Source organism: Paraburkholderia sp. SECH2 (assembly GCF_030464795.1).
GTDB classification, from domain to species: Bacteria; Pseudomonadota; Gammaproteobacteria; order Burkholderiales; family Burkholderiaceae; genus Paraburkholderia; species Paraburkholderia aspalathi.
Map to the genome: position 1 here is coordinate 115,343 of NZ_JALPRH010000011.1, position 57,671 is coordinate 173,013.

Here is a 57,671-nt window from a genome sequence, read left to right on the forward strand (position 1 = left end):
GAGTGCGCTCGGGCGGTCGCGGACAAGCTGGACATGGAACCGGCTTTCAAGCGTCTTGACGGTCTTATCGGCGCGCTGCTGGGCACACATGAAAAGAAAAAACTCAAAAGCAAACAAGCCTTAGCGAGAGCAGCCGGCAAGCCATATGACCCTGAGCGGCTCGACCTCTTTGATGCGTTGTTCGCGCAGTTGACCGCGAATGTGTTTCCACACGTCGCAGACCCAGCGGCAGAAGGCACGGCCATGGAGAATTTTGCTTTCTTCGAGGCATACTTTTCGAACTACATCGAAGGCACAACTTTCGAGGTAGCGGAAGCAGAGCAAATCGTTTTCGAGGGCGCCATTATTCAAGACCGTCCTGAGGATTCCCAAGATATTCTCGGAACATTCCATGTTGCGACTTCGTCTCCGTGGAGAAACAGGACCGCGCCGAACGCCGACCAGTTTCTTGCCTGGCTCAAAAACATCAATGCAATTGTGATGTCGGGCCGCCCCGACAAGTTGCCGGGACAGTGGAAGGAGCAAGCAAATCAGGCAGGGAACACGTATTTTGTCTCACCAGAACTGGTGCCGGGGACATTGAAAGAAGGGTACGAGCGCATTGCTGCGCAGACGGACCCCGTGGCACGAGCGCTGATGACGATGTTCGTAGTGACGGAGGTTCATCCGTTCAAGGATGGCAACGGCCGTACGGCGCGACTGGCAATGAACGGCGCCTTAACGGAAGCCGGCCTTTGTCGCATTATTGTGCCTACCGTTTATCACGAGGACTACCTGCTTCCCTTGAAGCGATTGTCAAATGAACGGGACGCGGGGCCATACATAAGGTCGATGACGCGTGCACAAGACTGGACCTCACGATTCGACTATCGCCAGCCGCGGGCAGGCCTGAAGCAACAGCTCGAACTGAGCAACGCGTTTCAGGAAGACCTGAAGAACTACAGGCTGATTTTCCCTGAAAAGACGACTACGCCATAAATGAGCGAAGCACATAAACGCTGCTGAGAAAAGCCCACAATATCGACCAGAGCGTTGTGCGAAAAACTGCCCGTAAAACAAGGAAATTCTGGCGAATTCCGTGAGGAAGTGGTCTCCACACGTGTGGCGGACATGAGGAGAGCACCGCAGTGAGGATTGGGGCGGTAACAGGATACGGTTGCTCAGAATTGCTACCGCGCTCTGGAGTCAGCGTGAACGCTTCGGAAACGCACGGCTCTTCCTCCGAAGACGGGCTACTGCTCTAGCCCCTCGCGAGATGCTGTAGATATGAATTCAATAGTCCCTCAATATTCTGCTTGCTGTCGCTTAATCAAGACGCGAGCCGGTTGGGGCGTTCGTGTCTGCCCAATGCCCCTACATTTCCTAAATGCATTGTGAGCGTGCCAGTTTATAGGCGTTCTGCAGGGACTCGGGCCCCGCGGGACGAGCGTCCGGACTAACGACGGGGCGCGTCACTTTGTACGCCGCACTGTCGAGCCTGTTGGATGCCTGCTGGGAGAGCGTCCACCCTAGTGCAAGCGGACCTGCGTCGTGCGGAACCCCAAGAGTGAGAAGACCTCCACCCAACGCGCAGACCTGGCGGCGCAAGGCCGCAACAGCAGCCAAGTCGCGGACACCGTTGGCGTGTTTTATGCCTTGGAACATCCCGTACGTCGCATTAATGGATGCGCCCGTCGCTGGTGTCGCGTCGGGGACTTCCTTAGCTGCTTCGTTGTCATCGGGGCTGTTGTCAAGGTCTAGGACAACCGGTATGACCTTTTCATCACTCGCGCGTTCGATGGCGTCAATGATGTCAGATGCCGTCAGGGCACCCGACCCATCCAGGTAACCGCCATCGACCACGTGTCCACGTGCTTGAGCGTTGACGCCGAGAAGCGTGCCGGGGCGACTGATGCCTGGAAAGCGCGCACTCGAATAGGTTGCGTCTAGCAGCGATACGTCGCCTCCTAGCACGCGATTGAAACTAAAGGCGCCGGGGAAATCGCCTGCCGTGAATTCGACGGATGCAGCAATAACGCGTTTCCCGGTTTCCACATGAGTGGACGTGTACACCAACCTCGGTAATGCGCGCTTGCCGACAGATTTCGGAAAGTCTCGAATCGGGGCGCTAAGTAGGCCCGGCATGCGGCTGCAAACCTCACGAACTTCCGGTCTAAGATAAGTCGGAAACTGTTCGTTCATGCACGTGAGGTCGGCCTTCCATAAGGTGGGAAGCAGTGCGCTTGGAGCGGCTTCGCCGGGGAGAAAGGCTTGAATCGCACCAATGCTAATGAAGCGGGCCAGCCACGGCGCCATTAGGTCTTGCGTCAAGGCTGATTTCGCACCACTGAGGGCGACGGCCGTCGGTTCGCCATGCATCCGGCCTCCGCTGCCATGTCCGAGCTGATAGTCGTAGAGGGCAGCGAGCCGCGCAATGTAGGCGGTCGAACCTAAGGCCCCGCCCGATACACCTACGACAGCGTACGTGTTACGCAAGATGTCGGAGTCCGCGGTATTTAGCCCAAACAGCATGTCATTCGTCCATTGGGCAGCGCGAATGCCTCCACCTTCAGCTAGAACGATGACGACTTTTCGTGGCGCGCTGCTATCTCCGGCGAGCGACGACCATGCTTTGAAATCTTGTTCGATGGAGCTCGCCGCAGCAGACGGAGGAGATAAGTCTTCACGTGCGACGCCGCTCAAGTAAGCCCCACTTACCTTTGCGGCGGTGACGGCATCGAATGAGCCGTAGAGTACGCCGAGGATGGCTAGACATAACGCACCCAGAATAGACAGACCGGCAATCGGCAGCCGATTGCGGAGCATAAGGAAACACGACCATACGAATGACAGGATGACGAGCCAGCACAGGACACCAGCGTAAAGCACAAAGAGGCTGCCCAGCTTCCGGCCGATTGCTATCGGGAAGAACGCAAAAAGGGCTAGCGCAATTGCTGCCAAGGCGACCGTTAGCCACGCTTCACCGACACAGGCGTTCAGTTTCCGCCAATAACTCTTCGTAGCCGCCGCCCCAGACGCTTTGGGCAACCGGGCAAGGAGCAGCGAAACCAGCGTGCCGGCGATGATTGGGCCGTAGTCCCTGATGACTGTGTCTCTCAGAGTCACGCTGCCCAGGACAAGCACCAGCAGGAGTTGGGCGAGAGCTGGTGCGCGCCGCCACACTTTGTGCACAAATCCACCATCCACGTTCCCAACGCTTTTGCCGCGCGCGTGCATGAAAAACGGAATCGAAATCAATAACAAACAGTAAGCCGAGAGAAATAAGAGTGACCATCCCGGACGACATTCATCAGCGGCATTGAACCCTTGCAATCCCTTGACGCATTCGCTATCCGCCAGCTTAAACAAGTACAGCGGCGCAGCGAGCACAACTAGGCCGACTGCCGTAATCAGCAAGGTCAGAAAAAACGGGGTGCCTGTATCAATCGACATCGGCGCGGCGGATGATTCTCGAAGATGCGCAGACCGACGCAGCATCTGCACAGAATGAAGCAAGGCCGTCAGCGCCATGGGCGTCAGTACCATGGCAATGTATGCCCACTGCCCGCCCGTAACCACTGTTTCAATGACCTCGTGCCCTTGGTCCGGCAAGAGTGCGAGAAGTGGCAACAAAAGCACAAGGAATGGAGGTAGATATCGCACAATCTCATGGCCTGTTTTCATGAGGCACCTGCCGATGACGGAAATGAGGTCGCCGGACGACGCTGCAGTCTGTCCGGCCGATTCAGTCTTGCTCGTTGTCATTGTTTGATTAGCTTCTGAAATGAAACCTTCGCCCGGGGGCCACCCGTTGAGACAGGTTCGGTGGACGCGAGCCAGAAGACAATTGCCTTGCATTGGCGCGATACCGTCCAGCATTGTTTGCGCTGGCTCTGGCTCACCTGTCTTCTGCCGCGTGCATGAACCAGGATTGGCATCAGCGTCTTCGTTGCAGCACCCCACTCAGCAAACCCGAGCAGCCCGCGTATCTGCCCCGCGTCTGCTCGTCTTCGAACATCGATGGTGTTAGACCCGCCGAATAAGACTTACTCTTCGCCGTCCATGGTTTCCCGTGTCTTTCCTGTTCTCGCTATGGGTCTGCGCCCAGCCGACAACGCTCATTTACGGCAACTCTCCGCGCGGACTTTAGGGTTGTACGCGACCCACGTCCAGCGGGACGAAATCGTCAAGATACGCGACGAAGCTCGACGACAAGTTTGCTGGCACTTTTTCGGTGAGCTGATGACGGTGATGGCGTAGACTACATCGGTGGCTGCGGGTGTTTCGGTGGACGGCGTGAGCACATGGAAGGGTCGTCGCAGTAAGCCCTTCACTGTCCAGCGCGCGGTGCCCATCTAGACAACGGTCGCACTGTTGCGAAGTGCGACGCGAATACATGAAGCGACATGCCGTTCGAGCGGTTGCCAACTCAAAGTGATTGTTATTTACCTCGCGCCCTGGTCAGCCAGATGCAGATTGCACATTCAATCCCGATGCCGTCAGCCCGCGGCACTGGAGATGGCAGTCAGGTTTTCATCACGCGACAACAGGGAACCGAGAATAGACTCGTTCTCTCTCTATCCGTCTAGCTGACCAGGTGCAGCAATTGTCGTCCGCAATCCGACCGTGGTGCGCCGCGTCGCCATTTTCTGCGGTCACGCATTGTTGTCGCTTAACCAAGATGCAGGCCGGTTTGGTCGTTCGTGTCTGCGCGTTCATGCCGAACCAAAAACCAGCCCCCGGAGATGCTCGCCAGCCTTAGGCCACGCTGACCTGAATATCTCTATTACTGAGTCTACAAATACTAGGGGACGCAGCGGTACACAATATTTTCGTGAGCTGCAGGTCGTTTTTCGCATGGCCTTTCCAAAAGCGATGTGGAGTACAGGCTAGAGCGATGTGAAGTACAAGCACGTGCGATGTACGGTACAGGTGAAATCGATGTGAAGTACAAGTTGGGCAGACTTCGCACGGAGAAAAATATCTGGTTTGCTTTGCTTTGATAATTCGGAAAGTGGTCCAGCGCCGCCCGTATTGCGCAATTTCGGGGTTGTCGTTTGCGCATATACACATGCATCTCCAACTCGCATGTGTTCATCATGAGCAGCCTAGTGACGTGGATTCACGCTACCAGCATCGCCGGACTCGCCGCGCCAATCATCTGCATCCTTCCTGACGCGTTCCCTCCCGATTACGCAAGGCCGGATTTCATTGACTTCGCGGGACCGTCGACATCGACGGAACCCGTCGGCCATCCCGCGGAGCGGCGCCATGGCTAGGTCGCATACATCGAGGAACGCCCGGAGCGACGTCGCTGAGCTCCGCGAGCTTGCAAACCTCACATCCAAAGCGGCACTCACCGCCGCCCCCGACCGGCAAATGACCGTACTCGATGCAGCCGAGCGACTCGACCGTTTCGCTGACGGCATTGAACGTCGGGCGAAGAAAGCGCTCACGGAACCTGCCGTCGCCACGTTGCCGTCGAACGCCACCGCGGAAGAGGTCCAATACGCAAGGCGCCGGCAGGCCACCCGTCGAGGCTCGGAGGTGTATCTGCCATGCTGGTCAGCGATGGCACGTGCATTACCGAACGCATTTCTCCGGTCCGCCCTATTTTCTGCTGGGCGTAGTGTGCAGGCCGATAACGCGAACGTGCTTTCTGGCGCTCCAACCCTGCTTGTCGCTGGGAAGGAAATTGCCTCGCTCAGAAACATGACTCTGATTTTCAGCGGGTACGAGCTCTGTCAGTTCGACAGGATGGTCTACGCAACCTGTTTGGATTACTACCGGGATGCGCCGCTTTCCCCGGAAGAGAGTCCTCGGCATGTCCGAACCAACTTCTATGAGTTCGCACACCGCATGGGAAGCGAATACAGTGTTAAGGCACACAGGGCCATTCGGGCAAGTCTGCTTCGCCTGAGTTTTGCCCAGATGCGCGTGCGCTACAACCGCATGAACATCGAGGTGCCGAAGCTTTTGTCGGTGACTTTCGAGGACGGCAAAGTTGGCGAGGATTTCAGGGGCAGTGACGCGCTGATGCTGCGGGTAACAGCGTCCGTGGCAGAACTGTTCGGTCCCGGCGCCTGGACAGCTGTCGAAAACGAAGCGGTAGGGTATGACGGATTGAGAGGCTGGCTTGCAAATTTCTACGCGGGACACGCTTGTCCGAAGTGGTTGCCGGTTAAGCGGCTATATGACTTCTCGGGCTACGAGTCCCACATGCGCAATTTCAGGGCCAGTCTTGTTCGTGCTCTGGAAAAGCTCAAGGACCCCCAGACGCCCGCACGCAGCCGAGTGGCGCGTTACGACTTTTCCAAAGACGGCACAGAGATTCGCGTCGTCCGTGCAGAATGGGGTGCTTGCTGCATCGATTGACCGCGCACATGACCATTCCTTCGTCTACCGTCGTGACTGCATACGAACGCAGTAGCGAAGCTGGATTTCCCCCTGATGGTGGCTGCATTGCGGGCCGACCTAGGTGGGGTTAGGCGTTCCTGCTCGGGCTTCGCCCAATGCAGTGAGCGCTTGCAGCGGCGTAGACGAGTCTCCAGCGTCGCAGCATATCCATGGCTACGACGACAAATCGGCGATTGAGGTTACGACAAGAGCGCCAATCGCCTGTCTGGCCTCGAATCCGGCTGCAATGCCCCTCTGCCTGGGCAGACCATCATATTCCCAACGGGTCGTTTTCCTCGGTCTGGGAATCCTGATACGCTATTCGCGCGGCATCTCGCGCCGCCCAGTACGCTTCCAGTGAAAAGTCGTCTACATCGCGCTGGCCCAGATATAGAAAGCTTGCGTTGCGCCCCTTTGCTAACGTTCCGGCGGGGCCCAGACTCCGGGTAACGCTGCAGCCGACACGTCGAGGTCGATGTTGAGCGGGTAGTGCCTGAGGAGACCTATCGCGACCGACTGGACGAGACCGCCGATGGTTATCTCGTCGGCAGACGCGAGCATCTCCAACATCTCTCGCGTATCAACAACGGCTTTCGTTCGTTCATATGGAGTCTTCATCATCAGCTCCTTCAAGCAGGCGTTCGGTGATGTCGGTGTACGACGTGACCTCGTACAATTCGCACCACCGCATCCAGACGTATTCAACATTCAACGACCAGCCTTTCCTGCCGACCAGCTCATAAATACGTCCCGTCTGAGTCTTACCCTTCAAGGTGGCCGGGTCGAACGTTACTATCGGGGAGCTGACACGCGCCGACGAGTCAAACATATCTACGCCAACGAAATGCCGGGTCCCATCCTCCGTCTCGAATATGCGCCATCGAGATAACGGAATCTTCGGCACTTCGGAAGCGGGACGTGGTTTCCAGATAGGCATCGCGGTCTCCTGGTGGTGGAAAGTCATACCCTTCGGTTCCGTCATATGGACCCGGCGGCACTACATGCGAGCCCAGCTATGTCCCGACCGGCGCATACATCGCCGGTCGGGACACGCAGGTGGTTAGACTTATCGCTGGCCCTCTCATGACGTCAACGCTGCGGGCACAAACAGGTCGTGCCCTGCTCTCGCACCGATAACTGCCAGTCGCCCGAGGTCTGCGATGCGGACCAGGCCGCCCCGCATCGCGCCATCAGGAAGCTGTTTCGCACCGACCAGTTCGACGCCGGGTAACAAGCGCGACAGCGCCGAGGACTTTGTACCCATGGCACGCGCCAGGTCTGCCAGCGGAACGTAGGCTTGCCGGAACTCCAGCAACTGATGCGGCAGCACGACGCGGCAAGGCTGGCCACGACGCTGAATCCGTTCCGAAGCCAGCAGTCCTTCGTCCACCCAGTTCTGGATGGACTCCCATTTCCATCCGGTCGCTTTGGCCAGTTGCTGAATCGACATGCCGGCCTCGAGCAGTGGCGTGCCGAAATACTGCGACACGTCCGTCCTCAGGAAGGCCATCTCGCCCAGTGTCCGACCACGCGCGACGGCTATCACCTTGCCGCTTGCGATGGCCTGCATCAGCGACTCGATAGCCCTTCGGTCGCCCATACGCCGGCTGGTCAGCTCCGCCCATGTAAGCGTCGTATCATCGGCCACCGCAGCGGGTTGAGCCCACCGTTCCACACGCTCATGTAAGTCCAGTATGGATTGGCGCTCAACCGGGCCTCCCTTCATCAGGTCTTCGCGCCAGCGCACGTCTGACCGGATAATGCCGGCTGCTTTCATGCGCTCGAGCACGGCGGGTGGAACGCCCGCAAGTTCGCAGGCATCGATGTCGGAAATCCATTCGGCACGTTGCCGCTGGATGCGCTCAACCTCAGCGCACGGAATTTCGAACACCTGGCCACGCGTGCCAACGCGCCGTGCGCGGTGCTTGCACTCGCCAGCGACAATGGAGTCATGCAGACGTGAAACGCTGATGCCGATGGCCCTGGCGGCATCCGGCGCGCGCGTGTATCCGGTCGCATCCTCGGCCATTTCTTTGGCCGAATCCAGGCCCAGGACACAATCGGACTTCCGGGCAGCGACGTCGATGATGATTTGGAGCAGAGGCTCGAGCGTCGTGCCCTGGCAGAGCTTGCGCAGACTGATGTACCAGTCGCCGAGCAACGTGTTCAGCGTGCGGGCATCCTTGCGACCGGCGGCAATGCGCTGCTCGACGTGATTTCGGAAACCCGTTGGCCAATCGGCCAGCAAGGTTTCGAGCGGCGCGAGAAATTCGACCGTTTCGGTAACGGATTTCGGCAATGCCGCGCCGCGCGGCAATCCGGGGCGCGTCGGGTCCGCATATTGGCAGAGCGTGCGGATGACCTTCACCAGCACATTGGTGTCCACGCCGTGCAGAGGCGGTTTCATGCTGCCAGACTGGTGCCCGTTACTCGAAATCAGCATCGACAGCCACTGCTGCGCGCGGGTCGCCGGCACACGCGGCAGGCTACTCAGGTCATGACCGCATGCGCACAAACCAATGTAGAGCCGCTCCGGCGAGAGGTGCTTCCCGCATGCGTTGCACTGGTCGACCAGCAGGATTTGATGTTGCGGACATGCCGTGACATAGGTGTGTCCCCAGTGGTGCCTCAGGTAAGGCGATTCAGCCAGACACGCAGGACACACGGAGTCAGATTGCGCACGGTGCAGACGTCCCCAACCCCGGCAGAGCTCCTCTTTCTGTCGGGTGAATTCGGTCCACGCTGGTTCCAGGCCGAGGTTACGGACCACGTCGTCCGTGCGCGTCAGCAACGCACGGCGGTTGCGCTCGACACCGGCCGCACTCGCGAGGTCACGCCAGCTGAAAAGCGCATTGTCTGCGGCAAGGCGTCGGTAGTAGCCCATTCCGGACTCGTCGTCCCTGGGCGCATAGGTGAGAATGAGGCTCATTGGTTATCTCCCGATTTTTTGCGAACTGGTACCGACGCCGCGTTACTCTGCAGGACGTACACATATGCCTGTTTCAGTGCCGCAGGTTCCACGCCCGCGTCGTCGATGCCAGAGTCCCGAAATGCCAGTCTGTTCGGTGAACCGGCGTGGTTAACGGATTTAGTCGCTTTCTGGCAGTCTGCGTATTTAATGGCCCGCGGAGCTTCGCTTTTCATCGCACGGGCCAATTCACGCATGAAATCAGCGAGCACTCCAATCAGGCCGCCAGTGAGCAAATAGCATTGCTGCGTCAGCACACGGGTGGGTACGTCAATCGGATAACCCGCAGCCGAGAATAGGCGCGCATAGCTCACAACGCACGAGACGTAGGCTGTCATCTCGTCAGCATTGCTTGCGTCGTACGGCCAGAAATTGAGCGAAGGACAGGCGCGGCTGCGCAACTGTTCATTCGCCAAAAAGAGCCGCTCGAGTCGCGGAATGCCGAAGAGAATCAGCGTCATGCCGAGTGTGTCCGAAAGAGTCTTGAGCCAGTCGCTAGCTGCGCGCAGAGGCACCCGTGACCCTTCGTCAACGAGGTGCGAAATCTCATCGAAAATCACGACGCGTGTGCCGGCCAGGCGAAGCTGCTCCACCATCAGGTCGAACATCGCACCCGCGGTCATGTTGCGGGGAACCTGGATGCCCAACGCACCCAGCACACTTTTGGGAAGCAGTTTGGCCGTTGCGGAGGCGGGCACCGCAACAACCAGTACGGGCACATGGCGCCGTCCGTCGATGCGGTTGGCGGGGTAGTCACGCGACAGGCTCGCGATGAGCGAGGATTTGCCCGCGCGACTAGGACCTGGAACGCGAACGATTTTGGGCGCAAACCCAGCGAGGGCGTCATCGATGCGTTGTTTAAGCGCAGTGAGGTGCTCCAAGAACATGCGGTGAGACAGTTCGCACTCCTCGATGTCCTTGCGCAATAGTTGAGCTGGCGTCACAGCAGTTTTTCTCCAGTGTTTCTGTTTACGATGTTCATCGACGGCACCTCGTCGTATGAAATGTCACCGTGCTGAAAATCTTCCGTCGGCAAAGACGGATTGGTCGAAGGTGCGGGCCCAAACGGGGCTGACGCTGAAAGCGGCCGGTCGTTGGCCCGCTGGACGGCCGAGTTGTCTTTGGCGCGGCGCACCGTTTCCTTGTTTTCCTCGCGCTTGCCGCGGGTCTTGCGCTTACTGGCTTTCCCGCTTCCGGTGACCGCCTCGTCCATCTCCCGCTCGAATTGGACTTTTTCTTCCGGGACGGTCCAGTTAGCCATGCCTGAATCGAACTTCTTTTTGGCTTCAGCGAAGGTCCACGCCGGCGTGTCCGGACGAACGTGGTGGTGCGTCAGTGTGACAAGCGGAAGGTCATCGCCCTCGTACACGTACACCTGACGGAAATCGTCGGGGTTATAGACCACACGAAGGTCCGCATGGTCGCCGTACTTGGCCAGCAGATAAGACATGGCTTCGCCGGTGTATCTGAAACCACGTTCAATCGAGATGCCGGTTTTGGCGCTCAAGGTGCACATCTTGTGCTCGAAGAGCGCAGCAATCCATTCATGGCGCGGTGGCGGCAGAGAGATGGGTTGCCCCAACTCCTCAAGCTGGTGAGTCAGGCGCTCGCTCGGTGTCTTTCCTTTGACCGAATCGACCAGAAGTTCGTCCCAACGCAGCCGGTCCAGCGGGGTGTTGACCCAGACCCGATAGAGCCACCCAACAATCCACTTCTCGAGTGCTTCGACGCTCATTAGCTCGTCGCCGTGCGCCACGGGGTCGCGCTTGCCATCCTTCCCTTCGAAGCGTGTGCAGCCCGGGAGACGCTGCAGTGCTTCTTTGAGCGACTTGTTCAGGCGCTCGATGAACGGTTTTCCTTGAGCTTCCTTTGCTTTGCAGTGCTTGACATCCATTCCTAACCGCTCAAGGCGGACGATTCGTCCGCCTTTCGTCTCCGGGCCGTTGTCGAAAATTACCTGCATAGGCGTGCCATAAACGTTCAGCGCGTGAGCGATGCCGAGCTTTCCGAACCGAGCTGCCTTGGCGGGCGTCAGATACATCTCGAGGCATGACAGTGAATCCATCTCGCACGGCGAACCGATGACGATATGCCATCCAACCGGGTATCCGGTGCAGACATCAATCGCCAGCACCAGATAGACTTGCCGGGCGATGTCACGGCCATTGCGTACAACGAATGGCAGATGCACAGCGTCCTGTTCAATTCGGGCGAATGGAAACGCCGCGCGGATACGCTTCTTCACGAATGATTTGCCGGCGACCCTATCGAGCGGGTTCATCCGGTCGTATTCTGAGTCGGCGGTCAGGTCAGCAATCCTGGCGCACACGAACTTGCGACTGATATCGTGCGTGGCAACATGCAGACCACGCCGACGAGCCTCACGGTCGATATATCTCGTCAGGTCGAGGACAGTCCACCTGGATTCCGGAACCAGAAATTCGTTCTCGATTACCTCTTTGACGAATTCGACAAGGTCTTTTGAATACCTGGCCATCGAATTGCCTTTATTTTTGTCACCCTTTAGAACGGGGAGGCCGAGCAGCTGGTTCGTGTGAGCCCGGTACAGGGTTGCGCGCGACGGAAACGGGCAGACAAGTGGCTTGTCCTCGTTTTCCGTGAGATAGGCTTCACGCGCCAGAGTTGTCGCTGCGTTGAACGACAGACCCCGTTGTTCCCGGATTGCATCGATGCGCCGCAGTGCATCGTTCAGCAAACGGACCTTGCCGTGTAATTTCGGGTCGTCTTGCTGGGCGGCAATGCTGACGCGCGGCATCCCCTTTCGATGCAGGACCAGACTGCCTTCCGAAATCCGGGCGCGGATGTCGTCGTACTCGACATACTGGTCCGCAAGTTTCTCGGCATCGAAGAGCTGGATGGTGCCAGCATGCAGGCGACTGTCCCGGACCTCGAAGTAGCTTTCCGGTTTGCCTGGGGGCGCCAGCTTGTCTCCAGTGCGCAGGTCGGACATCATGGCCGCAGCTCCTCAATCAGACAGAGGTGGCTCAGGTCGCCATACGCGGCCGACAGTTCCAGTGTGGCGCAGATATGGTGATGCGCGAGGTCGGCCTGCAGCACGCCCCGGGCGAGCAGCGGTGGAATCAGGCCCGTCGGAATCTCGAGGTCAGCGCACAGCACGCGTTGCAGCACCGGGCCCGATTCGCAATAGCTTTCGACCCGGTCGATGATGTCGGGCGTCAGGTATTCCCGCGCACGCACCATCGCCGGTTTCAACAGTTGTGCGTTGACGACGACCGGGTGCCGCTCATCCGCAGGCACGACTACCGTGGATAGCGGATAGCAGTACGCCTCCATGATTGCCCGAGCCCGCTCGACCTTGGCCCAGTAACGACCATCGCCCTCGAAGCCCTGGAGCTTGACCTCGTATGCGCGCTGCAGGCCGTCGGTCTGAACGGTGGCGAAGTCTGGCGTGTACTCTGCCTCTCCGGCGCGACCACCGCGCACCTTGCGCGCTTCGGACAGCTCCTCGCGCGTGAACAGGAGCCGTTCGCCGACCAAGTCGACGGTGAACGGTTGCTGCCTGAAAGAGCGCACGCGCGGGTCAACGCACAGCATGTGCGCAACCAGGCGTTCCGCGTCGGATTCGATGGTGATGTGGCCATCGGCCTTTTCGGCATAGGTGCCGATGCGGGCCTTGCCATACGTTCGCGCCGTGAGCCGGACCCCGGCGTTCGCAGCACTCCGGCGACTACGGACGCCATAGGACGGTGCGCTTCTCATTTCGCCCCTCCGTCCGAAGTCTGCAACCGACAGCGCGTCTGGGTCGTCTGCGGTGCAGTTGCGGCCCGTCGGGCCGGCAAACTGGCTTGTAAAGCTATTGTCAGCATTCTGTCCTCGCAAAAAAATGGCTTGCTAAGGACGTGTAGTGCGCCTGCCCTGAAATCAGTCGTATACGACCGAAAATACCCGTGCGAGAATCGCGGTACCAGAAAAGCAGAGGCTCGAAAAAGGTCGAGGGGGAACGATGGAAGGACTGCCGCACAAGCGTGGTCGGCTGCCGGCTGAGCCATACGGGCAGTGGGAAGAAGAAGCGAAGGGTTTGATAGAGGAAGAGATGATGCGGCGCGGCATCCGCTACAAACAGCTTTCCCGGATGCTCGAGCAGCTGGGCGTCTTCGAATCGGCCGACCAGCTCAACCGCAAAATTAATCGAAAGCGGTTCTCGGCAGCCTTCCTCATCGCCTGCCTGCGTGCCATGGGCGTGGAGACCATCGCGCTCCATCAATTCACACTGGGACAGAACAAAGAGGGGTAGTTGACTTGTTACCCACGTCGCCGAATTCGTCCGCAGCCAGACCTGTTTCATCGCCTGCTCCCGCCGTACCCTCTCATAAAACGGGGCCTGACCTGGCGGGCGGTCAACGCGACGAATAAAGGCTCATTCCTGGTACTGCGTGCCGGCATTGCGCCGGCTTGGGTTTACAAACGTAGGCAATCGTGGGGGGATTTTCAAGCTTGCCAAAGTTCCGGCGGCAAAGTGAAGACTCCTATCGCGCCGCCGTGTGTCCGCGCATAGCGGCAAAGATGCCGAGTGCGTTTTCCGGTCGTCGAGACTTACTGGCGAAGACGAGCCCGCTGGTGACGCTATGCAGACGTCAGTCATCCCGACCTTTGTGGGCATTTTTCAACTCTGCACAGCGATGCGAAGTGGCGTTGTATAAAACTTCTCCAGTGACCATGCTCGCCCCCTCTGAGCCTATCAGTTGGTCCAGAGCTTTATCGGCGCCTAGCGTCGTTAGCCACCACATAGCCTATGTGATAGGCCTGAGGTGCCGAAGGGCAACCCGAGAACAAACTGCGTCTGCGCGGACGGAGACATTCCCGCGCTATTTTTTTGCCCTGCAGATGCTGGATTGGAGGCCGTCAGCATCGTCGGCTTGGCGTGCGAGCACCATCTAGTTTCCAGGTTCATCCCTCGCGTCAACGCAGCGCCTATTGTTGGGCTGGCAGTTGCTTGGTACGCTTTACGCCCTAATGAGTAACCTGTGCCGGTAAGCGCCGGGTGCTCCTAGATATACCCGTCGGGACGCGAATGGGCCAGCGCGTATCGTTCATTAGATAACTAGCAAGTTTTCACTGAAAAGATTGACTCAATCGTGAAAGAAACAACAATACTTCACTTGTCGGACCTGCATTTTGGTCAGTGGTTTCAAACACACAAGTGGGAAGAAATTAAGGTGGAGGCTAAAAAAATACAGCCCGACGTGGTGATTATCACGGGTGACCTGGTGAATACACCTTGGTTTTGGAAGCTGCGCAAAGCAAAGGCTGAGCTGGAAAAATTCCTCGGAGAGATAAAGCCACGTGCCGACGCAGCCGAGGCTAAGCTTTTTATCGTCCCGGGGAATCACGATACGCGGGTTAGCGGCCTGTTTGCAATAAAGTGGCTGAAATACGCTTTTTTTATCAGTTTCGCAATCGGCGTATTGATGCTCGCATGTTCGCATCAATCCCCTGTTTCGTGGCTGTCGCTGCGGGCGTACTCTGTAACTGCAATTATCGCGGCGGGGATTTGCGCAAGTGTTGCGCTCGTTTCCATGGTTCTCAGGATGTTGACGTCGACCAGGCTGGACGCCGTGCTTTCGCCTTTTCTGGTGCGTGATGTCCAAATACTGGCCGACATGGGTCTTGGGGTCCTTCCTCTGGATTCTGCGACAGCGAGTAAGCTGGGCGCGCATGGTCGAGTTCCAAATGATGTCGCCGTTAAGTGCCAAAAGGTTGAAGAAAATGCTCAGCTTTTCTGGATTGCCGCGGTTCATCATCATGCGCTTCCGCTGCCGTATGACTCGGAGCACGAATCGCTAATGATTATGGAAAATGCCGGAACGCTTCTTCAAGAACTATTAAAACGAAAAGTTCCTCTAATCTTGCACGGCCACAAGCATCATCATCATTTTGCACGACTCTCGACGAGAACGAAAGACGGAGAGGACCGCGAAATCGCGGTCCTTTCGGCGGCGACGCCAACTGAAAAATATAATCAGGGGGCGTTTCATCATGGATACAATGTTCTTCGACTGGCAAACAGCCACGAACTGACGATAACTACGTTTGAAGCTGAAGCCGGCGGTAGCTTTAACAGGAAGAACACCATCAATATAACGACGGATGCGGAGTACGCTCGACGTCGATTCGAGGGCAATTCGAAAGAATTGGGCTTGAGTTGTGCAAAAATGGTTAGCTCGGTCCAGATTGATGAATACGGTGACGCTCTGCTTAGCAGAGAATTTGCGGGACTCGAAACTCAAGCAATACTTACAGAATTTCCATGCGAACTGGCTGCTTCGTCGGTCAGTGGTGAAATAACACATGCATCCGTGCAGGTTACTTCGGACAAGTCTCCGAGCGCGAGCTTGGAGATAGTCGACCTTCAATCGCGCTCGGCAAAATTTAAAGTGCAATTTTCGGGTGATGTCTTGCGGCCGAACTCGTTTCCACTCGACCTTAATTTCCGAGCACTTGCAACTAATGCTTTTGCGTTGACGTCAACGCAGCATCGTTTAATGCAGCCACATGCGAGGAGCACGGACGAAGAGATGATTTTCACCGTGCCGGATTGTTTAGCCGTCCGGGAGCTTATTCTTCTGCTTTCTTTTCCAAAGACTGCGGCGTTTCCGAAATCAATCTCGCTTCAAGTATCGACTCCGGAAGTTTCGAGAAATGGCCAATGGCACCCGGTTGACTCGCAAAGTGTCACGTATTCCCACAGCACGCAAAGCGTAATTGCGCAGATAGCGTCGCCACAACCAGGAGCGCGCTATAGATTTTACTGGCACGTCGGGCAAGCACAATCGGTTCCAGTCGGAAAGTTACAGTCTCGGATGACCGGCTTGACGGCAAAACGTGGGCAACAACAACTTGCCGAGGCAATCAAGAAAATTTTCGAATTTGCCGTTGACCTGCTTGGAACCCAATCCCTAAAAGAAGAGGATGACTCTGTCAGTAATATTAATGTGACAGTGTTTCGTTTTAATCACGATACGGCGCAGCTGGCTCCGGTCGTCACGACCCTGCGGTCATCCACGTCGGCTTTCAATTACCCATATGGAATTGGGTTGCCGGGCCGGGCGTTCAAGATTGGCAAGGTGACAGTGTACGACCGGAGTGATGCCAAAACGCAACAGCTAGCCGAAAGCGAACGCAGCGGGCACTCCATTAACATAAAAGACATTCCGGCTATACATGGAAAGATGAGCTCCGAGGTCCAAGGCACACGCACTACCGTTGTCAGGCCCGGAGACCCGACGTCAACCGTTGGTACGGCTATTGCGTTCCCAATCTTCGAAAGTGGGGCAACGAACCGTCAACCGTTCTGTGTTGTGGAAGTCTCGGTGAAGGGTGAGGGCGGTCAGCTCAAGTTGTCAGATACGCAGGACGACCGTGCGCATTCAAACTTCCAGCAAGAAGCATTTAGAATTTTACAGGCCGCTTTGAACACCTCTACAATGGCATCAAGCAAGAAAGGAGCGAATCATGGCACCAGCCGCAGGTAAGATTTTCAGCCCTCCGCAGCTTGGACCGTCATCGAACAGCGAACAAAAGAGCCGCGGTCGTGTGCGCGTCCATGTCTCATCGTCAGGTATTCGTAAGAGTAGCGACGGGGCGAGCAGCGCAGTTGAAGTCAAAGAATCTGTCGTGAAGCATGGCACTGTGTTTGTAACGGTAAGCTTCAAGAAAAAATAATGCTGCTTGTTTGCGGCGCCTCCTTCGCTGTAGGCGGTGCCGCGGAACCCTCTAGCAACTATCTGCTAGTTTGCGGATTCAACCGTGTGATGGTGTCACTCCTTCACGGTATATCGCTGCGAACGGTCCTTGCCGCCGGTCAATACCCCTCTCAATTTCCGCCTTTCGGGATGTGCTAGTTTCTGGATTGTGCCTTCGCCATAACTGGGGAACTGCGATGTGTCACCTGAAACGTTGCGACTTGGCTAGCTCCACGCCTCCCCGAGCGCTTGGGCCTGCTGCAGTACCAACTCCACGGCGCTGTCCTGCTGGTCCGGCGGGTACTTGTATTTACGGAGGATGCGCTTGACCATCAGCCGCAGCCTGGCTCGCACACTCTCCCGCTCCGACCAGTCGACTGTGATGTTCTGGCGCAGGTTCTCGGTGAGTTCGTGTGCAATCTTCTTGAGCGTCTCGTCAGTCAGCTCGCGGACGGCCGACTCGTTATTGGCGAGCGCATCGTAGAATCGGATTTCATCTTCCGTCAGTCCCAGTTCCTCGCCCCGGGTCGCGGCTGCGTGGAACTTCTTGGCCATGTCGATGAGCTCTTCAATGACCTGGGCAGTTTCAATCGCGCGGTTCTGGTAACGCGTCACGACGTTGGCGAGCATCTCAGAGAACTTCTTCTCCTGCACGACATTGCTTGCAAAGCGGCTCTTGATTTCGCCTTCCAGCAGCCGCTCCAGCAGTTCCACCGCGAGATTGCGTTCGGGCAGGTTGCGGACTTCAGCGAGGAAGGCTTCATCGAGAATACCGATGTTCGGCTTTTCGAGCCCGACCGCCTCGAACACATCGACCACCTTCTCGGACACCACGGCCGAACTGATGATTTGCCTGATGGCGAGTTCGCGCTCCTCGTTGGTCTTCTTCTTGTCGCTCAACTCGCGCTTGGTAAGAATGACCTTCACTGCCTGTAGGAAGGCTACTTCCTCGCGCACGTCCTTGGCCTCGTCGAGCGTGCAGCACAGCGTAAAGGCCTTACTCATGGCGAGCGCCGTGTCGGCAAAGCGCTTCTTGCCGTCTTTCACGCCCAATACATGGTTGGCCGCACCAGCGAGGCACTTATGTCCGCCGGTTAGAAAACCGCTATAGTCGTAACCGTGGAGCATGCCGCGCAGGATGTCGAGCTTTTCTGCGAGCACGGAATACGCCTCGGCCGCGTCGACCGTCGGACGGCCACGTCCATTGCTGGCGGTGTATTCCTTCAGCGCGCTCTTCAGCTCGTTGGCGATGCCAATATAGTCAACTACGAGGCCGCCCTGCTTATCCTTGAAGACGCGGTTAACCCGGGCAATTGCCTGCATCAGGTTGTGACCTTTCATGGGCTTGTCCACGTACAACGTATGCACGCAAGGCGCATCGAAACCAGTCAGCCACATGTCGCGCACGATGACGATGCGCAGTGGGTCAGCCGGGTCCTTGAAACGCTTTTCCAGCCGCTTCTTGACTTGGCCACTGTAAATATGTGGCCGCAATAGCGCCTTATCGCTCGCTGAACCCGTCATGACAATTTTGATGGCGCCTTTCTCAGGGTCCGGGTCGTGCCATTCGGGGCGTTGTTTGACGATTTCATCGTAAAGGTGAACGCAAATCTCGCGGCTCATCGCCACCACCATGGCCTTACCGTTCTGAGCCTTGTTGCGTTCCTCGAAGTGCGCCACAAGGTCGGTCGCCACGGCGGCCACGCGTGGTTCTGCGCCGACGACCTTTTCCAGCGCGGCCCAGCGGCTCTTGAGTTTGGCCTGCTGGCTCTCCTCTTCGTCCTCGGCCAGTTCATCCACTTCCGCGTCGATGTGCGGCAAGTCCCCGGCCTTGAGCGACAGCTTGGCCAGGCGCGACTCGAAGTAGATGGCGACCGTGGCGCCATCCTCCTTGGCCTGCTGCATGTCGTAGACGTGGATGTACTCCCCGAATACGGCGCGCGTGTCACGGTCTTCGCTCGATACAGGCGTGCCGGTAAAGGCTACGAAGGTGGCATTGGGGAGTGCGTCGCGCAGGTGCTGCGCATAGCCAACCTGATACTTTTCCTGACCCGGTTTGCCTTTCAGTTGTGCCTCGAACCCGTACTGAGTGCGGTGCGCTTCGTCGGCGATGACCACGATGTTGTTTCGGTCCGAGAGCACCGGGAACGTGTCTTCGTCCTCGCCGGGCATGAACTTCTGGATGGTGGCAAACACGATGCCGCCTGAGGGGCGGTTGGCGAGCTTGGCGCGCAAATCCTGGCGGGTGCCGGCCTGCACAGGCTGCTCGCGCAACAGGTCCTGTGCCAGCGAGAACACGCCGAACAGTTGACCGTCGAGGTCGTTTCGGTCGGTGATAACGACGATGGTCGGGTTATCCATGGCCGCTTCCTGCATCACGCGGGCTGCGAAGCAGGTCATAGTGATGCTCTTGCCGCTGCCCTGCGTATGCCAGACCACCCCACCCTTGTGGCTCGCACCGGGGCGCGATGCCGTCACCACTTGCTGGATAGCCGCGCGCACCGCGTGGAATTGATGGTAGCCGGCAATCTTTTTGACCAATGCACCGTCATCCTCGAACAGCACAAAGAAGCGCAGGTAGTCCAGCAGGTAGGTCGGCGCCAGCACACCGCGTATCAATGTTTCCAGCTCGTTGAACTGGCCGAGTGGGTCCAGCGTGGCGCCGTCGATGGTGCGCCATTGCATGAAGCGCTCCGCGTCGGCCGATAGCGAACCCATGCGCGCCTGCGAGCCGTCCGAAATCACCAGGATTTCGTTGTACTGGAAGACGTCCGGAATCTGCGCCTTGTAGGTCTGAATCTGGTCATAGGCCTTCCAGATGTCGGCGTTCTGGTCGGCGGGGTTCTTCAGCTCCAGCAGTACCAGCGGCAGGCCGTTGACGAACAGCATCACGTCGGGCCGTCTGGGGTGATGCGGTCCCTGAATGCGGTACTGATTGACGGCCAGCCACTCATTGCCCGCCGGCCTGGCCCAGTCGACGAGCCGCACGAAATCGCCGCGTGTCTCACCGTCGCGTTGATATTCTACCGGTACGCCACCAACCAGCAACTGATGGAAGCGCCGGTTAGCCGAGAGCAGCGCGGGAATGCCCAAGTCCTGCACCCGTTGCACGGCATCCTCCCGCGCCTGAAGTGGGATTCCGGGGTTGAGCCGCGCAATGGCACTGCGCAGACGTTCGACCAACAATACCTGACGATAGTCGGCACGCTCGGCGCTGGCGCCGTCAGGCGCGAGGTCCGGGCCGAAAAGGCAGGTGAAGCCTACATCGGCCAGCCAGCCCAGCGTTTCCTGTTCGAGTTGGTCTTCTGTCATGGTCGTTCTCAGGCGACAAGCGCCTCGGCTTCGGGCAGACGGAGTTGGCCGGAAATCAAGCGAGGAAGAAGAGTGTCGCGCAAATTCATAAGTGTTTCTATTCGCATGTCCTGCATTCGAATTTGCTCATACAGAGGGGACACCATCTGCGAAAACTTCCTAAGAACTGCCTCTGATGGAATTACCCCCAGCTGTGCCCCAAGGTCTTTTTGCGTCAACAATGGCTGAGTCGAGCCCCGGTTGAGCGACAAAACATCAATCAGTCGCAAGCGATGAAGAACGAACCAAAATAAAACGTCGTCATTCGGCTCAAGAACGAGAACATTGTCTGACGCCCAAAAAGGCGGGTAAGCCACATGTATTTTTCCAAGCGTCCCCACTCGGCCGGTCAGGATTCTCGGACCATTGAAGAGCGACGCTGAGGTGTATCCCATAATTCCAGCCCCGCCATACAGTCGAACTGAACAGCTTTGAGACAAAGTGTCTCCTCTGTCTGATGGCCGTTTCCCGCTCGCAATGTTGCACATTTCTTTGAGCGAGCCGACCCGCCACCCCATCGGCACCAATCCCAACTCCGATTCCTCGAACCCGCTCGGAAACCGCGCCGCGGCAGCCTCGTCCATCCCTTCAGGCGAGCGCCCTTCCTGCTTGGCACGAACGGGGTCGAAGTCCACGAACCAAGATTTGAACAGAACTCGGGCAATGGATTCCAGAGTAATGTTTGTTAAGCGCAGCAGGTCAATGCGGGCATCGAGCGCCCCCAGGATACTAACGATTGCGTCCTGTTCGGCGACGTTTGGCAATGGAAATAACTGTTGACCAAACGCGGCGCGCGATAACGTGGGATTGGAAGTGCCGTCTTTTAGATGGTTCAGCCCAATGTACTTGATTAGGTGATACAGGTATTTCAAGCGGACATCCGGTGTCAGAGTGCTTCCGTAGTACGCCGTGTCGATGACCCAGTAGTCTGCGTCGCACCATTCAACACCAAGTGGGCCCTGTCCCTTGCGCCCGAGAATAAGTCCTGGACCTTTTGCGAGCGGCGTATCGTGCCATCCGCATTGGCCATTGGTGCCATACACGGGAACCGCCCCAGCTACCCTCACGTCAGCCCTCAACGCCTTGCCGTAGTGCAATTCAATGAGCTGACGAGCGGGCACTAGAGGCCACTTCCATGCAGTCCGTGTCGAGAATCCGCGCGGATACGCGGCCGGCAGACCGACGACGTTTTTATCAAACCGCATAACCCATTCCCGCTAGATTCACGCGAATCGCTTCATCCAGCTGCACACCCTTGGCAATTTGCTCGGCCAGCTCCTCGGTGAGTTTCTGCATTTTCTCGGCAAAAACTTCGTCGTCGTCTTCGACCTCTTCAGCACCCACGTACCTCCCTGGAGTTAGCACGTGGCCGTGCTCAGCAATTTCTGCTAGCTTCACACTCCGGCAGTAGGCGGGGATGTCCGCGTATTCGCCAACACTTTCTTCACCCCGCCAAGCGGCGACAGTAGTGGTGATGCGTTCGATTGTTTCCTCTGTCAACTCCGCCTGGACGCGGCCAATCATGGTGCCGAGCTTGCGGGCGTCGATAAACAGCACTTCGCCCTGGCGGGTTGTCTTCTGCTTGGCGAGAAACCACAGGCAGGCCGGAATTTGCGTGTTGAAAAAGAGTTGGCCCGGCAACGCGACCATGACCTCCACCACATCGGCTTCGACCATGGCGCGACGGATGTCACCCTCTGAGTTCTGGCTGGAGGTCATCGAGCCATTGGCCAGCACAATGCCTGCGCGTCCATTGGACTTGAGGTGATAAAGCATGTGCTGGAGCCAGGCGTAGTTTGCGTTGCCCTGCGGCGGCGTGCCGTAGACCCAGCGCGGGTCGCCTTCCAGGCTGCCGTGCCACCAATCGCTTACGTTGAAGGGCGGATTGGCCAGCACGAAGTCTGCGCGCAGGTCCGTGTGCTGGTTGCGCACAAAGGTGTCGGCCGGTTCGCGCCCGAGGTTGTAGTCGATACCCCGGATAGCGAGGTTCATTGCCGCAAGCCGCCAGGTGGTGGGGTTGGATTCCTGCCCGTAAATGGACACGTCCCCTAGCTTGCCGCCGTGGGCTTCGATGAATTTTTCAGACTGCACGAACATGCCACCGGAGCCACAGCAAGGGTCGTAGACTTTGCCGTGGTGAGGTGCGAGCACAGCCACAAGCGTCTTGACGATAGAGGCCGGCGTGTAGAACTGCCCACCCTTCTTGCCTTCGGCACTGGCGAACTGGCCGAGGAAGTATTCGTACACCTGCCCGAGCACATCGCGCGCCTGGCTGGCGTCCTCGCCAAAGCCGATGGTCGAAATCAGGTCGACCAGCTCGCCTAATTTGCCGTCGGGCAACTGCGAGCGGGCGTAGCGCTTGTCTAGGATGCCCTTGAGCTTGGGGTTCTCGGCTTCGATTTCTGCCAGCGCCTCGTCAATGCGCTTGCCGATGTCGGTCTGCTTGGCCGCGCCGCGCAGGCTCTCCCAACGCGCGGTTTCGGGCACCCAGAATACGTTGACCTCGCGGTAGTAGTCACGGTCTTCAAGTTCGTCGGCGAGCAGTTCGTCGTCACAGCCGTGCAGGAAGTATTCGTCGCCTTCGTCGGCAAAGCGGCGTGTCAGCTCGGTGCGCCGGGCAGCAAAAGTATCGGAAATGTATTTAAGGAAAATGAGGCCGAGCACGATGTGCTTGTACTCGGCAGCGTCCATATTGGCCCGTTGCTTGTCGGCGGTTGCCCAGAGGGTCTTTTTGATGTCATCAAGCATCAGAACTGGTTCGTCCGGTCATGGTCAGGTGTATCTCTAGGCACAAGGCCCGGCATCTCGCCATCAAGAAATTGGAAGCGATTCTATCTTGAATGACGCACGGACTCGCCAACGGCCTTCAGTACGGCGCCGCGGGGTGCCCAGACGTATGGCGAGCGGTAGATTTCGCCGGTAGGGCTAATGAAATTCTTGATGCGGCGCAAGTGTCTAGTCGACGCGACGCAGCGTCCGAGCCGACCGAAAGCGACGAAATTCTGGAGTTCAGTTCGCAGCTGCAGGAGTTGCTGGACGAATATCGTAGCGCGAGCCATATGTCCGGCACGACTGCAGCGAAGCCTGTCGTGACCTACAAAAAGCAACACAGAATGGCCCCCGACATCGTACCGCCGAGGGTCCATTAGCGTGCTGCTCCCTCATGACTTGCATCTCGTTTATATAATGGACGCTCTTCGCAATTACGAGTTATACCTCGACGTCACAGTCGTCTTCATCCATCTCTGGGGAGGATGCTTGCTCACACTGTTGCAGTAAAGGCCCGAAACAATTCCGCATTGAACGGCATTCGTAATTTTGAAGTACTGTCCGCAAAGTCACCTCGGCGTACCAGCGGCTCAGCGTCTGCCCGCGCTTTCCATCCGTTGAACCCAGTTATTCAGTTACCCTTCCTGCGACCGACCCGTGGTCATTTCGCTCAAGGCTGTCCTGTAACAGTTCGGACATGGTGCCCACCTTTATTCTCCGCGGGCCGAACATCGCGGACCGACGTTTGAAACTTAGAGGAGGAACATGCGCTTCAGCAATCTTTTCGAAGATACCTTCGGCTTCGACAAACATAGTTATCTCGCCTTGGTTCCGCGGATTGTTGATGAACGCCTTTCTTGTCTCGTCAAAATACGATTGGACCTTTTCTCGCTCCAGCTTTTGCTCGCTGCGAAGGAACGTCTTTATAAGGCATGGCACGTCGAGCAAGTATCTTGTTTGGTCAGGAGAAATTTGCAGTTCCTCCGTTTCCAGCAATGAACCAACTCCCCTGTTGAGACTACTCACAACGAGCATAAGGTTCACCCACGCCAACGGCCATTTATCCATCAGACGCGTGCGGCCAACCGTATGGTCGGCGTCCTGCTCGCGAATCAACGAATCCAGCGTCTTGCTTACGTGCAAGCTACCCTCGGCAAACTTGATTTCGCATTTCAGCCCGGAACGATAGCCTTCGTACGCAGCACGCACCCAAACCTGAGAGTAGTAGCGAGCGCCGACAGAGCCTTCGACGACAGCGACGTCTCCCTCGATATCTCTTGCTCCCAACGCGCGGTATTCCAGCTTGTTACCGCAATCAAATACCCAGGCATCTAAGTCGGCCTTGGTCTTGAACGCAATGGGTGGATGAACACCATTCTCGACCAACGTTTGAAAGTCCATTCTTGACGAATTGACGCTCAGGAGGATTCCTAGTCCTTCGTCTTGCAGATTGTCCATGCTTTGCCCAAAAAAATGCTTGTCGGCGGTATTATGCGACGGTGTCAACCAAGTATGCGAGTCGCTGATTGAGCAATCGGTGAATCAGCCATTTTGACGACCGTTCCAAGGAACGCAATGCTTGACCGACATCTTCGCCTAACCGTTGGTATCGACCCAGGCGCGCGCCCATGAATGGCCGACCGCGCGAGCTTCATCCGCTGTATCGTATGTGGCGAGCACGCCGGAGCCTTCGATAAGCTTCGGCCCCGAAGTTATTGGTCCACTGGCGCCATATCGACCGTCTTGCGGAATCGCGTGCCCCCAAACCTCAAAACCCCTACAAATTTCTGGTTCCATCCCGTGTGCGTCGCGCTTCGGGCGGGTTGCCCGAAATTCCTGCGATGTCAACAAAGACATATGCCCTCCAGCCCTTGGCGACTAGGGGTGAAGCGAAATTCACCGTCATCTGCGCCGTGAAAAGTTGCCGCGCGGAAACCGGACCGCCGTCGGCAAGGCCATCCCGAGCAAACTCCTGCGCAATGGCGCGGGCCTAGCCGGCAATGGTCACCCGCTCGAGCCACGCCGCGACGGATGCGCTCTTCGCGAGTCAGATGCGCGCAGACTCCACGCGATTCTCCAAGACAGCCAGCTCTCTTGAAGCTGATAAGCGACAAGGTCACTCACCGCGAGATAGCGGCGGCGGACGGCGGCATGAGCGTCCGTCATAACCGGCAGCCCGATGGTGCCCGCATCAGTAAGATATGGAATTCGGCTTCGTGGAAATGCCAACCGGTCCCTTCTTCAGGCGCATTCTTCGCCCGTACGACCTGCGCGATGCCCCGGCCGTTCGTGGCAGCCGCAATTCCGAGGTCGCGGTACTGGGAGAAATCGCGTAGTCCTTCGTCCCTGAACTCGGTATTCGCTCCACGCTGTTTGATGGAGTGACAGGATGGTACGGACGAGGCTCTGGCTCGACGAGGTCATTCGGGGATGTAAACGTGGTTGGAAGCCATATCCAGTAAGCCTTTCGGCCCTTTACCAGCGCTTTCAGTCAAGAATTCAGGCAATTACAGGTCCCGGTATTCAGTCAGCGTTTACCGGGTTCGCGAGTGCGGTAGTGCGAGACGGTAGCACGATGGCGAGGCGCACGAGTAAAGCGGACAATCCTCTGCTTATAATGTCTCCGTCAGCGGAAAACTAATTATGATTTCGTCTACGGGGCAGACCTTGACGCCGCAATCACCGAATACGATTGAGTACGCACGAGGCATCGCGGATGCCGCCAACTTCGAGACTTTTGTTCTTGAGCTTATACGCGTCCACGTCGAATCGAAGGGAGAATCACTGACGCTAACGAATGGCCTTTATGACGCAATTGCATCCGGAGGCTTAGCAGCTCTCAAAGGACCAGTGGGTATCAAATGTCAGGCGTCTCCCTCGTTCGAAAAATTCCGGCACAATTTGAAAAAGTTCGGCAGCTTTTTGAAATCGTCGGATGTGTCGACTGCTAAAGAAGTTATCTATATATTCGATGCGCCATCAATAAATAGCCTGCGATTTCCAGTTAACCTTCTTCGGGAAATCGCGGAATTGGGCTACACATTTACCTTCTGGACTTGGGCTGAACTCGAAGCGCTAATCGATTTACATCCCGGCGAAGCCCGGAAAATCAAGGAAAACCTGCTTCCTCTTCGCGTCAGGCAAATCGTCGACACGACAGACTCCGATTGGAAATCCGAGCGCCAAACGCGTATTCTTGGTCTTTCGGAACGTGTTGCGTATGGACCGTCGTCGCTGTTCCTGGGTGCCGGCGTTTCAGCGAGTGCAGGCATGCCCGACTGGACCAGCCTTCTAAACGCCCTGTTCGTGTCCTACCTTGAAGGCGTCGACCCAGCTGGTGAGCCGAACGAGGAAGAGACACTGCAGCTCGTGCAGCGGATGAATGAGCTAGATGCCCCCTCTGCGCTCGTCTCCGCGCGATACGTCCGAAAGGCCCTTGCCCAATCGAGCGGCGGGTCGAACGCTTTCACCGAAGCAATCCGGACGGCGCTCTATAGCCTGCGTCGAGATAAGAAGGGAGCGACCTCCCCACTCATCGAAGTTCTTGTCGAGATGTGTATTCCGCGCCGCTCCGGGACCTTGATTAGCTCGGTCGTAACCTACAACTTTGATGACCTCTTCGAGCGCGAGCTTCTCGGAAAATCGGTGTTGCACAAGTGCATCTACAGCGCTTCCGAGCCTCCAGACATTGACGATTTGCCGGTCTATCACGTTCACGGTTTTGTTCCTGAAGACCCTCGCACATACATGGATGTCGATAAGAATCCGCTGGTTTTTTCGGAGGAAGGATATCACCATCTGTATACAGACGCCTATCATTGGTCAAATCTCGTGCAGTTGAACGCCCTGAGAAACTCGACGTGCGTTATGGTTGGTTTGTCCATGGCAGACCCAAATCTGCGCCGCATGCTAGAAATCTCGCAGCGCGGATTTTCTGATTCAAGGCATTTTGCATTCATGAAGCGCACGACAATTGAGAAGTTCTGCGCCGAAGATAAACATGGCGAAGCGTTGAAGGCTTCCGAAGAAAAAGCTGCAGTTTTTCTTAAGCGTCACCACGCCACATCAGAAGCACTGATGAGCGAATTGGGCGTGACCGTCATCTGGTACGAAGACTACGACGAAATCCCAACGATGCTGAAATCCATCGCGTTTCCGGCGAAGTCCGCCTCCGGAGCAGGGGCGCAAGTTGGCAGTGCTACGGATTGAACTGACCGCGAGGGTTGTTGAACCCGCCCGGCTGCGTCATGCGGATGGACCTCCGAGTATCCTCTTGAGGATATCGATGCTGACGTACTTGTGCAGCCGATTCTTGACCATCACCATCTCGTCTCTGAGTGTTGAACACGCATTGAGTATCTGCGGGCAATAGCTCGAGTGTTCGGGCCAACCCCAGTTTGCGCGAACGAAACAGTCGCGCAGCTACGCAAGAGTGAGCCAAAAAAACGCGGTGCGTAGAACGTCTTCTTTCTATACTCGACTGGACATGCCATCCGTTGTGTCCGCAGAACTGTTGTATTATTCGGCGCTTCACAAATTTCGCGCGCCTTATCGCCGCGTAAATATTACCTAATCAGCTTCGGCCCCATGCAAACCATGTACGCGCATATCGCGGGCGAAGTCCGCGAGCTGAGACTGCCGCCGGTGCAGGAAGAGGTGCTTCCCGGGCTTCCGTGGGGAGCGTTCGACGAACTGATGACGCCTGCATATTGGCGTGGTCAGGCATGGCAACACACTGAGTCTGGGACGTTCTGCGATTTCCGCCTCGGTCGTACCTTGCAGGAAGAGGTTGCGGCATGCCTGCTCGGTGGCTGGGGTATGCCAGCAGAGTTGGCGCTGGCGGCCTATTCGCGCGTTCGCGAGAAAGACATGCTGCGCGCGGGGACGACGGCGCAAGAGCTTGAAGAGGTTCTGAGCGAACCGTTCACCTTCCACGGGCGAAGCCGTAAGTACCGATTCATCCGACAGAAAGCCAAGTATCTGAGCGGCTGTCTTCTGCGGCTGCACTCTTTCACCCCGCCTGAGGACGATATCGTCTTCCGGGACCAGTTGAATGAGCTTCCCGGTATCGGCCTAAAGACGGCTTCGTGGATTGTTCGCAACCTACGTCCGCAAAGTGAAGTCGCAATTCTCGATATTCACATCTTGCGCGTAGGTCAACATCTGGGCCTATTCCCCGAAGAATGGCAACCTGAGACCCACTACCGGAAACTCGAGGCGCGCTTCATCGCCTTCGCGCGCGCAATCGATGTCTCGGCAGCTACCCTTGATGGATTGATGTGGGACCACATGCGCCAACTGTCAGTCATCTTAAGGAAGGCGCAAGGGCAAACGGCCGAGCAACTCGACCTGTTCGGCAACGCTCACTGACCGACGTTGCCGCGCCACTGCGAGTCACGCAGGTAGTCCGATAGCAGCCGCACCGACAGCGAGTAGCTGGTCGGCCTTAGGCAGCGCATCAACGACCTCGTTGCCAAGGATTCCCAGCGGGCAAAATCCGAGCCCGTACGATTCGGCAGCGAGCGCGAGTGTCTGAAGCAGCGCTCCCGAATCACGCCACACCAGCGACTCGCTATTCTCGTATGCAGCCATTGGCCTCGCCATGTCGGCGATGAGCACAATGAACGCTCCATCAGCGTCCGGGAGGACACGTTGGCATTTGCTGACCCAGCTTACGCGCAGGTCGGCAGAGACGTTCAGCTCTTCGAGAACAGACTCGGCTGCGTTCACTCGATAGACCGCGGCGCCCGCGAATAACAGAACTGAAATTGCGTGCAACGCGCCCCCTGAAAGCGCGGGACGACGACTCCGCCGCAGCGGGTCGCCTTCCTTCCAGAGCCGGGGCACCAAAGCGAGACGTAGTGCATCAACGAGTGCTTCGAGCGGCACTGACATCAGCGCTCGAACCGACCGTCGGCCTTCGAAGACATCGAGGAACGACCGCTCAATCGGCGCGCAATACTGCCCGAACGGAATGGCCCGTAAAACTGGCCAGACGTAGTCCTGGAACGGACCATCGTCCAGAGGCTGAGGGTCCTCAGTATGGGTCAACGCCGAGTTCCTCCAACACCTCGTAGTGCTTCGCACACCCCCGGCACATTCCACACGCCTCATTCGCAATATGGCAAGAGTGGGCCCATCCGAGGACGTCAGGGGGGACACCTGAAGCCTTGATAAGCTCCGCGCCGCTTAGCTCAATTGCCGGTGCCGCGAGTGTTATCGCGCCTTCCTGGCAAGCCAAAACAGCGTTCATCGCCGCCAAGAAATCGGGCGTGCCGTCGGCATGCATCCCATCGGTACGCAGTGTTCCGATTAGCAGGCTGTTCACGTTGAGTGCGACCGCTTTCATCGCAGCGAGCGTGACCAACATCTGATTCCGAAACGGCCACCACTCCGAAACCGGCGCAAGCTCGGAAGCTGCCTGGCCGGCCATGTCGCCGCTTCCGAGCGCCCGAAGGTCAGCTTCGATGATGTGGTGTTCAATGCCCAAGGCTTCACACACCGCGCCGGCCGCACGTACTTCCGCCTGCGCGGCACTTTGACCATATGCAATCGTGATGGCAACTTCGGGCTTCTTCCAGTACGCGATGGCTATCGAATCCATCCCACCGGATAACAGCAAGGCGGTTCTCATGTTTTCCATGATGTGTGATGCAACGCGGTGACGAAGTCGAAGAAGACTTTGCAGTTGGAACCCTCGACCATTTTCAGGTCTTCCTCAGTTACGGACTGGGCAAGGACGTAAACCGGGAGATTTTTCGCTCTGGCATATCCAACCTCGAAGACAGTGCCTGCATCAAGGCCATCCAGTATCGCGAAGACCCGGTCGCACGAATCAAGCGCAGTCAGGTCCGCAGGGCCTACCACTTCTGCGGGACCAGCGCCGATGTCGTGCACTGGAGAAAACACAGTCAACCCCAACTCCGTCAGGCAGCGGCGAGCTTCGTCAACGAGCCAGCGCTGCCCAAGGTTGAAGAAGGGGCTTGCCAGGTATACCTTGCCCGGTACCGTTGACGCCGACACGCGCCGAGCCCGTGACAACTCGGCAGCTGACGCGGATGACAATCCCATTGTTTCCGCATACGACGCAACAGCGCGCGAAGCCATTTCTGCTGCGTCCTCGGGGCGCTCACGATGTACAGCCCATCGTGCTGCAAACACAGCCGCAAAGACGTCCCCAGACCCGATGGTCCACACCATCTCGCTACGGTACGCGGGAATCAGCACCGGTTTGGCAGTCCTGGTATGGACATATGCGCCTATCGGACCTGATTTGACGACCACGACCTCAGCGCCGCTCTGAATCAGCTTGGCGGCTGCTTTCGCGGGGTCGGGCTCATCAGCCATCGCTTCAATTTCACTGCGGTTGCCCACGATGGCAAGATGGTCGGCCTTACTGCCGTTTTCCCAGAACGGGGCTGGGTCAAATGCCGATTGCGGGTCGTAGACACACCACTTGGCGTCAACTTTTGCCGACCCCTCCAGCATGCCGAACCGCAACACCGCGTCGGCTTGCACTTCGATTGGTTCGAGCATCGGGAGAGACGACAGCGCCGGCCGCAACACGGGCGTCGACATGCAATGCACGTATTCGAATGAAATTCCGGTCTCTGTTGGCGTGGTAATCAGGTCGAAGTTGAAGACCTGCGCTGCCACACGAAACTCGACCTCGGTATCCTTGCGCGCGTACGTGTACAGCGTCACCTTGTCGACGTGACCGACTATCGCCGTCGCCGCTCGACCACCGGAACCCCAAATCTGGTCCCACGCCGGCCAGAGGCACTGTTCGTGATATACGCCGCCGACTACGGATATCGCCTTCCGCGTCATTTCAGCCTCACCTTGACAGTGCACGTTCCGCCGTGAACACCAAGGACCTCCGCGACATACTGCCGTCCGCCCTGAATGCACTGGATGAACTGCAACATCGAACGCGACGTGATGGAGCCTACGATATTCCCCGTAGCGTCCTGTGCAACAAGGCGAGACGGGTTAGGAATAAAGGCCACATCCAGAACAATGCCCGGTCGAACGCCACGGAGCGCGGCTGGATTAACCGAATTCAGACTGGTGACTTCTTCAATGACGCAGGGGTCGACGCCCCCGCCGACTCCGCCCCCAGCGCCAGCCAGGTTCGGCGTTGTTACAGGTGCCTTCGGTTCAGGCCGCCAATCTCCACCACCACCGCCGCCTCCAGACATACAACACCCTCACGATTTTGTGTATTAGAGCGTCCAACCGAACAGCTGACTCAAAAAGCCCCGACCGCCATATAGGATTCGCTCGAATCCAAGGCGTTAAGCGCATGTTCGTCAGATGAAAATCCGACAACGATTCTAATTATTACCGGCCGGTAGTCAACGAAAGTTTCTTTGTGGATGAAAGACAACGCAGACTGCTCGATAATCTGACAGCCGCAGGAGAGCCTCCCGGTTTCATCCGTAGTACCGAATTTACAAAATGTGTAGCGCTGCATTGCAGCTTCGCCAGAGCTAATGCACGACGTCAGCCCCCGCTCGCGCGGATGTATCCGTCACCCACAAAAATACTGAAAGAGAGGAAGAGTTATGGCGACCGCCAAACTTGATTTTGAACGCTTTGTAAGCTGGCTTTATGCCGCTGGCAGGCCTGACGAGCCCAAAGTCCGCAAACTTGCGCACCTCTGTTTGCGAAACTTTGAAGCCTTGGCGGCGACAACACGAAATCGCAGCCAGCGCTCCGTCTATCTGGTAGCGCTTGCGCGCAACTCGTTGAATCAAATCGAGGACGTTGCTCCTGCGGAGGCGCAGGCTGCGGCGGTTGACGCATGGCCTTGGAAAAGACTACGCGAATTCACCCTTGGCCCATTCCGGGGATTCAGAACACCCGAAGCTTTCGACCTTACAAAACAGGTTGTATTGTTTTATGGACCAAACGGTAGCGGAAAAACCAGTTTATGCGAGGGGCTTGAATACGCCTTGCTCGGTGAAGTCGAAGAGGCCGATAGCAAACGAATTACTCCGCGCACATACCTTGCAAATCTGCACGCGCGGCGTTTCGTCGAACCGAGACTGTCAGCGACGGACCATCAGGGCAATTCTTTTAACGTATCCGCGAATCTCGATGCGTACAGGTTCTGCTTTGTCGAAAAGAACAGGATTGATGCGTTCTCGAGAATTGCTGCGCGCCCAACTGCCCAGCGTGCAGAACTGATAGCAACGTTGTTTGGCATGGACCAGTTCAACGAGTTCGTCGGTCATTTCAATGAGAACATCGACGGCCAACTTATCCTGGTCGGTTCGAAGCAGGCTTCGTTGGACGCCAAGCGCACTGCTCTTGCAAACGACCAGCAAACCGTAGCTGCGGAAGCTCAGGCGCTGGCGGGCCAGTCTGGCGAGGAGGCTGCACTGGCAGTTGAGTATGCTGCCGGCGTCACCTATATAGGACTCAAGCAGCTCATCGGCTCTGCCGATGCGCCTGGTCGCCTTCAGGAACTCGATGCGATTCTGGAGCGTGTGCCGCTGGCTGCTGTTGGAATCACACGCCAGAAACTAGTAGATGCGCTGGATATGGTGTCCCGGCACCAAGCCGTGGTAGACGAGACCGAAGCAGCTCTCCACGCTCGCAGCAACCAGGTCTCCTTCAAAGGCCTTTATGACGCAGTGCTCGCCTTGCAGGCGGCAACCGGGGACCGTTGCCCAGCTTGCGATACGCCTTTGACCGGCACGACGCATGTACGGACGAATCCGTACGAGAGGGCCACCGCTGGGATTGCAGAACTGCGAGAGCTTGGTGTGCTGCAGGAAAGGCAACGTACCGCTCAACGCGACGTAGAACAGGCAGCGCGCGAATTGCAGCAGTTGCTCAACAGCGTCGACAACTTCCTGACTGCACAACAGGAGCAACACACGGACGTCGCCCAGTTTATCTCCGGCTTGCCCCCAATTCCGGCCGGCAAGTGGTGGGGACCGCTGGTCACACAGCAAGTCGCGTCGGACACTCAGTCAAGTCTTCTTGATGAATTGTTCGGTGTTGCGAACCGCATCGAGGCGCAGGATGCAGTCACGAAACAAGCTCACCAAGACCGCGAGCCATTCGCGAATGAGCGCAGGCGGCTGAGTGACTTCCAGTTGAAAGTTCAAGCGATGGACTTGCGACGACGGCAACTCGTGGAAAGCATTGCTGCTGCGCGAGGACGAATTTCAGCGTTCGATGAAGCGAATGCTCAATTGATTGCTGAGGCGGCGCAGGAACAAATTGCCATCGACTGTGGCACGCCGTTGAAATCGACGTACGACAGGTTTCTTGCGCAGCTGAAGGCCTATCGCGACCAACTTCCAGGCCAGTTGATGGCGGGTCTCAACGAAACCGCGTTGAATCTCTACAACGCTTTCAATCGCAACGACCTTGACGCAGACAAACTCACCGCGCTCCATCTACCCGTCGCGGCGGAGGAAAAAATTGAAATAGCGTTCAGAGGTGCTCCTGACAGGCGCGTGGATGCGCTGCATGTGCTCAGCGAGGGCCACATTCGTTGCCTAGGACTGGCTATCTTGCTCGCGAAAGCCTCGAACATGGGGTGTCCTACGATTGTTTTTGATGACGCAATCAACGCTATTGACCACGACCACCGCGGGGGCATACGCGAAGCCTTGTTCGAAAGCGAGACCTTTGCCGAGACCCAGTTTATCGTCACCTGCCACAGCAATGAATTCATCAAGGACATCCAGCAACACCTGCCAGCCGCGCGGCGCAACGAATGTATCGTCTATCTGCTCCGACATCACATCGGAGACCATCACCCGCGCGTCTCGCGAAACATTCAGAACGCGAACTACATTGGCAAGGCCAGAGCTGCGCGCGAAGCGCTAAACGACCGGGACGCTTTGGGCGCATCACGGCAGGCGCTTGAGATGCTATCGGAGAAGATTTGGGGGTGGCTGGGCAGCCACGACTTGGGCGTGCTGACTTTACCCCTTGCCGGATTCGGTGCCGAACCAGCGCTCAGAAACCTGTGTGAAGCCTTAACGAAAAAGCTGCGCGACGCGAAGACGTTCAATCACCCAAACAGAGACCCGCTCATCACTGCGTTCGAGCGTATCTTGGGAATTCCTGCGAACAATCTTGTCTGGACATATTTGAACAAAGGGACGCATGAAGAGGCCGACCGCGATGATTTTGACGGGGAGCTGGTTGAATCTGTGGTCAAGACGCTCGAAGAAATCGACAGATTGGACCTTCGCCGAAATCGGTAGCAAGCTACGGAAGCCGTGGCGCGAAGTGCATGATGTACGACTTGACGCAGGGCGGGAGCAGCTTCGGTCGTGAGTATCTGGCTGAGGGAGTGGTGAGCGGCGCACACGCAGCATGCGCCGTGACACGCATGGTGGCACGACCTTGCCTGCGCGAAAAGCCGGTATTTGATGAGGCACTCGCAAAAAAGGGGCACTGGAAAATACTCCACCACCTCTAGTTCAATAGTTTTCTTGTACGCCTTATGCACCAAAGGTTTGCCGGCGTCAGTTAGGGCCGCATCAACCGCCATCGCCGCCTGGAGTCTTTCGGAGGTGGTGAGCGCCTGCGTCTATCTACAAGAAGCAGAAGCGCATTCGCTACAGCAGCAAGCCGGGTCACCCCGACTACGGATGCTCTGGCGACCAACGAAGCCGCTGTGCGTGAGCTGGGCGATGCTGTCGCAGGCTGAATCGCTTTCAGTACATTGGGCCCAGAACCGCGAACCAGCGAAGGCAGCAGAAGTCGGGCTTAAAACCCCCTCGACTGTTGCCGAAACTGAGAAAACGAGGGCCACCTCAACACTAAGGCCCTCGTTCCTGCGGCTGTGACGTTAGTTAGATGCCGTCATGTGAGCTATCGGAGTGCATCCGTCAATAAATGTCTCAGTGGATGAGTCCCAAAATCTCAGGTTATGGTTCCCGCTACAGACAGCATCAAACGTCAATATTCCCCGCCCTCAACGCATTCGACTCAATGAAAGCCCGACGCGGCTCCACATCATCCCCCATGAGCGTCGTAAAGATGCCATCAGCCGCAATAGCATCCTCAATCTGCACACGAAGCAAGCGACGCACGGTCGGATCCATCGTCGTCTCCCAAAGCTGCCCAGGGTTCATCTCACCGAGGCCTTTGTAGCGCTGCTTGGAGATATTGCGTTCAGCATCAGCCAGCAGCCACTTCATAGCGCTCTTGAAGTCGGTAACAGCCATACTCCGCTCACCACGTTTAATGACAGCACCAGTCCCAATCAACCCCTTAAACGTATTAGCGGTATTGATCAGCTGTTGGTAATCAGCGGTCAACTGAAAATCCTGATCCAGCACCGAAATCTTCTGATTACCGTGATGAGTCCGAGCAACGCGCAGAGAGCGCAGTTCACGCACCGGGTCATACATCGTGGTGACCTTAACCTCAGGCTTCAACGCATCATCACGCAACTTGGCTTCGAGAGCCGCCGCCGACACCGCAGCCGCTTCCTCGCTGGAGAGGTCAATCACAACCCCATCCATCACAGCCTCAAGCGCCCCAGCGTCATACAACCGGCTCAAACGGTTAACTACGGCCTGAGCCAACAAGTAAGCCCGAGCCAACTCACCAAGCGCATCGCCAGTGATAGGCGTAGCCCCTTCCGAAGCCAACAACTCCGACCCCTGCAACGCCAGCTTCAGGATGTGAGCATTAACCTCAGCCTCATCCTTCAAATACCGCTCGTCCTTACCCGCCTTGATCTTGAACAGCGGCGGCTGCGCGATATAGATATACCCACGCTCGATCATGTCCGGCATCTGACGATAGAAGAACGTCAGCAGCAGCGTGCGGATGTGCGCGCCGTCCACGTCAGCATCGGTCATGATGATGATGCGGTGATAACGCAGCTTGTCGAGGTTGTAGTCTTCCTTGCCGATCCCGCAACCCAGCGCCGTAATCAGCGTCACAATCTGCTCCGAAGAAAGCAGCTTGTCATAGCGCGCCTTCTCCACGTTGAGCACCTTGCCGCGCAGCGGCAAGATCGCCTGAAACTTCCGGTCACGCCCCTGCTTCGCCGAGCCGCCTGCCGAGTCGCCCTCGACGATATAAATTTCCGACTTCGCCGGGTCCTTCTCCTGGCAATCCGCCAGCTTCCCAGGCAAACCAACGCCATCCAGCACGCCCTTACGACGCGTCATTTCACGCGCCTTCCGAGCCGCATCCCGTGCCCGCGCGGCATCGACAATCTTGCCGCAAATGATCTTCGCGTCGTTCGGCGTTTCCAGCAGGAATTCTTCGAGCGCCTTCGCGACCACATCCTCCACCGGCGCGCGCACTTCCGACGACACCAGCTTGTCCTTGGTCTGCGCGCTGAACTTCGGCTCCGGCACCTTCACCGACAGCACGCACGAGAGCCCTTCGCGCATGTCGTCGCCGGCCGTCTCGACCTTCGCTTTCTTCGCGACTTCGTGATCGGTGATGTACTTGTTCAACACGCGCGTCATCGCCGCACGCAACCCGGTCAGGTGGGTGCCGCCGTCGCGCTGCGGAATGTTGTTCGTGAAGCACAGCACGTTTTCGTTGTAGCTGTCGTTCCACTGCATCGCCACTTCCACGCCCACGCCGTCTTTCTCGCCGCTGATGTGGAAAATGTTCGGGTGCAGCACGGCCTTGTTCTTGTTGATGTACTCAACAAAACCCTTCACGCCGCCCACGAACGCGAAATCTTCTTCCTTGCCCGTGCGCTGGTCGGTCAGCTTGATTCGCACGCCGTTATTCAGAAACGACAGTTCGCGAATCCGCTTGGCCAGAATGTCGTAGTGATATTCGACATTGCCGAAGATCGTCTCGTCAGCCAGGAAGTGCACTTCGGTGCCGCGGTTTTCGGTGTCGCCAATCAGCTGAATCGGCGAGACAGCCACGCCGTCGATCTCTTCGATCACGCGGTTCTGCGGCACGCCACGGTGGAATTCCATGAAGTGCTTCTTGCCGTCGCGGCGAATGGTCAGGCGCAGCCACGCCGAAAGCGCGTTCACGCACGAGACGCCCACGCCGTGCAGGCCGCCGGACACCTTGTAGCTGTTCTGGTCGAACTTGCCGCCGGCGTGCAGTTCGGTCATCACGATTTCAGCGGCGCTGCGCTTCGGATCGTGCTTGTCGTCCATCTTCAGGCCGGTCGGCACACCGCGGCCGTTGTCGGTGATCGAGATCGAGTTGTCCGCGTGAATGATCACCTGGATATCGTTGCAATGCCCCGCCAACGCTTCGTCGATGGAGTTGTCCAGCACTTCGAATACGAGGTGATGCAAACCGGTCCCGTCTGACGTATCCCCGATGTACATCCCCGGCCGCTTGCGTACCGCCTCCAGACCTTCGAGGATCTGAATCGAGGAGGCGCCGTAGCTGTTATCGGGTTGCGAATTGTTCGTTTCAGTCATGGATTTTTTCCGGTTCTGCGTTGCTGCTTGGTTGCTGCTCGGGACTTTTCAAAACACCATAAAAACGCCAAAGGGGCGCTGCGCCCCTTGGTGTGTTCTTTGGTTTTGGACGCGTTAGATGCGCATCGGCATCACGACGTATTTGAATTCGTCGTTCTCGGGAATCGTTATCAACGCGCTGGAGCTGGCGTCGCCAAGGCTCACTTGCAACATATCGACCTTCAGGTTCGCGAGCACGTCGAGCAGATACGTGACGTTGAACCCGATATCGACGCTGTCGCCGTCGTACGCGATTTCCAGTTCTTCCTGCGCCTCTTCCTGATCGGCGTTGGTCGACATGATCTTCAACTGGCCCGGCTCGATGATGCAGCGCACGCCCTTGAATTTGTCCGACGTCAGAATCGCGGCGCGTTGCAGCGAGCGCTGCAGTTCTTCACGGCCGATCACGAACTGATTCTTGTGCGACTTCGGAATCACGCGCTGGAAGTCGGGGAATTTGCCTTCCACCAGCTTCGACACCAGTTCGACCTGGCCGAACGTGAACTTCACCTGCGTCGGCGCGATGTCGATCTTCAGCGTGTCGTCGATGTCTTCCAGCAGACGCTGGAGTTCCAGAATCGTCTTGCGCGGAATGATCACTTCCTGGCGCGCGAACGAGCCTTCGATCTTCATCGACGAGAACGCCAGACGGTGGCCGTCGGTTGCGACTGCCATCAGTTGGTCACCATCTACCACCAGCAGCATGCCGTTCAGGTAGTAGCGGATGTCCTGCTGGGCCATCGAAAAATGGACCATGCCGAGCAACTGGCGGAACGTTTTCTGGGGAACCACCAGGTTCGCGCCGTAGTCTTTAGCCTGAGCGACGGTCGGGAACTCGTCGGCCGCCAGGGTTTGCAGCGCAAAGCGGCTCTTGCCGGATTGCACGGTCAAACGCTTGTCGTTCAGCGTGAGCGTGACCTGCCCGTCGGGCATGGCGCGCAGAATGTCGAGGAGCTTTCTTGCTGCCACCGTGGTCGCGACCGAATCGCCGCCCACGCCAAAATCGGCACGCGTGGTGATCTGCAACTCGAGGTCGGTCGACAGGAACGACACTTCAGGGCCGTTCTTGGTAATCAGCAAATTGGCGAGGATCGGCAACGTATGGCGGCGTTCGACGATGCCGCTCACGGTTTGCAGCGGCCTGAGGAGGTTATCGCGTTCGGTCTTGACCAGTTGCATAGAGTTCCTTCGTTGATATAACGGCCTGCGCGCCTGACTTGCCAGCCTTACAGCGCGCAACCGCGGCTCCCCGCCGGCGCCACGCAGCGCCTGTCACGGCGTGAATTCCGCCCGCGGCCGCCGGGCGGTTAAACCTGTATTGTGCCTGAAAACGGAACCGCTCCACTAAAATGGGGGCGAGTTTGGAAATAAACAGGTCGAATTTCCCGCCCGACCTGCTTAACCTTTCAGCGTTTGCTCCAGCACGTGCAGTTCGTGGTTCAGCTGCGCGTCCGTGCCGCGCTCCGCGGCGATCTTGCGCACCGCGTGCAGCACGGTGGTGTGGTCGCGCCCGCCAAACAGCTCGCCGATTTCCGGCAAACTCTTCTGCGTCAGCTCCTTCGCCAGATACATCGCGATCTGCCGCGGCCGCGCAATGTTCGCCGGACGCTTCTTCGAATACATGTCCGCGACCTTGATGCTGTAGAAGTCAGCCGTGGTCTTCTGGATGTTTTCCACCGAAATCTGCCGGTTTTGCACCGTCAGCAGGTCTTTCAGCGCTTCTTTCGTCACTTCAATCGTGATTTCGCGGCCGTGGAACTTCGAATACGCGAGGATCTTGCGCAGCGCGCCTTCCAGTTCACGGACGTTCGAGCGCAGATGCTTGGCGACGAAGAACGCGACGTCTTCATTCAGGCTCACGAACTCGGATTGCGCCTTGCGCATCAGAATCGCGACGCGCATTTCCAGCTCGGGCGGCTCGATCGCCACCGTCAGGCCGGAGTCGAAGCGCGAGATCAGGCGGTCGTCGATGCCGGAGATTTCCTTCGGATACGTGTCGCTGGTGATGATCACCTGCGCCTTGTTCGCGACCAGCGCCTCGAACGCGTAGAAGAATTCCTCTTGTGTGCGCGACTTGCCTGAGAAAAATTGAATATCGTCGATCAGCAGCAGGTCGAGCGAGTGGTAGTAGCGCTTGAAATCGTCGAACGCCTTGCGCTGGTAGGCCTTCACCACGTCGGACACATACTGTTCCGCGTGGATGTAGCGAATCCGCGCGCCGGCCTTGTCCATTAGAAGCTGGTTGCCGATCGCGTGGATCAGGTGGGTCTTGCCGAGACCCACGCCGCCGTACAGAAACAGCGGGTTGTACGAGATGCCGGGGTTGTCCGCGACCTGTATCGCCGCAGCGCGCGCTAACTGGTTGGCCTTACCGGTCACGAAATTGTCGAAGGTCAGCACAGGGTTGAGCTTCGAACGCTCGTACATCGAGTCGTTGTCGCCGTTGCCGTTCGAGCTCGCGCTTTGGCCCGGACGCCACGTGCGGCGGGCAGCGGCGGCTTCGTTCGCGTCGAGGCTGGGGAGATCGAGGTCGGCGGCATCTTCAGCGACCGCGCGTGCGTTCGCGTTGTGGTCAGCCGCAGCGCGTGCATTCGCGTTGAGCGTCGCCATCGCGCTGTTCGCGCCATTGGCGCGCGCGGCTTGCGACGCTTGTACGGCACCGACGGCTGCGTCCACGGCGGCCCCACCGCCGTTTGCACCAGCCGAATGGCCGCCGCCCATTGCGCCAGGCGCGGAAGACGGACGCGACGGAGCCGGCGACGACGTCGCCGCAGGGGCGCGCATGCCTGCTTTCGGGTCCAGCACGAATTGCACGTCGACCGGAGCGTGCCAGAAATCGCGGGCCATATCCGCGATGCGGCCGGAGAACTGGCTCTTGACCCAGTCGAGCTTGAAGCGGTTCGGCGCAGCGATGCTAAGCGTGTTCGCAGCGGCGTCGAAGGCGACCGGGGCCAACGGTTTGATCCACGTCACGTACTGCTGGGGCGTTAGCTCGCGCTCCAGCAATGCGGAACAGTGTTGCCAGAAATCGTTCATCGAGTTGCTGTCGTTATGATGTGCACGGCGGTTCGCCGCTGCCCCTGTCGCGCATACGCAACAAGGCCCTGAGCAGTCAGGCCGAACCAGGCGTAATGGCTCCAGGCGCTTGTGCCACAAGGGTTTGCGGGGCAAGCGAGCCGGAGCGGCGTGCAGAATTTTTGGGAAGTAAGGCGAGATTCTAACGCCAAATCGTCGGCGAAAGGGAGTTATCCACAGGGACGGATCATCTGGCGAACTCCTCTTGGGGTCAGGCCGAAGCAGGCTAAACTATTGACGGCCAAAAGAAAACCGGTTTAAATAGCGGGTTCCGCGAAAACCAATTCTGTAAACCTCCGGCCATTGCCGCTTCAGCGATGATCGTGCGGTTAATTTTCGATCAGTCGATCAAGTGAGAGCAACATGAAACGTACTTACCAACCTTCCGTTACCCGTCGCAAGCGCACCCACGGCTTCCGCGTTCGCATGAAGACCGCAGGTGGCCGCAAGGTCATCAACGCACGTCGCGCGAAGGGCCGCAAGCGCCTCGCCATCTAAGGTTGGCGAGCGGATTGCGCGCTCTGTCTGTGCCTACAGGCGAAGCCCGCGGTGAAGCGGGAGCGGCTGGGGCGCCGCAACTGGGCTCGATTCCGTTGCGAGCGCAAGCCGCCTTCCCCAAAGCCGCAAGGCTACTGAAAACGGATGAATTTTCATCCGTTTTTCGTTTGCGCCCGTGGCGCCGCACCGCGCACTTCGTGGTGTACGGCCGGCCCACCGGTAACGACGCTCGCTTAGGTCTCGTGATCGGCAAAAAGTATGCGCCGCGCGCGGCCACGCGTAATCTGGTACGTCGACTCGCGCGCGAAGCCTTCCGGCTGCGTCGCGCGGAATTCGGCGGTTGGGATGTGCTGTTGCGTCTGCACACGCGCTTCGACAAGAAGGCTTTGCCGAGCGCCTCGTCGCCGCCGTTGAGGGCGCTGTGCCGCAGCGAAATAGAGACGCTGCTCGATAAAGCAGCGCGCGAAATTGTCCGTCGCGAGGCGCCGCCCGCGGAAGCGCCCAAGACGGAATGACGCTCAAGTGACCGCCCGCTTTGCAGTACAGGCCGCCAAAGTAGCTCGGGCGGCCAGGCTGCGCGGGCGTCGCCCGGTACTCCACGTTGCGCGGCGCCGTTAGGCCGCACCAGTCATGCAAACGGTACTCATCGCTTTATTGCGTTTCTACAAGGTTGCCGTCAGCCCCATGCTCGGCAACCGGTGCCGTTTTTACCCTTCCTGCTCTGATTACGCGCGCGAAGCAATCCAGTATCATGGCGCCGCGCGCGGGACTTATCTCGCCGCCAGGCGTATTTGCCGCTGCCACCCGTTTTCCGCGGGCGGCATCGATCTCGTCCCGCCTCCCACTTCTGAAAAGCGCTGACGCGCCGTTCCATCGACACTGAGACAACGCATGGATATCAAACGCACCGTCCTATGGGTCATCTTTTTCATGTCAGCGGTCATGCTGTTCGACAACTGGCAACGCGACCACGGACGCCCGTCGATGTTCTTCCCGAGCGCCAACCCGACCAAGACCGTCGGTAGCGCCGCACCGGGAACCACGACGCCGGGAACCCAATCCGCCGATCTGCCGGCCACCACTGCTGCTGCGCCGGGCACTGCGCCGGCTGCTGCGGCTCAGGGCCAGCTGATCAGCTTCAGCACCGACGTCTATAACGGCGAGATCGACACCCGCGGCGGCACGCTGTCGAAGCTGTCGCTCGTCAAGCAAGGCGACGGCAAGCAACCCGATCTGGTCATCACGCTGTTCGACCGCACCGCGAACCATACGTATCTGGCGCGCACCGGTCTGCTCGGCGGCGATTTCCCGAACCACACCGACGTCTTCACGCCGGTGCCGAACCAGCCGCACGATCTGACGGGCGACGCCAAGTCGTTCCAGCTCAGCCTCGAGTCGCCGGTTAAGGGTGGCGTGAAGGTCATCAAGACCTACACGTTCACGCGCGGCAGCTATGTGATCGGCGTCGACACGAAGATCGAGAACGTCGGGACTGCACCGGTCACGCCGTCGGTTTATATGGAACTGGTGCGCGACGATACGCCGGTGGAAACGCCGCGCTTCTCGCACACGTTCATCGGACCGGCTGTCTACACCGACCAGCACCACTTCCAGAAGATGACGTTCAGCGACATCGACAAGAACAAGGAAGATTTCGTCAATTCGGCCGACAACGGCTGGATCGCGATGGTGCAGCATTACTTCGCGTCGGCATGGATTCCGCAGCAAGGTGCGAAGCGCGACATCTATGTCGAGAAGATCGATCCGACGCTGTATCGCGTTGGCGTGAAGCAACCGGTGGCGACCATCGCCCCGGGCCAATCGGTTGATGTGTCCGCGCGCCTGTTCGCCGGTCCGGAAGAAGAGCGCATGCTCGAAGGCATCGCCCCGGGCCTGGAACTGGTGAAGGACTACGGCTGGGTCACGATCATCGCGAAGCCGCTGTTCTGGCTGCTCGAGAAGATCCACAGCTATGTCGGCAACTGGGGCTGGTCGATCGTTCTGCTCACGCTGCTGATCAAGGCCGTGTTCTTCCCGCTGTCGGCCGCGAGCTACAAGTCGATGGCGCGCATGAAGGCGATCACGCCGCGTATGCAAGCCCTGCGCGAACGCTTCAAGGGCGATCCGCAGAAGATGAACTCGGCGCTGATGGAGCTGTACAAGACCGAGAAGGTCAATCCGTTCGGCGGCTGTCTGCCGGTCGTGATTCAGATTCCGGTGTTCATCTCGCTGTACTGGGTGCTGCTGTCGTCGGTTGAAATGCGCGGCGCGCCGTGGATTCTCTGGATTCACGATCTGTCGCAGCAGGATCCGTTCTTCATCTTGCCGGTGCTGATGGCCGTCTCGATGTTCCTGCAGACCAAGCTGAACCCGACGCCGCCGGACCCGGTTCAAGCCAAGATGATGATGTTCATGCCGATCGCGTTCTCGGTGATGTTCTTCTTCTTCCCGGCCGGTCTGGTGCTGTACTACGTGGTGAATAACGTGCTGTCGATCGCCCAGCAGTACTACATCACGCGGATGATGGGGCAGGCGAAGACGAAAGCGGCCTGATTGATGTCTTGCCTGCAGCGGGTGGTGGTAGCGCCCGCTGGCTGACAGGCAGAAGCTGGCTGTGAAAAAGCCGTCCGGTTTGCACCGGGCGGCTTTTTTTATGATTCGGCCGATTGGCCCTTATCTTTCGATGTCGTTGTCGATGTCGATGCGTCTTCAGGCGTGGCGTCGGCGTCCTGTTGCGTGCCGCCGTCAAACTCCGTCATCAGTTCTTCCACCAGATTGCGCTGCCTCGGCGACAAACCCACGAAGCGGTTAGCCATCTTCGTGACAAGCTCGATCGTTTCCGGCGTCATCGGATACTTCTCGCCACGGGCAAGCGGCTTAGCCTTGCCGGAGGGCGTCGGCCCGTAGTGCAGCCAGTGAACGTCCTTCTGCAGCCACGTCGCTAGAACCTGCAACTTGTCGCGCTTTGGGATCGTCGTACCCGCGAGCCATTTGTGCGCGGTTTGTGGTGAGACAGCAGGGCCACTGCTATAAAGCAGATTGAATTCCCTGGCTAAATCGGTCCCACCCTTAATATCTTTGGGGAGTGAGTCTTTCAGCCGTTTGGCGAAAGCTGCTTTTTCTTTGGAGGTCGGCATGGGCCCGATTGTGCAATTCGGCGCATTATCAGTGGACAACCAAACACGCAATTTTATTGCTTAAATAAGCTATTTTTAGCCTGAAATCGGCAGCTAATAACGCGTTTCACGATTTTATAGAATTCCGTCTTTTCCTTGTGCAGCGTGCGTTTTAGGCACTTTGATACGTCAGCGAGTCGCAAATGCGTCTTAAGCTATCTTAGCTTGTGTGAGATAAATCCTTATTTGTCTTATGCGGCTCATGCCGCCTTGGGAATCGGGCCCGAGTCCAGAGCCGGTGGATGCCCCCGCGTTACAATGCCCGGCGCTTACTCGTGCGCATTCAATCCCTTCTGACAGCCTCGCTCCCATGCTCGCCACCGATTCCGATCCGATCGTCGCCATTGCCACCGCTCCCGGCCGAGGCGGAATCGGAGTCGTGCGGATTTCGTTCGGCCGTGCCGGTGAAGCCGCTGCGCAGCCGTTGATGCAAGCGCTCACCGGCCAGGCACTCGCGCCGCGCCATGCGAGCTATGTGCCGTTCCTCGATGACACCGGCAGCGCGCTCGATCGCGGCATCGCCCTGTACTTTCCCGCGCCGCACTCCTACACCGGCGAACACGTGCTCGAGTTGCAGGGTCATGGCGGTCCGGTCGTGCTGCAACTGGTGCTGCAGCGGTGCATCGACGCCGGTCGTGCGTTCGGCCTGCGTCTGGCGGAGCCGGGCGAATTCACGCGACGGGCGTTTCTCAACGACAAGCTGGATCTGGCGCAAGCGGAAGCCGTCGCCGATCTGATCGAGGCCAGCACCGAAGCCGCCGCGCGCTCGGCGGGCCGCTCGCTCGACGGCGCGTTTTCGCGCGACATCCACGCGTTGGTCGAAGAGGTCATCACGCTGCGGATGCTGGTCGAAGCGACGCTCGATTTCCCGGAAGAAGAAATCGACTTTCTCGAAGCCGCCGACGCCCGCGGCAAGCTCACACGGATCCGCGAGCGCCTCGTGCACGTGCTGAGCGAAGCACGCCAGGGCGCGTTGCTGCGCGAGGGTTTGTCAGTGGTGCTGGCAGGGCAGCCGAACGTCGGCAAGTCGTCGTTGCTGAACGCGCTGGCCGGCGCGGAATTGGCCATCGTCACGCCGATCGCCGGCACGACGCGCGATAAGGTCGCGCAGACCATCCAGATCGAAGGCATTCCGCTGCACGTGATCGATACGGCCGGCCTGCGCGATACCGAAGACGAAGTGGAAAAGATCGGCATCGCGCGCACGTGGAGCGAGATCGAACGCGCGGACGTCGTGCTGCATCTGCTCGATGCACGCACCGGCATGACCGCCGAAGACGAAACGATCGCTGCGCGGTTCCCGAGCGGTGTGCCGGTGGTGCGCGTGTTGAACAAGACGGATCTGACGGGGCTCGCGCCGTCGGTGACACCGCTCGACGCGGATCTCGAGCTCAGCGAAGTGGGGCTGTCGGCGAAACGGGGCGATGGCGTTGCGCTGCTGCGTGAGGAATTGCTGCGCATCGCCGGCTGGCAGGCCGGCGCGGAGAGCGTCTACCTCGCGCGTGAGCGGCATCTGATTGCGCTGCGCGCGGCCCAGGAGCATCTGGCGACGGCGGCTGCGCACGCCGATCAGAACTCTCAAGCACTCGATCTGTTCGCCGAAGAACTGCGCCTCGCGCAGGATCAACTGAACTCGATCACCGGTGAATTTAGCTCCGATGACCTGCTCGGAGTGATTTTCAGCCGGTTTTGTATTGGCAAGTAAGACGGGTCGGCAGCTTTCGGACAAAAGGCTTACCTGTCATGCCTGACAAGTCCTTTCCGAGTAACCATCAGTACAGGCGTCAAACACCTTCTGTTGACCCAAACTCCCACATTTCTTTGGTACACAAAAGACAACCGGTTTAAAATCCCGGCTGTCCGTGCATCAAACGATCCGCCATGCCAAAACTAGCCGCCCCCCTCACCGAAACGCAGATCCGCGCGCTCGAACCGCGCGCCACCCGATATTGCGTCGCAGACGGCAACGGCCTCGTCATCGAAATCATGACGACGGGCACCAAGGTCTGGCGCTTCCGCTATTCACTGAACGGCAAGCGCCAGCCGCTCGTCACGATCGGCGATTACCGGATGATTTCGCTGCGGGTCGCGCGCGCCAAGGCGCAGAAGTACGCGGAGATGGTCGCGAGCGGCGTCTCGCCAGTGGCGACGGCACGTCGCGACCGCGGTGCGGAAAGCAAGGCAGAGGTACTGCGCGAAGGCGCCGAGCTCTATCTCGCGACGGAGATGGCCGGTAAGTCGGCGGAATATCAGCGCACCACGCGGCGCGCGCTCGAAAAGGACGTCCTGCCCGCCATCGGCGCCAAACCGATCAAAGCCGTGACGGAAGACGACATCCGCGCGATCTGCGACCAGATCAAAAGCCGCGGCTCGCCCAAAATGGCATTGCACACGCGCAACGCCGTCAAGCGGCTCTACGAATACCTGATCGCCCGGCAACTCGCTACGACCAATCCGGCAGAACTCATCCCGGCACGCTTCATCGCAATGCCGGACAGCCGTACCCGCGTACTCGATCCCGACGAAATAGGCGCCACGCTCCGGGCGATCTACGCATCGAGCATTCGACGTCCGCTGAAATTGGCTTTACACCTGCTGGTGCTGACGATGGTGCGGAAATCTGACCTCGTCGAGGCGGCCTGGTCGGAATTCAACCTCGACGCGGCACGATGGACGATCCCAGCTGAGCGCATGAACAAGGACCGCAAGCACGTGGTGCATCTCTCGCATCAGGCGGTCGCCCTGCTGCGCGAGCTTCAGGACACGAAAACCAGCCGGAATTTCGTATTCCCGAGCGTCAGGGGCGACGACCGGCCGATCGCGAAGAGCACGCTCAATCAAGCCGTCAAATCGCTCGGGCTCGACGTCGAGCATTTCGTCCTACATGACTTTCGACGCACCGCCGCGACCCACTTGCGCGAGATGGGACAGTCTGCGGACGTGATTGAGAATGCGCTGGCGCATGCCGTCAAAGACGCCCCGGACGGAGGCCATCCCGCTGAACACGCCGCAGAACGGCGTCGGACGTTGCAACTATGGGCAGATTTTGTCGACGCCCAGATCGAGAGCAACCGACAAGGCGTGACAGGCTAAATGCGTCCGGCGCTGTAAACGCCGCGGGCGTCAGCCACCCGCCGCAACCCTCCTCGCCCGTGGCCAACAGCACACTTTTGGTACACAGAGAAAGAAGGGCAAGACGCAAATGCCCACCCAGAAAAAGAAAACCACCTCCCTCACTAGGTTCTCAATCCTCCCACACCACGCCCCACAAGCCCAATCACGTCAATCCAGCCGCGCCAACAGCCAACCGTTTAAAGCGACCTTTTTTCTCGCCGTTCATCGACTAAACTAAAACATCGATGCACATCGGGACGGAGGCTCCCATGTCTGAACCGTTAATGGCTTATTTGCTGGGACCCCTGGTGATGCTGGTGGTCGGCGTGGCGATCTGGGCCGCGTCCCACTATCACGAAAAGACGAAGCCGGAGCGCCTCGAACGCTGGCTCGACACGCATTATGCGGAGTGGTTGCATCACAAGCACTGAGCAGAGATACCCAACAAGAAAAGGCCGTCGCACCCTGCGACGGCCTTTTTCTCTCTCTAACGCGCGAGCATCAAAGCTGCGCGTGTCTGCTCACGTCCTTTACCAGCCCTGTTGAGGCTGTTGCGGATACCCATACTGTGCGGGCGGCGGCGCACCGCACGCGACATACGCACGCTGGTACTGGTCATAGCAGTATCCCGGCGGCGGCCCCGCGTACACAGGCGCCGGCTGATACACCGGCTGCGCATACACCGGTTGCGCATAGACCGGCTGCTGGTAAGCGACCACGGGCGCCGGATTCAACACGGACGTCACCACCGCGCCCAGCACGGCGCCGCCGATCAGCGCACCGACCACATCGCCGCCATTGCCATGCGCCGACGCTTGACCCGCCACGCTCAGGCTCCCCACCACCAACAACGCCACCGCAATCTTTTTCATGTTTCTCTCCCGCCGTTCAGGCATGGAACAGATTGTGTATGGCGCGCGCAGAAATAGATGCTGCAGTTGGTAACCGGCCATTACGGGTGTAACGCGTGGCTGGGCAACCGCCTCATCGACCGCCATCCATTCCCACGATCAATGTAAAATTCGCCGCATGACCCGTCGGACAAATCCGACGTCCGCAAAGCTTTCCGATCCTTCGACCCCGAGACCCACAAGTCGACATCGGGCGTCGAGCCCAAGCAAAAAAGTTAAGGGGCGTGCGCGTGAAACAATGGACCATCCGGCAACGGATTCTGTGCAGCTTCGGGATCGTGCTGATCGTGATGCTGGCAATGGCAATCGTCACTTTCGAGCAACTCAGCGGAATCGATCGCGACGCGAAGAGTCAGCAGGAAGACTCGATGCCCGGCCTCTACTACGCGACTGCGATGCGCGCGGCCTGGTTCGAGAACTACACCGTCACGCAGCGTCTCATTTACGTTGATACGGACCCCGAGTCCGTCAAGCGCGACACCGCAGCTTTGCAGGACACCGAGCAAACGCTTCAGAAGCTCCTCGGCGACTACGGCGCGACCATCTTCCGCGACAACGATCGCGAGTTCTTCAACGACTTTCGCCAGCAACACGCACAGTACCTGCCGGTCCAGGCATCCCTGTTGAACGTCTTGCCGAGTTCGAAAGAGAACGCCGCGCACCTCTTCAACACGCAACTCACGCCGATCTGGGAAGCGGGCCGTGTCTCGGCGCGCAAGCTGGTCGAGAACAACAAGGCCGACGCCGACAAAGCCGCCGAAAACATCCGCAGCTCGGTTGAGGCGACCCGTGTCGTGCTGCTAGTCATGCTGCTGGTTGCCGCCATCGCCGCCGTGCTGGCCGGCTACTGGCTGCTGCGCGCGGTCACCACGCCGATGGCGAAGGTGCTGCAAGTCGTCGACGTCATGCGCACGGGCGACCTCACGCAACGTCTGCAGCTGAATCGCGCGGATGAAATCGGCGCGCTGGAAGCGGGCTTTAACCGCATGACCGACGAGCTCACCGCGCTGGTCGGCCAGGCGCAGAAATCGGCGGTTCAGGTCACCACGTCGGTGACGGAGATCGCGGCAACGTCGCGCGAACAGCAGGCCACCGCGAACGAAACTGCGGCAACTACCACTGAGATCGGCGCCACGTCGCGCGAAATCTTCGCGACCTCGCGTGACCTGCTGCGCACGATGAACGAAGTCTCCGAAGTAGCAGGCCAATCGGCCGCACTCGCCGGCACCGGCCACGCCGGTCTCGCGCGCATGGAAGACACCATGCGCCTCGTGATGGAAGCGGCCGGCTCAGTCAACGCGAAGCTCGCGATCCTCAACGAGAAGGCCAGCAATATCAACCAGGTCGTCGCCACCATCACCAAGGTTGCGGACCAGACCAACCTGCTCTCACTGAACGCGGCGATCGAAGCAGAGAAGGCCGGCGAATACGGCCGCGGCTTCGCGGTCGTGGCAACCGAGATTCGCCGCCTCGCCGATCAAACCGCCGTGGCGACCTACGATATCGAACAGATGGTCAAGGAGATTCAGTCGGCAGTGGCTGCGGGCGTGATGGGCATGGACAAGTTCTCCGAAGAAGTCCGGCGCGGCATGCTCGACGTGCAGAACGTAGGCGGCCATCTCACGCAGATCATTCAGCAAGTGCAGCAACTCGCGCCGCGCTTCTCGATGGTCAACGAAGGCATGCAGACGCAAGCCACTGGCGCCGAGCAGATTACCCAGGCGCTGACGCAGCTCTCAGAGGCCGCGCAGCAGACGGCGGAATCGCTACGCCAGTCGACCCAGGCCATCGACGATCTGACGCACGTCGCCAATAGTCTGCGCACCGGCGTATCGCGCTTCAAGGTGGTGGCCTGACGCGCCGCGGCGGGCTCACCGAAGTACGCCGACGCCGATCCACCCATACGCCTCTCCTACAGCCCAGCCCACGCCGATGCTCTTCATCCTCTTCACGCTCGATAACGAACGCTACGTGATCGACGCGACGCAGGTGGAGCGTCTGATGCCGCTCACGCCGCAGTCGCCGCCGAAGACGATCCCCGGCGCGCCGTCGTGGGTCGCGGGCGTACTCGAACACGAGGGCGCGCCGCTGCCGGTGATCGATCTGCCGGCGCTCGCGCTCGGCCGTCCCGCCGCGCAGTTGATGTCGACACGCGTCGTGCTGGTGCGCTATCCGCATGCGGGCACGGTGCGCCTGCTTGCGCTCCTGCTCGAAGGCGCAACGCGCACCATCCGCCTGGACGTCGACGCGTTTCATGACGCCGGCATCGACATGCCGAACGCGCGCTATCTGGGCCCGGTCGCAAGCGAAGCAGGCGGTCTGGTGCAATGGATTCGCGTCGAGCATCTGTTGCCCGACGACGTCAAAGCCCTGCTGTTTCCCGAGGCGCACGCATGAACGCGCATCACGACAACGCGCCGCTCTATCGACGCTTCGCCGATCTGCTGCATCGAACCATCGGGCTCGATGCGGCGTCGCTCGGTCATCAGTCGATCGAGCGCGCGGTCGATCAGCGCGCCGCAGCCTGGTGCGCGGACGGTCACGCCGACGCCACGCTCGCCGACTACTGGGAAGCCACGTACGCGTCGCCTTCGATGGTGCAGGCGCTGGTCGAAACGGTGGTGGTGCCGGAGACCTGGTTCTATCGCGATGCCGACGCGTTCAGAGCGCTCGCGCGTCTCGCGCACGAACGCCTCGATGAGCGCGGCACCGCACTGCCGCTGCGAATTCTGAGTCTGCCCTGCTCCACCGGCGAAGAGCCGTACACGATCGCCATGACGCTGCTCGACGCCGGCATCGACGCGGCGCACATGCGCATCGATGCAATGGATATCAGTGAGCGCTCGCTGGCTCTCGCGCAGCGCGCCGTGTACAGCCGCAACTCGTTTCGCGGCAATGCGTTCCCGTTCCGCGACGCCCACTTCGCGCGCACCGAAGACGGCTGGCGTCTCGCGCCGCGCATCGTCGATGCGGTCCGGTTTTCGCGCGCGAACCTGATGCAACTCGATGCCGCGGCGCTCGGCGTCTACGACTTCGTGTTCTGCCGCAACGTGCTGATTTACTTCGACCGCGACGCACAGCAGAAGGCCCTGCATGCGCTCAACAGCGTGCTGGCTGAAAACGGCACGCTGTTCGTCGGCCCTGCGGAAACCGGGCTGTTGATGCGTTATGGCATGCAGTCGGCGAAGATTCCTCTGGCGTTCGCATTCCACCGCGCGATGCCTGCTGAAGCGCAGATGAACAGCTGGCATACCGCGCCGCTCGCCACCGCCGCTGCACTCGCAATGACGCATTCGCCAGTGCCCGCGCTCGCGCCGTTGCAAGTGTTTTCTGCCGAGCCTTTTGCGTGGCCCGATCCGGTTGCGCGCACGCCGTTCAATGGTGGTTTGTCGCAAACGCCGTTAAATGCAAAGTCGCCGCTCACGCCGTCCGATGGAATCTCTCAACGCGCGTCATTGACGGGTATTTCTCAAAACGTGCTGTCGAATGACACTTCACAGCGCACGTCTTTAAGCGGTATTTCGCAACACACGCCTACGACGTCCAAAGCCCCGTCGCCGTCGCACGAGTTTGCGTCATCGCCCATCACCTCGCCGACCAACGCCGCACGCGACACGCTGCAAGCGGCGCACGCGCTAGCCGACGCAGGTCGTCTGACGGAAGCCGCGAACGCGATCAACGTCTATCTGGAACAGCACGCGCCGCACGCCGACGCGTTCTACCTGCTCGGTGTGCTCGCCGACGCCAGCGGCGATACGAACCTCGCTCGCGGCCAGTATCGCAAGGCGCTCTACCTCGACCCGCAGCACACCGAGGCGCTCGCACATCTGGCGACGCTGCTCGAGCTCGAAGGCGATCGCAACGGCGCGCGTCTATTGATGGACCGCGCGTCGCGCGCACAGGGAGCGCAACGTGGTTGAGGAGCGCTCGGTGACCTTCGACGATTGCTGGAACCGCATCGGCGTGCGCGGCGATTCGTCGTGCGAGCGGCTGGTCGAATACGTGCGCTGTCTGAATTGCCCCGTGTTCGAAGCGGCCGCGGCCAAATTGCTGGAGCGTCCGATTCCGCTTGTGGATCTCTCGCTGAATGACCCTGACACGCCGGCGCGATTGCAGCGACATGATCAGCAAGACGCGAGTGAATCGTTCCTCATCTTCCGTATCGGCGGTGAATGGCTCGCGCTGCCCACGCCGATCTTCAAGCGCATCGTACAGACGCGGCCGATTCATACGTTGCCGCATCGGCAGCATCGCGCGGTGCTGGGCGTCGTGAACGTGCAGGGCGACTTGCTGGTCTGTCTGTCGCTCGCGCATCTGCTGGGTTTCGAAACCGACACCGCTGCAGGCGACGACAAAGCCCGTCACGATCTGCCGCGTTTGCTGGTGGTCTCGCGCGCAGAAGAGCACGCGGTGTTTCCCGTCGATCAGGTCGACGGCGTGCATCGGATCGCGATTTCCACCTTTTGCCCACCGCCCGCGACGCTCTCGCATGCCGCCGCTGCGCATACGCGCGCCGTGGCTCCGTGGCGCGGCATGACGGTCGGCCTGCTCGACGCCGACGCATTGTTCGACACTTTGAACCGGAGTCTCGGATGACGGACGACCCGCGCCGCCCGTCGCTGATCGATCTCTTCCGCGAAGAAGCGCGGACCCAGGCACGCGTGCTCAACGACGGCCTGCTCACCCTCGACCGCGCGCCGAGCGATGCCGCCGCGCTCGAGGCCTGCATGCGCGCGGCGCATTCGCTGAAGGGCGCAGCGCGTATCGTTGGTGTGCAGGTCGGTGTCGAACTCGCGCACGCTATGGAGGATTGCTTCGTCGCGGCGCAGGAAGGACGCGCATTGCTCGATGCCGCCTGGATTGATGAGTTGTTGCGCGGGGTCGATATCGTTGCGCGCATCGGTAATGACGAGGATGAATCGGCACGTGATGCGGTCAGCGTGTGTGTGGCGTCGTTGCAAGCGCGGATGGTGGGTGTGGTGCCGCATGGGGCGGCAATGCGAAGGGACGCTGTGCCACCGGCTGCTCCTGCTCGTGTCGACAGTTCTGCATCTACACCCAGCGCAGCGACCAAACCGCAAAGCACATCGGCCGAAGCCGACCATGACCCCGACGCCGCATTCAATCTGCTAGCCAGCGCCCTGCGTGCAGAAGCGACGCCTACGCCAACCGCATCGGCCAGCACGACTGCAAATGGGTCCACCCTCGCCTCTACAATCCAGTCCGCGCCTGCAAGCGCCCTTGCACCCACCTCGCACGAATCAAGCGCCCCAGCAACAGACCCCGGCCGCATGCTGCGCGTACGCGCCGACAACCTCGACCGGCTGCTCTCCCTATCCGGCGAATCACTGGTCGAATCACGCTGGCTCAAACCCTTCGCGCAATCGATGCTGCGCGTCAAACGCGTCCAACGTGACGGCACACGCGCGCTGGATCAGTTGCACGAAACGCTCGCCGACCTGAAGCTCGACCCGCGCGCGCACGCCGCGCTCGAAGAACTGCGCCGCCTCACAGCAGAATCGCAACACCTGCTCGCCGAGCGCCTGGCCGATCTGGAAAGCTTCGACCGCCGCTCGACCCATCTGTCGCAGCAGCTTTACGACGCCGCACTGCAATGCCGCATGCGCCCCTTCGGCGACGGCACCGGCGGTCTCGCGCGCATGGTGCGTGACGTCGCGCGTTCGCTCGGCAAAAAGGTGCGCTGGCAACTGATCGGCGAATCGACTCAGGTCGACCGCGACATTCTCGATCTGCTCGAAGCACCGCTCGGCCACATGCTGCGCAACGCGATCGACCACGGCATCGAAGCGCCTGAGGTCCGTCTCGCGTGCGGCAAGCCCGAAGAGGGCACGCTCACGCTCGACGCACGTCACACGGCCGGCGCCCTGCTCATCAGCGTCTCCGACGACGGCGCGGGCATCGATCTCGACGCACTGCGCACGTCGATCGTTCGCAAGAAACTGGCGAGTGCGGAAACGGCCGCACGTCTGTCTGAAACCGAACTGCTCGAATTCCTCTTGCTGCCCGGCTTCTCGCTGCGCGATCAGGTCACCGAGGTGTCGGGCCGTGGCGTCGGACTCGACGCGGTACACGATGTGGTCAAGCGCGTGCGCGGCACGGTGCGCATCACACACGAACCCGGCGTCGGCACACGCGTGCAGTTGCAGTTGCCGCTCACGCTCTCGGTGATTCGCAGCCTGCTCGTCGAAGTCGCGGGCGAGCCGTACGCCGTGCCGCTCGCGCATGTGAACCGCACACTGCACGTAAGCCGCGCGGATATCGAATTGCTCGAAGGCCATCAGCACATCGCCTTCGACGGCCGCCGCATCGGCGTCGTCACCGCGCATCAGATTCTCGACACCGCGCCGCCCACCAACGAAGGCGAAACCGTCAGCCTGATCGTGATCGGCGACGGTGAAGAAACCTACGGCGTGGTGGTCGATCGCTTTCTCGGCGAGCGCATGCTGGTCGTGCAGCCGCTCGACCCGCGCCTCGGCAAGATCAGGAACATCACCGCTGGCGCATTGATGGAAAACGGCGACCCGGTGCTGATCGCGGATGTTGACGACTGGCTGCGCTCAGTCGAAAAGCTCGTCGCAGGCGGCGATCTGAAACATACGCAGCACGGCGCTGCCCTCACCGCCCGGCGCGTCACGCGGCGCGTGCTGGTGGTCGACGATTCGCTCACCGTACGCGAGCTCGAACGCAAGCTGCTGGCGACACGCGGTTACGACGTGACGATCGCTGTCGACGGCATGGACGGCTGGAATGCGGTCCGCGGAGAGCGTTTCGACCTCGTGATTACCGACATCGACATGCCGCGCATGGACGGTATCGAACTCGTCACGCTCATCAAGCGCGATCCGCAGCTGCAGTCGCTGCCGGTGATGATCGTCTCGTACAAGGATCGCGAAGAGGACCGCCGCGCCGGTCTGAACGCGGGCGCGGATTACTATCTGGCGAAAGGCAGTTTCCACGACGAAGCACTGCTCGATGCAGTGCGTGATCTGATCGGCGAAGCTTACGGTTAAACCCACGGGTAAAACGGATGAAAATCGGAATCGTCAATGACCTGCCGCTCGCTGTCGAGGCACTGCGCCGCGCGCTTGCTGCGCGCCACGACTACGAGGTGCTATGGGTCGCGCAGGACGGCCAGCAGGCGGTCGATTTCTGCACCGCGCAGCGACCCGACATCGTGCTGATGGACCTCGTGATGCCGAACGTCGACGGCATCGAAGCCACGCGCCGCATCATGGCGAAGGCGCCGTGCGCGATCCTGATCGTGACCGTCGACGTGGGCGCGAATGCATGGCGCGTCTACGAAGCGATGGGCGCAGGCGCGCTCGATGCGGTGGATACGCCCTCGCTGAGCGGTCCCGAAGCGAACAAAAGCATCGCCACCCTGATCGCCAAGATCGACAGCATCGCCGCGCTGGTCACTGAACGCAGCGCGCCTGGCGCAGCAACTGCGTCGGCGCCCAGAACCGCGACGAACCGCGACACGCCGCTGGTTGCAATCGGCGCCTCGGCAGGCGGCCCGGCGGCGCTCGCCACCCTGCTCGCCGGCCTGCCGAAGGACTTCCCGGCGGCAATCGTCATCGTCCAGCACGTCGACGCAGCCTTCGCCGCCGGCATGGCCGATTGGCTGAACCAGCAGTCGGCATTACCGGTGCGGATCGCCAACGAAGGCGACCGGCCGCAAGCGGGCATCGTGCTGCTCGCCGCCACCGACGATCATTTACACCTGAAGCTGCCCAACGTACTCGGTTACACGAACGTGCCGGCGGAAACACCCTACCGGCCTTCCGTCGACGTGTTTTTCCATAGTGTCGTGGCGCGCTGGCCGGCGCGGGCGATCGGTGTGCTGCTGACCGGCATGGGCCGCGACGGCGCGATCGGGCTCAAGGCGATGCGCACCAAGGGCTATCACACGATCGCGCAGGACGAAGCGACCTGCGCCGTGTACGGCATGCCGAAGGCGGCCGCGGCGCTCGACGCCGCCGCCGCGATCCTGCCTCTGCCCCGCATTGCAGCGGCGCTCGCTGCGGCCGTCGGCACACGTTAAGCCCCGATAGGCGCACACTAGCCGCACATTAGCCCGCTACGACTCACTGACATTCATTCTGGCTGACCAATATGGACACTCCTAAACCGCATCAGACCGCCACCGCGCCGAAGCTCGCAGAACAGGACGCGAACGCGCAGGCATACGCGGAGGACGAACCCAATAGCGCCATCGATGACGCGTTAGCGCGCATCCTCGGCAATCCGCCCGCAGCCGAGTGCCCGATCATGGTGTTGCTGGTCGACGATCAGGCGATCATCGCCGAGGCGGTCCGCCAGGCGCTGGCCGACGAAACGAGCGTCGACTTCCACTACTGCGCGTCGCCCGAAGAGGCGGTGCGCAGCGCCGAGGAAACCCGCGCAACGGTGATCCTGCAGGACCTCGTGATGCCCGGCACCGACGGCCTCACCCTCGTGCGCCAATACCGGCAGAAACCGGCAACGCGCGATATTCCGATCATCGTGCTGTCGACCAAGGAAGAGCCGCTCGTGAAAAGCGCGGCCTTCGCCGCCGGCGCCAATGACTACCTGGTGAAGCTGCCGGATCGCATCGAGTTGATCGCGCGGATTCGCTATCACTCGCGCTCGTATCTGAACCTGTTGCAGCGCGACGAGGCGTATCAAGCCCTGCGCCAGTCGCAACAGCAGTTGCTTGCAACCAATCTGGAACTGCAGCGACTCACGCATTCGGACGGATTGACGGGTTTGTCGAATCGACGCTACCTCGATCAGTACCTGGCCGCCGAATGGCGTCGCGGCACGCGCGACAAGACAGCCCTCGGCTTTCTGATGATCGATGTGGATAACTTCAAGGCCTACAACGACACCTACGGACACGTTGCCGGCGACGAAGTGCTTAAGCGCGTTGCGCACACCGTCGAGTCGTGTCTGGGACGTTCACCCGATCTCGCGGCCCGGTTTGGCGGCGAAGAGTTCGCGGTGGTGCTGCCGGGAACTTCATCGGGCGGCCTGCACTTGCTTGCCGAGAAAATCCGCCTCGCAATTGAAGGGCTCGCGATTCCGCATGCGGGATCGGCGGCGGGCGTCGTGACGATCAGTATCGGCGCGGCGAACCTCGTGCCGTCCGCTACCGAACCCGTGACGACGTTGATCGAAGCCGCGGACGTCGGACTGTATCGGGCGAAACGCGACGGGAAGAATCAGGTGTCGGTGAGCGGCTGATCAGCATTGCCACGAAGCGGCGCCCA

Annotated in this window: 43 protein-coding genes and 2 pseudogenes (2 of these 45 running past the window's edge); 23 read left to right on the forward strand and 22 right to left on the reverse strand. The window is 59.2% G+C overall.

The genetic code is table 11. The features are described 5' to 3' along the window. Positions 1–978, forward strand: partial view of a Fic family protein gene (locus M0D66_RS19735; RefSeq protein WP_266211358.1) — the 3' portion only. Its footprint begins 525 nt before the window's first position; 978 of the gene's 1,503 nt are visible here — the last part of the coding sequence; its start codon lies beyond the left edge, outside the window; its stop codon occupies positions 976–978. Between the two features lie 384 nt (positions 979–1,362). On the opposite strand, the gene M0D66_RS19740 is transcribed toward M0D66_RS19735, so the two are convergent. Further along, complete coding sequence (locus M0D66_RS19740; RefSeq protein ID WP_266211360.1) at positions 1,363–3,744, reverse strand: hypothetical protein; 2,382 nt, start codon at positions 3,742–3,744, stop codon at positions 1,363–1,365. Positions 3,745–5,078: 1,334 nt separating this feature from the next. Here M0D66_RS19740 and M0D66_RS19745 point away from each other — a divergent pair. Beyond that, positions 5,079–5,258 carry a hypothetical protein gene (locus M0D66_RS19745; RefSeq protein WP_266211362.1) on the forward strand — a complete coding sequence of 60 codons (180 nt, stop codon included), beginning with the start codon at positions 5,079–5,081 and terminating at the stop codon, positions 5,256–5,258. 100 nt (positions 5,259–5,358) lie between these two features. Then, a complete protein-coding gene (locus M0D66_RS19750) occupies positions 5,359–6,354 on the forward strand; it encodes a hypothetical protein (protein ID WP_266211363.1) in 996 nt (331 codons plus the stop codon). A gap of 438 nt (positions 6,355–6,792) precedes the next feature. On the opposite strand, the gene M0D66_RS37970 is transcribed toward M0D66_RS19750, so the two are convergent. The 6 genes from M0D66_RS37970 to M0D66_RS19780 form a co-directional block, all read right to left on the reverse strand. Beyond that, the gene (locus M0D66_RS37970; protein WP_308112693.1) at positions 6,793–7,083 is read right to left on the reverse strand and encodes a BPSL0761 family protein; all 291 of its coding nucleotides are present in this window, start codon (positions 7,081–7,083) and stop codon (positions 6,793–6,795) included. Further along, the gene (locus M0D66_RS19760) at positions 6,977–7,312 is read right to left on the reverse strand and encodes a hypothetical protein (protein ID WP_266211364.1); all 336 of its coding nucleotides are present in this window, start codon (positions 7,310–7,312) and stop codon (positions 6,977–6,979) included. The genes M0D66_RS37970 and M0D66_RS19760 overlap by 107 nt, the downstream gene beginning before the upstream one ends. A gap of 144 nt (positions 7,313–7,456) precedes the next feature. Next, complete coding sequence (locus tag M0D66_RS19765) at positions 7,457–9,304, reverse strand: TniQ family protein (protein WP_266211365.1); 1,848 nt, start codon at positions 9,302–9,304, stop codon at positions 7,457–7,459. Beyond that, on the reverse strand, positions 9,301–10,287 hold the full coding sequence (locus M0D66_RS19770; protein WP_266211366.1) for a TniB family NTP-binding protein: 987 nt from the start codon (positions 10,285–10,287) through the stop codon (positions 9,301–9,303). Before M0D66_RS19770 ends, M0D66_RS19765 begins: the two co-directional genes overlap by 4 nt. After that, complete coding sequence (locus tag M0D66_RS19775) at positions 10,284–12,317, reverse strand: transposase family protein (RefSeq protein ID WP_266211367.1); 2,034 nt, start codon at positions 12,315–12,317, stop codon at positions 10,284–10,286. Before M0D66_RS19775 ends, M0D66_RS19770 begins: the two co-directional genes overlap by 4 nt. Continuing rightward, positions 12,314–13,084, reverse strand: coding sequence for a hypothetical protein (locus tag M0D66_RS19780; RefSeq protein WP_266211368.1), 771 nt, complete (start codon positions 13,082–13,084; stop codon positions 12,314–12,316). Before M0D66_RS19780 ends, M0D66_RS19775 begins: the two co-directional genes overlap by 4 nt. 244 nt (positions 13,085–13,328) lie before the next feature. On the opposite strand from M0D66_RS19780, the gene M0D66_RS19785 reads away from it, so the two are divergent. From M0D66_RS19785 to M0D66_RS19795, 3 genes are all read left to right on the forward strand, one after another. Then, complete coding sequence (locus M0D66_RS19785) at positions 13,329–13,619, forward strand: DUF6471 domain-containing protein (RefSeq protein ID WP_266211369.1); 291 nt, start codon at positions 13,329–13,331, stop codon at positions 13,617–13,619. Positions 13,620–14,460: 841 nt separating this feature from the next. Then, positions 14,461–16,857, forward strand: coding sequence for a metallophosphoesterase (locus tag M0D66_RS19790; RefSeq protein WP_266211370.1), 2,397 nt, complete (start codon positions 14,461–14,463; stop codon positions 16,855–16,857). Continuing rightward, a complete protein-coding gene (locus tag M0D66_RS19795; RefSeq protein WP_266211371.1) occupies positions 16,838–17,047 on the forward strand; it encodes a hypothetical protein in 210 nt (69 codons plus the stop codon). Before M0D66_RS19790 ends, M0D66_RS19795 begins: the two co-directional genes overlap by 20 nt. Positions 17,048–17,292: 245 nt before the next feature. Here the strand turns inward: M0D66_RS19795 and M0D66_RS19800 are convergent, their stop codons facing one another. The 6 genes and pseudogenes from M0D66_RS19800 to M0D66_RS19825 all read right to left on the reverse strand — a co-directional run. Further along, on the reverse strand, positions 17,293–20,379 hold the full coding sequence (locus M0D66_RS19800; protein ID WP_266211372.1) for a type I restriction endonuclease subunit R: 3,087 nt from the start codon (positions 20,377–20,379) through the stop codon (positions 17,293–17,295). Between the two features lie 8 nt (positions 20,380–20,387). Continuing rightward, positions 20,388–21,623, reverse strand: a complete 1,236-nt coding sequence (locus M0D66_RS19805) for a restriction endonuclease subunit S (RefSeq protein WP_266211373.1) — start codon at positions 21,621–21,623, stop codon at positions 20,388–20,390. Continuing rightward, positions 21,613–23,166, reverse strand: a complete 1,554-nt coding sequence (locus M0D66_RS19810) for a class I SAM-dependent DNA methyltransferase (RefSeq protein WP_266211374.1) — start codon at positions 23,164–23,166, stop codon at positions 21,613–21,615. Before M0D66_RS19810 ends, M0D66_RS19805 begins: the two co-directional genes overlap by 11 nt. A gap of 648 nt (positions 23,167–23,814) precedes the next feature. Continuing rightward, entirely contained in the window at positions 23,815–24,645 is an 831-nt protein-coding gene (locus M0D66_RS19815; RefSeq protein WP_266211375.1) for a hypothetical protein, read from the reverse strand. A gap of 138 nt (positions 24,646–24,783) precedes the next feature. Next, positions 24,784–24,984, reverse strand: coding sequence for a hypothetical protein (locus M0D66_RS19820; protein ID WP_266211413.1), 201 nt, complete (start codon positions 24,982–24,984; stop codon positions 24,784–24,786). Positions 24,985–25,376: 392 nt separating this feature from the next. Then, a pseudogene (locus tag M0D66_RS19825) lies at positions 25,377–25,565 on the reverse strand (cupin); the annotation flags it as partial. 265 nt (positions 25,566–25,830) lie between these two features. Between M0D66_RS19825 and M0D66_RS19830 the strand changes: the two are divergent. Then, positions 25,831–27,396: an SIR2 family protein gene (locus tag M0D66_RS19830; protein WP_266211376.1), complete on the forward strand. Its 1,566-nt coding sequence runs from the start codon at positions 25,831–25,833 to the stop codon at positions 27,394–27,396. Between the two features lie 378 nt (positions 27,397–27,774). Continuing rightward, on the forward strand, positions 27,775–28,557 hold the full coding sequence (locus tag M0D66_RS19835; protein ID WP_266211377.1) for a hypothetical protein: 783 nt from the start codon (positions 27,775–27,777) through the stop codon (positions 28,555–28,557). A 24-nt stretch (positions 28,558–28,581) separates the two neighbouring features. On the opposite strand, the gene M0D66_RS19840 is transcribed toward M0D66_RS19835, so the two are convergent. From M0D66_RS19840 to M0D66_RS19850, 3 genes are read right to left on the reverse strand one after another with little or no spacing between them, the layout of a single operon-like run. Beyond that, complete coding sequence (locus M0D66_RS19840) at positions 28,582–29,238, reverse strand: nitroreductase family protein (RefSeq protein ID WP_266211378.1); 657 nt, start codon at positions 29,236–29,238, stop codon at positions 28,582–28,584. Then, positions 29,225–29,830 carry a 7-cyano-7-deazaguanine synthase gene (locus M0D66_RS19845; RefSeq protein ID WP_266211379.1) on the reverse strand — a complete coding sequence of 202 codons (606 nt, stop codon included), beginning with the start codon at positions 29,828–29,830 and terminating at the stop codon, positions 29,225–29,227. The genes M0D66_RS19840 and M0D66_RS19845 overlap by 14 nt, the downstream gene beginning before the upstream one ends. Beyond that, positions 29,818–31,017, reverse strand: coding sequence for a PfkB family carbohydrate kinase (locus tag M0D66_RS19850; protein WP_266211380.1), 1,200 nt, complete (start codon positions 31,015–31,017; stop codon positions 29,818–29,820). The genes M0D66_RS19845 and M0D66_RS19850 overlap by 13 nt, the downstream gene beginning before the upstream one ends. 737 nt (positions 31,018–31,754) lie before the next feature. Here M0D66_RS19850 and M0D66_RS19855 point away from each other — a divergent pair. After that, positions 31,755–34,421 carry an AAA family ATPase gene (locus M0D66_RS19855; protein ID WP_266211381.1) on the forward strand — a complete coding sequence of 889 codons (2,667 nt, stop codon included), beginning with the start codon at positions 31,755–31,757 and terminating at the stop codon, positions 34,419–34,421. A gap of 693 nt (positions 34,422–35,114) precedes the next feature. On the opposite strand, the gene gyrB is transcribed toward M0D66_RS19855, so the two are convergent. From gyrB to dnaA, 3 genes are all read right to left on the reverse strand, one after another. Further along, complete coding sequence (gene gyrB, locus M0D66_RS19860; protein WP_054037059.1) at positions 35,115–37,586, reverse strand: DNA topoisomerase (ATP-hydrolyzing) subunit B; 2,472 nt, start codon at positions 37,584–37,586, stop codon at positions 35,115–35,117. A 114-nt stretch (positions 37,587–37,700) separates the two neighbouring features. After that, entirely contained in the window at positions 37,701–38,804 is a 1,104-nt protein-coding gene (dnaN, locus tag M0D66_RS19865) for a DNA polymerase III subunit beta (RefSeq protein WP_054037057.1), read from the reverse strand. Positions 38,805–39,023: 219 nt separating this feature from the next. Further along, positions 39,024–40,661 (reverse strand): chromosomal replication initiator protein DnaA, encoded by a 1,638-nt coding sequence (gene dnaA, locus M0D66_RS19870; RefSeq protein WP_093634555.1) that lies wholly within the window; start codon positions 40,659–40,661, stop codon positions 39,024–39,026. A gap of 402 nt (positions 40,662–41,063) precedes the next feature. On the opposite strand from dnaA, the gene rpmH reads away from it, so the two are divergent. From rpmH to yidC, 4 genes are all read left to right on the forward strand, one after another. Then, complete coding sequence (gene rpmH, locus M0D66_RS19875; RefSeq protein WP_004198824.1) at positions 41,064–41,198, forward strand: 50S ribosomal protein L34; 135 nt, start codon at positions 41,064–41,066, stop codon at positions 41,196–41,198. 14 nt (positions 41,199–41,212) lie between these two features. Continuing rightward, entirely contained in the window at positions 41,213–41,713 is a 501-nt protein-coding gene (rnpA, locus tag M0D66_RS19880; RefSeq protein ID WP_171925254.1) for a ribonuclease P protein component, read from the forward strand. A 115-nt stretch (positions 41,714–41,828) separates the two neighbouring features. Continuing rightward, the gene (gene yidD / locus M0D66_RS19885; RefSeq protein WP_007180115.1) at positions 41,829–42,059 is read left to right on the forward strand and encodes a membrane protein insertion efficiency factor YidD; all 231 of its coding nucleotides are present in this window, start codon (positions 41,829–41,831) and stop codon (positions 42,057–42,059) included. Positions 42,060–42,089: 30 nt separating this feature from the next. After that, positions 42,090–43,751, forward strand: a complete 1,662-nt coding sequence (gene yidC / locus M0D66_RS19890) for a membrane protein insertase YidC (RefSeq protein WP_093634554.1) — start codon at positions 42,090–42,092, stop codon at positions 43,749–43,751. A 167-nt stretch (positions 43,752–43,918) separates the two neighbouring features. On the opposite strand, the pseudogene M0D66_RS19895 reads toward yidC, so the two are convergent. After that, positions 43,919–44,335: pseudogene (locus tag M0D66_RS19895) on the reverse strand (transcriptional regulator); the annotation flags it as partial. Between the two features lie 349 nt (positions 44,336–44,684). Between M0D66_RS19895 and mnmE the strand changes: the two are divergent. The 3 genes from mnmE (at position 44,685) to M0D66_RS19910 (ending at position 47,919) form a co-directional block, all read left to right on the forward strand. After that, positions 44,685–46,079, forward strand: a complete 1,395-nt coding sequence (mnmE, locus tag M0D66_RS19900; protein WP_211706321.1) for a tRNA uridine-5-carboxymethylaminomethyl(34) synthesis GTPase MnmE — start codon at positions 44,685–44,687, stop codon at positions 46,077–46,079. Between the two features lie 176 nt (positions 46,080–46,255). After that, positions 46,256–47,467, forward strand: coding sequence for a tyrosine-type recombinase/integrase (locus M0D66_RS19905; RefSeq protein WP_266211382.1), 1,212 nt, complete (start codon positions 46,256–46,258; stop codon positions 47,465–47,467). Between the two features lie 290 nt (positions 47,468–47,757). Further along, positions 47,758–47,919 carry a hypothetical protein gene (locus tag M0D66_RS19910; RefSeq protein WP_167378375.1) on the forward strand — a complete coding sequence of 54 codons (162 nt, stop codon included), beginning with the start codon at positions 47,758–47,760 and terminating at the stop codon, positions 47,917–47,919. Positions 47,920–48,018: 99 nt separating this feature from the next. Here M0D66_RS19910 and M0D66_RS19915 read toward each other — a convergent pair whose 3' ends face one another. Next, entirely contained in the window at positions 48,019–48,360 is a 342-nt protein-coding gene (locus M0D66_RS19915) for an ecotin precursor (RefSeq protein WP_266211383.1), read from the reverse strand. A gap of 329 nt (positions 48,361–48,689) precedes the next feature. On the opposite strand from M0D66_RS19915, the gene M0D66_RS19920 reads away from it, so the two are divergent. The 7 genes from M0D66_RS19920 to M0D66_RS19950 all read left to right on the forward strand — a co-directional run bounded on the left by M0D66_RS19920 (position 48,690) and on the right by M0D66_RS19950 (position 57,645). Further along, on the forward strand, positions 48,690–50,255 hold the full coding sequence (locus M0D66_RS19920) for a methyl-accepting chemotaxis protein (RefSeq protein WP_301772906.1): 1,566 nt from the start codon (positions 48,690–48,692) through the stop codon (positions 50,253–50,255). A 76-nt stretch (positions 50,256–50,331) separates the two neighbouring features. Further along, a complete protein-coding gene (locus M0D66_RS19925) occupies positions 50,332–50,796 on the forward strand; it encodes a chemotaxis protein CheW (RefSeq protein WP_211706319.1) in 465 nt (154 codons plus the stop codon). Beyond that, positions 50,793–52,319: a protein-glutamate O-methyltransferase CheR gene (locus M0D66_RS19930; protein ID WP_266211385.1), complete on the forward strand. Its 1,527-nt coding sequence runs from the start codon at positions 50,793–50,795 to the stop codon at positions 52,317–52,319. Before M0D66_RS19925 ends, M0D66_RS19930 begins: the two co-directional genes overlap by 4 nt. Before the next feature lie 10 nt (positions 52,320–52,329). Beyond that, positions 52,330–52,995 carry a chemotaxis protein CheW gene (locus tag M0D66_RS19935; RefSeq protein WP_266211386.1) on the forward strand — a complete coding sequence of 222 codons (666 nt, stop codon included), beginning with the start codon at positions 52,330–52,332 and terminating at the stop codon, positions 52,993–52,995. Beyond that, complete coding sequence (locus M0D66_RS19940) at positions 52,992–55,430, forward strand: hybrid sensor histidine kinase/response regulator (protein WP_266211387.1); 2,439 nt, start codon at positions 52,992–52,994, stop codon at positions 55,428–55,430. Before M0D66_RS19935 ends, M0D66_RS19940 begins: the two co-directional genes overlap by 4 nt. Positions 55,431–55,447: 17 nt before the next feature. Next, entirely contained in the window at positions 55,448–56,464 is a 1,017-nt protein-coding gene (locus M0D66_RS19945; RefSeq protein ID WP_266211388.1) for a chemotaxis response regulator protein-glutamate methylesterase, read from the forward strand. A gap of 71 nt (positions 56,465–56,535) precedes the next feature. Continuing rightward, positions 56,536–57,645, forward strand: a complete 1,110-nt coding sequence (locus M0D66_RS19950; protein WP_301772895.1) for a diguanylate cyclase — start codon at positions 56,536–56,538, stop codon at positions 57,643–57,645. On the opposite strand, the gene mdeB is transcribed toward M0D66_RS19950, so the two are convergent. Beyond that, positions 57,646–57,671 carry the 3' end of an alpha-ketoglutarate dehydrogenase gene (gene mdeB, locus M0D66_RS19955; RefSeq protein WP_266211389.1) on the reverse strand. Its footprint extends 2,725 nt past the window's final position, so 26 of the gene's 2,751 nt are visible here — the last part of the coding sequence; its start codon lies beyond the right edge, outside the window; the stop codon is at positions 57,646–57,648.

What these genes read in the sequence shown, in the direction of transcription:
- M0D66_RS19740 (WP_266211360.1), bottom strand. Translation starts at nt 3,744, where the DNA reads ATGACAACGAGCAAGACTGAATCGGCCGGACAGACTGCAGCGTCGTCC.
- M0D66_RS19745 (WP_266211362.1), top strand. Translation starts at nt 5,079, where the DNA reads ATGAGCAGCCTAGTGACGTGGATTCACGCTACCAGCATCGCCGGACTC.
- M0D66_RS19750 (WP_266211363.1), top strand. Translation starts at nt 5,359, where the DNA reads ATGACCGTACTCGATGCAGCCGAGCGACTCGACCGTTTCGCTGACGGC.
- M0D66_RS37970 (WP_308112693.1), bottom strand. Translation starts at nt 7,083, where the DNA reads ATGTTGAATACGTCTGGATGCGGTGGTGCGAATTGTACGAGGTCACGT.
- M0D66_RS19760 (WP_266211364.1), bottom strand. Translation starts at nt 7,312, where the DNA reads ATGCCTATCTGGAAACCACGTCCCGCTTCCGAAGTGCCGAAGATTCCG.
- M0D66_RS19765 (WP_266211365.1), bottom strand. Translation starts at nt 9,304, where the DNA reads ATGAGCCTCATTCTCACCTATGCGCCCAGGGACGACGAGTCCGGAATG.
- M0D66_RS19775 (WP_266211367.1), bottom strand. Translation starts at nt 12,317, where the DNA reads ATGATGTCCGACCTGCGCACTGGAGACAAGCTGGCGCCCCCAGGCAAA.
- M0D66_RS19780 (WP_266211368.1), bottom strand. Translation starts at nt 13,084, where the DNA reads ATGAGAAGCGCACCGTCCTATGGCGTCCGTAGTCGCCGGAGTGCTGCG.
- M0D66_RS19785 (WP_266211369.1), top strand. Translation starts at nt 13,329, where the DNA reads ATGGAAGGACTGCCGCACAAGCGTGGTCGGCTGCCGGCTGAGCCATAC.
- M0D66_RS19795 (WP_266211371.1), top strand. Translation starts at nt 16,838, where the DNA reads ATGGCACCAGCCGCAGGTAAGATTTTCAGCCCTCCGCAGCTTGGACCG.
- M0D66_RS19800 (WP_266211372.1), bottom strand. Translation starts at nt 20,379, where the DNA reads ATGACAGAAGACCAACTCGAACAGGAAACGCTGGGCTGGCTGGCCGAT.
- M0D66_RS19805 (WP_266211373.1), bottom strand. Translation starts at nt 21,623, where the DNA reads ATGCGGTTTGATAAAAACGTCGTCGGTCTGCCGGCCGCGTATCCGCGC.
- M0D66_RS19810 (WP_266211374.1), bottom strand. Translation starts at nt 23,166, where the DNA reads ATGCTTGATGACATCAAAAAGACCCTCTGGGCAACCGCCGACAAGCAA.
- M0D66_RS19815 (WP_266211375.1), bottom strand. Translation starts at nt 24,645, where the DNA reads ATGGACAATCTGCAAGACGAAGGACTAGGAATCCTCCTGAGCGTCAAT.
- M0D66_RS19820 (WP_266211413.1), bottom strand. Translation starts at nt 24,984, where the DNA reads ATGGAACCAGAAATTTGTAGGGGTTTTGAGGTTTGGGGGCACGCGATT.
- M0D66_RS19830 (WP_266211376.1), top strand. Translation starts at nt 25,831, where the DNA reads ATGATTTCGTCTACGGGGCAGACCTTGACGCCGCAATCACCGAATACG.
- M0D66_RS19835 (WP_266211377.1), top strand. Translation starts at nt 27,775, where the DNA reads ATGCAAACCATGTACGCGCATATCGCGGGCGAAGTCCGCGAGCTGAGA.
- M0D66_RS19845 (WP_266211379.1), bottom strand. Translation starts at nt 29,830, where the DNA reads ATGGAAAACATGAGAACCGCCTTGCTGTTATCCGGTGGGATGGATTCG.
- M0D66_RS19850 (WP_266211380.1), bottom strand. Translation starts at nt 31,017, where the DNA reads ATGACGCGGAAGGCGATATCCGTAGTCGGCGGCGTATATCACGAACAG.
- M0D66_RS19855 (WP_266211381.1), top strand. Translation starts at nt 31,755, where the DNA reads ATGGCGACCGCCAAACTTGATTTTGAACGCTTTGTAAGCTGGCTTTAT.
- gyrB (WP_054037059.1), bottom strand. Translation starts at nt 37,586, where the DNA reads ATGACTGAAACGAACAATTCGCAACCCGATAACAGCTACGGCGCCTCC.
- dnaN (WP_054037057.1), bottom strand. Translation starts at nt 38,804, where the DNA reads ATGCAACTGGTCAAGACCGAACGCGATAACCTCCTCAGGCCGCTGCAA.
- dnaA (WP_093634555.1), bottom strand. Translation starts at nt 40,661, where the DNA reads ATGAACGATTTCTGGCAACACTGTTCCGCATTGCTGGAGCGCGAGCTA.
- rpmH (WP_004198824.1), top strand. Translation starts at nt 41,064, where the DNA reads ATGAAACGTACTTACCAACCTTCCGTTACCCGTCGCAAGCGCACCCAC.
- yidD (WP_007180115.1), top strand. Translation starts at nt 41,829, where the DNA reads ATGCAAACGGTACTCATCGCTTTATTGCGTTTCTACAAGGTTGCCGTC.
- yidC (WP_093634554.1), top strand. Translation starts at nt 42,090, where the DNA reads ATGGATATCAAACGCACCGTCCTATGGGTCATCTTTTTCATGTCAGCG.
- mnmE (WP_211706321.1), top strand. Translation starts at nt 44,685, where the DNA reads ATGCTCGCCACCGATTCCGATCCGATCGTCGCCATTGCCACCGCTCCC.
- M0D66_RS19905 (WP_266211382.1), top strand. Translation starts at nt 46,256, where the DNA reads ATGCCAAAACTAGCCGCCCCCCTCACCGAAACGCAGATCCGCGCGCTC.
- M0D66_RS19910 (WP_167378375.1), top strand. Translation starts at nt 47,758, where the DNA reads ATGTCTGAACCGTTAATGGCTTATTTGCTGGGACCCCTGGTGATGCTG.
- M0D66_RS19915 (WP_266211383.1), bottom strand. Translation starts at nt 48,360, where the DNA reads ATGAAAAAGATTGCGGTGGCGTTGTTGGTGGTGGGGAGCCTGAGCGTG.
- M0D66_RS19920 (WP_301772906.1), top strand. Translation starts at nt 48,690, where the DNA reads ATGCTGGCAATGGCAATCGTCACTTTCGAGCAACTCAGCGGAATCGAT.
- M0D66_RS19925 (WP_211706319.1), top strand. Translation starts at nt 50,332, where the DNA reads ATGCTCTTCATCCTCTTCACGCTCGATAACGAACGCTACGTGATCGAC.
- M0D66_RS19930 (WP_266211385.1), top strand. Translation starts at nt 50,793, where the DNA reads ATGAACGCGCATCACGACAACGCGCCGCTCTATCGACGCTTCGCCGAT.
- M0D66_RS19940 (WP_266211387.1), top strand. Translation starts at nt 52,992, where the DNA reads ATGACGGACGACCCGCGCCGCCCGTCGCTGATCGATCTCTTCCGCGAA.
- M0D66_RS19945 (WP_266211388.1), top strand. Translation starts at nt 55,448, where the DNA reads ATGAAAATCGGAATCGTCAATGACCTGCCGCTCGCTGTCGAGGCACTG.
- M0D66_RS19950 (WP_301772895.1), top strand. Translation starts at nt 56,536, where the DNA reads ATGGACACTCCTAAACCGCATCAGACCGCCACCGCGCCGAAGCTCGCA.